We start from the raw sequence: 57,671 nt of genomic DNA, 5'->3' as shown, positions 1-57,671 counted from the left end.
CCAATTATTCTTAATGAAGTCGTTTTTATTAATCTCATTTTTATTAGTTTCCAGTATCCTGTGCTCACAAAATGTGACTACAGATAGTAGAACCTATACCCCTCAACAACTCATTGAAGACATTTTAATTGACAGTAATTGTATTTCAAATGTCATTGTCACTAATTATGTTGGTGGAAATTTTAATGGTGCCGATCAAAGTTATGGTTATTTTGAAGCCAATGGATCAACATTTCCTTTTCAGAATGGTGTGGTTTTAAGTACAGGAAGACTAGTACATGTTCAAGGTCCAAATACTACTTTAAGTGATGATGATGCTCCAGATTGGCGTGGAGATGCCGATTTAGAATATGTTTTAAATGAATCGAATACTACCAATGCCACCATATTAGAATTTAATTTTGAAGCTGTTGCAGACCAAATTAGCTTTAGATATCTTTTTGCTTCCGAAGAATACCAAGAAGGAGACAGTAGTACCTGTCGCTATTCAGATTTATTCGGGTTTCTAATTAGAAAAGATGACGAAACTAGATACGAAAACATTGCAGTAATTCCTGGAACTCGAACTCCTGTTAAGGTAACAACGGTACACTCAGGAATTCCTGGATCTTGCGACCCAATTAATGAAGCTTATTTTGGAAGTTGGAATGGTGCTACGGCTCCAATAAATTTCAACGGGCAAACAGCTGTTTTAACTGCCATTGCAGATGTCATCCCTAATGAAACCTACCATGTCAAATTAGTTATTGCGGACGAGCAAAACTACAGATACGATTCTGCAGTTTTCCTTGAAGCTGGAAGTTTTCAGTTAAGTACTAATTTAGGTCCAGATTTATTATTAGGAAACAATACAGCCTTATGTCCAAACGAAACCATTTGGCTAGATGCCAGTCAACCAGGAACAAACTCTTACAAATGGTTTAAAGATGGGAGTGAGTTATTAGGAGAAGTCAATTCAACTTATTTAGCTGTTGATGCTGGAACTTATGCTGTTGAAGTGATTATTGACGGAACTTGTTTTTCTTATGGACAAGTAGAGATAGAAGTTGGAATAAACCCAACGGTATTTGACACAACGCTTATTAGTTGCGATTATAATTTAGACGGCATTACTATTTATAATTTGTTTGATGCTGAAAGAGATATCACAAATAGTAATAACAACTTGACATTAGAAAATTTCTATTTGTCGCCAGCCCAAGCAACATCTGGAACAAGTCCAATTCCGGATCCTACTAGTTTTGAAAACACGTCTTTAAATCAGATGGTTTACGCAAGAGTTTCTAATGCCAATGGCTGTATTTCTATTGCAGAAGTAACTTTATCTTTTGCTAATAATTCTGTTGTACTCCCTGCCTATCCTACTTGCGATAACGATGGAACAAACGATGGTGTAACCACTATTAATTTAAATGATTTGGAAACTTTCATTCTTAACCAAAATGATGTACCCAACACAGCAACGACTACATTTTATGGTTCCCAAACAGATTTAGAAAACCAAACAAACCCGCTTTCTGGAACCTATGAAAATACTGGAAGTCCCTATTCTGATACGCTTTATGTACAAATTACAGATAATGGCGTTTGCTATGCTTACACAAATATCAATTTAATAATAAATCCTTCTCCAGAGTTAGCTCCAGACGAAGAGACCTATTATTGTTTAAACCTGTTTCCACAAACTATTACTTTAGAATCCGGAATTCTATCTGGAAACCCTTCTAATTTTAACTACCAATGGGAATTAGATGGCACGGATTTAATGCAAAATTCCGCACAAATATTAGTAAATGAAACTGGGGTTTATACAATTACAGTTACTAATAACAATGGTTGTTCTGCCTCAAGAAACATAACAGTTGCTCCTTCAAATATGGCAACTATTGTTGATATTTCAGTTATTGAAGCTTCAAACAATAATTCTATTACAGTTACTGTTTCAGGAGAAGGAGATTATGAATACGCTTTGGATACGGGTTATTTTCAAGATAGCAATATTTTTACCAATGTGTCACCTGGATACCATACCATTTATGTAAAAGACAAAAATGGTTGTGGCATAATGCCTCAAGATGTTTCAGTGTTAGGTTTTCCAAAATTTTTCACTCCAAACGGAGATGGTTATAACGACTATTGGAAACCCATAGGTTTAAATAATTTGGATACTTCAGTAGGCGTTAAAATTTTTGATCGATACGGAAAACTCATAAAAGAATTAAATGCTTTCGGAACTGGTTGGGATGGTACTTTTAATGGAAACCTACTTCCAAGCGCCGATTATTGGTTTGTAACAACCATGAGTAATGGAAATGACTTCCGAGGCCATTTTTCTTTAAAAAGATAATTTTCGTAACAATCGCTTAACATGACTTGTTTTTTTAATTTACTATTTTTGCCTGCCAATTATTTTCAATGAAACAACTGATACTTTTACCAACGTTTTTTTTTGCCATTTTATGTTACAGCAATACTTATACAATAAAGAGTAAAGACCTTATTTCTGATAATGCATTTACCATCCCTTGCCCTGCACCTGTAATCTCCTCTTTTTCACCCGCTCAAGGACCAGAAAATACTTTAGTAACCATAACAGGATCCAATTTCGGTAATGCTCTATCCGTATTTTTTGACGGTATTTCTACTAGTTTCACGATAGTGAACGATAATCAGATAACGGCTTTCGCACAATCTTCCTCAAACATCAATGCTATTATTTCTATTACAAGCTCAGGCGGTTGCACTGGAAATTCGGCAAGTAATTTCACCTTTTTAACACCAAATTGTTCAACGGGAGATATTTTTATATCAGAAGTATACGACTCACAACTAGGCGACTATGGAATTATTGAAATCTACAATCCAACAAATACATCTATCGTTCTAGATGGCATTTATGAAGTTCAAAGATTTGGAGACATTGGAGATTCAACACCTACCATATCAATTCCATTAGTTGGATCTATAGCACCTTTAAACACCTATATTATACAAACGGGAAGTAACGGTTACACATGTAGCGGTCTCTCTCCAGACATTACAATAGGTTCTGGTTTTAATGATAATGATGAATTAAAACTCGTGAAAAATAATGTGGTCATCGATGTGATTCAAGCACCAGGTGATCGAGGTTATACCATAATAAGAGATGCTGATGTTAATGAACCACAAGCAACTTTTGATCCTAATAATTTCTTAATAGACAGCGATGAATACTGTTCAAATTTAGGTTCTCACACGGCAGACCCCATCTCTAGTTCTGTTCCAATTATCACACAACCTAGTTCGCAAACCATTTGCGAGAACGGGAATGCATCATTTACTGTATCCATAGCAACTGGAACCTATACATACCAATGGAAAATACTTAACAGCTCTAATGTTTGGGTGAATGTGGCAAACAACTCAGTTTATTCTGGAGCCACCACGAATACTTTGATTCTCAACAATGTACCAATTGGCTTTGATAATAATCAGTATTATTGCGAAATAACATCAGCCACTTGCAACCTATTAAGCGATGCTACTTTTTTATTTATTAACGTTCCTGAAGTGGATACTTTAGCTGATTATTCAGGATGCTCAAGCTATACTTTACCAGCTTTAATTAACGGGAATTATTTTACAGGAACTAATGGATCTGGAACAGCTTTAGCATCTGGAGCTGTAATTTCAACATCTCAAATTATTTATATATACAACCAAACAGGAACGGCTCCTAATATTTGTTTTAACGAAACAAGTTTTTCTGTAACCATTACAAATGCTCCTCCTGTTGATACTTTAACTGATTATTCAGGATGTTCAAGCTATACTTTACCAGCTTTAATTAACGGGAATTATTTTACAGGAACTAATGGATCTGGAACAGCTTTAGCATCTGGAGCTGTAATTTCAACATCTCAAATTATTTATATATACAACCAAACAGGAACGGCTCCGAATATTTGTTTTAACGAAACAAGTTTTTCTGTAACGATTACAAATGCTCCTCCTGTTGACACTTTAGCTGATTATTCAGGATGTTCAAGCTATACTTTACCGGCTTTACTTAATGGGAATTATTTTACAGGAACTAATGGATCTGGAACAGCTTTAACATCTGGAGCTGTAATTTCAACATCTCAAATTATTTATATATACAACCAAACAGGAACTGCTCCGAATATTTGTTTTAACGAATCGAGCTTTTCTGTAACCATTACAAATGCTCCTCCTGTTGACACTTTAGCTAATTATTCAGGATGCTCAAGCTATACTTTACCAGCTTTACTTAATGGGAATTATTTTACAGGAACTAATGGATCTGGAACCGCTTTAGCATCTGGAGCTGTAATTTCAACATCTCAAACCATTTATATTTACAATGCAACTGGAACAGCTCCTAATATTTGTTTTAACGAATCGAGCTTTTCTGTAACGATTACAAATGCTCCTCCTGTTGACACTTTAGCTGATTATTCAGGATGTTCAAGCTATACTTTACCAGCTTTAATTAACGGGAATTATTTTACAGGAACTAATGGATCGGGAACCGCTTTAGCATCTGGGGCTGTAATTTCAACATCTCAAATTATTTATATTTACAATGCAACAGGAACAGCTCCTAATATTTGTTTCAACGAAACGAGTTTTTCTGTAACCATTACAAATGCTCCTCCTGTTGATACGCTTCCCGATGTAGCTTTATGTCTAGAATTTGAATTACCCAACTTAACAAATGGTAATTATTATACAGGTCCTAATGGAACAGGAACACAATTAAGCGCTGGAGATCTTATTACAATCACGCAAACTATTTATATTTATAATAAAATGGGTACCACACCCAACATCTGCTTTAATGAAAGTAGTTTTTTAGTAACTATTTATCCTGCCACAGACTTCACTCTTGATGCTACAAATATTGTTATTAATGATGATACAATAACTGTTGTAATGACAGATACAACTATAAACTATGAATATGCCATAGACTCTTACAGTTTCCAAACAAGCCCAATTTTCTATAATCTTTTGGGCGGAAGCCACACGCTATATGTTCAAGATGAAAATGGCTGTATTATAAAATCTATGCAATTTGAGATTGAAAGTGTTGATAACATCCATATTCCTCCATTTTTCACACCAAACGGTGATGGATATAACGACATATGGCAAATAACAGATACTCAAAATACAATTGCAGAAATTTTCATTTTTAATAGGTATGGGAAATTATTAAAACAAGTATCTCCTCTAAACAGAAGCTGGAATGGCATCTATAATGGAAACCTTTTGGAAACTAACGACTATTGGTATCTTATTAACTTAAATTCTGGGGAAACACTCAAAGGTCATTTCACATTAAAACGCTAGTTCATATTACGAAAATGCACATTTTTTTTACGTAATTTTGTGCTATGAAGTTCAAGATAAAATCAGAATTCAGCCCTACGGGAGATCAACCTACAGCTATCAAACAATTGGCGGCAGGCCTTGATGCTAATGAAAAATATCAAACTTTACTAGGTGTTACTGGTTCTGGTAAAACCTTTACTGTTGCTAATGTTATTGAAGAAGTACAAAAACCCACCTTGGTTTTAGCGCATAACAAAACCCTAGCAGCGCAATTGTATTCTGAATTTAAACAGTTTTTTCCAGATAATGCTGTCGAATATTTTGTTTCTTACTACGATTATTACCAACCCGAAGCCTATATTCCTGTTTCAGGGGTTTATATTGAAAAAGATCTTTCTATAAACGAAGAAATCGAAAAGATGCGATTAAGCACCACCTCTTCCCTACTTTCAGGTAGAAGAGATGTAATTGTGATTGCTTCGGTATCCTGTTTATATGGTATTGGGAATCCTGTAGAATTCCAGAAAAACGTCATTTCAATTGAAAAAGATCAAGTAATATCACGAACCAAATTACTTCATAGATTGGTTCAAAGTTTATATTCTAGAACGGAAGCCGAATTTAATCATGGGAATTTCAGAATAAAAGGAGACACCGTAGATATTTTTCCAAGTTACGACGATCATGCCTTTAGAATTCACTTTTTTGGTGATGAAATTGAAGACATTGAAGCCTTCAATATTCAAACCAATGAGGTTATAGAAAAATACGACAGAGTCAATATTTACCCAGCAAACATGTTTGTTACCTCTCCTGACGTTTTACAAGGAGCTATAAAAAGCATTCAAGACGATTTGGTAAAACAATACGATTATTTTAAAGAAATAGGAAAACATCTAGAAGCCAAAAGATTAAAAGAGAGAACCGAATTCGATTTAGAAATGATTAGGGAATTGGGTTATTGCTCAGGTATTGAAAACTATTCTCGTTACTTAGATGGCCGACAACCAGGGACTAGGCCTTTCTGCTTGCTTGACTATTTTCCAGACGATTATTTAATGGTTGTAGATGAAAGTCACGTAACCATTTCGCAAGTACATGCCATGTATGGTGGAGACAGAAGCAGGAAAGAAAATCTGGTAGATTATGGTTTTAGATTACCTGCAGCCATGGATAACAGACCCTTAAAATTTGAAGAGTTTGAGGCTTTACAGAATCAAGTAATTTATGTAAGTGCGACTCCAGCAGATTACGAACTTCAAAAATCCGATGGCATTATTGTGGAACAAGTTATTAGACCGACTGGACTTTTAGATCCGATTATTGAGGTGAGACCAAGCTTGAATCAAATAGACGATTTAATTGAAGAAATCCAGTTACGAGTTGAAAAAGACGAACGTGTTTTGGTTACGACTTTAACCAAACGTATGGCTGAAGAATTAACCAAGTATTTAAGCCGCATTCAAATTCGTGTTCGTTACATCCATAGTGATGTGGATACTTTGGAACGCGTTCAAATTATGCAGGATTTACGTGCTGGAATCTTTGATGTATTAGTTGGTGTAAATTTACTTCGTGAAGGTTTGGATTTACCAGAAGTATCTTTAGTTGCCATCTTAGATGCCGATAAAGAAGGGTTTTTACGTTCGGCAAGATCGCTGACACAAACCGTTGGTAGAGCCGCAAGACACTTGAATGGAAGAGCCATTATGTATGCCGATAAAATTACAAAAAGCATGCAAAAAACTATGGATGAGACCAACTACAGACGAGAAAAACAAATGGCCTACAACACAGAAAACAATATGGTTCCAAGGGCATTAAATAAGAGTCTTGATAATGCCTTATCTAAAAATTCTGTAAGCACCTATAGCTATGAATTGGATGCCTTGAAAGCCGCCGAACCAGAAAGCGAATATCTTTCTAAAGGCGAACTGGAAAAGAAAATTCGTGAAAAACGTAAGTTTATGGAAGAAGCCGCCAAAGCTTTAGACTTTCTTCAAGCGGCTAAGTTTAGAGATGATATAAAAGCTTACCAGGAGAAATTGGAAGGATTAAAAAATTAGATATCTCTTATTCGTAAATACTACGGAAAGGCCAGCAGTCGCAACATTCACTACTTACTTAAAAAGATATATTTTCGGGATTTCGGATTTGACTTTTTGGAATTTTAGTTAGTTATACTGCACCTTAAAGATATCAATAAGCACATCTGGCGGTACAATTTTATTAGGAAAACTCTCCATTAAGTACAACACTTTATTTATGGATTCATGACTTAAGCCCATACGGATTCCATAATTAAAAAGTCTTATTCTTTCTTTATTTGTATGTTCGTCACCAATATTCATCAATAAAACCAATCTATGAAACTGAACAATGCGTTCGCTATGAGACCCTAAATGAATATAATTAATAGGGTGTTCAATTAGGTAATTGAAATCTTCTCTCGAGATTTCAAGTTGTTTCGCAATGGCAAGCAAAAAGCTATACTCAATTGGTTTTAAGTCGTTTTCATTTTTCGCAAATGAAATCATCTCAGACAAAAGGCTTAATTTTTCAACTCTGTTAATCATTAGAGGAATGGATTAATAATTTCATTATAAAGATACTTATAAACCATAATTGATAATCCCTGATAATTTGTAACTTGTCGAAAAATAATCTGCATTTTATCGTTAATATCTTACATTTTATACAAATATTTTCGTATATATCTGATTTTTAGAACATTAGCATAGATGTGCATTTCATCGATTATTTTACTTTTGTGAGAAAAAAGCAACAACAAATTTAAGTACATGACTAATAACGACATCTTTAAAAAATTAAGAGTAGCCTTACAGCTTCGAGACGACGAAATAGTAAAAATTTTAGAGCTGGTAGACTTTAAAATTTCCAAAAGTGAATTAGGTGCTTTCTTCAGAAAAGAGGATCATCCAAAATATATGGAATGTGGCGATCAAATTCTTAGAAATTTCCTAAATGGCTTGGTTATTCATCTTCGTGGACCCAAACCTAAAAAAGAAGCGAAACCTTCAACTCCCAAAAAACCCTTAAAAAAAGAATAAAGGCTTTTCTAGTTTCTTGAATAATCTTAAATTGCGCATTTAAGATTAAAATGTCCTAAATAAATATGTTAGACAAACCTATAGTTATTGATGCATCTGTCATTTCAGATGAAAAAATAAAATCTCTAAACAGAAAATACAAATCGCTTTCTGCTACCAATCGTATAAAAGAGCTTTATAAAGATTTTGATGTTAGCGAAGTGATGCTTACAAGTTCTTTTGCTGCAACCTCAGCATTTCTTTTAAAATTATTTTCAGACGTTAATAAAGAACAACCGGTGTTTTTTATAGATACAGGATATCATTTTGAAGAAACTTTAAAATATAAAGAGAAGCTAGAGCAACTTTACGGCTTAAACGTAAAATCTATTGGAGCCATAAAAGAAGAACACGAGTTTACAACAAAAGATGAAACCTGGAAAAAAAATCCAGATTTCTGCTGTTCAATCAATAAGGTCAGTCCTTTAGAAACCATTAAAAAACGTTACAACGTTTGGGTTTCTGGGTTAATGGAATGGCAAAGTGACCACAGAGCAAGTTTGGATATATTTGAAATGAGAGGAGAGATTTTAAAATTCTACCCCTTATTAGATGTTACCAAAGAAGAACGTGACGCTTTTATTGATGAACATAAATTACCTTTCCATCCATTGGTTGCAAAAGGATATCATTCTATTGGTTGCAGTCATTGTACGGTTCCGGGTGAAGACAGAAGTGGAAGATGGAATAACAATCCAAAAACAGAATGTGGTTTGCATTTATAAAAACCCCTGACTTATAAAACCTAAAAAGAGCCACTTTAAATTAAAGTGGCTCTTTTTTATATAATTATAACTCTTCGAGTTACATCTTTTTACTTATTTTCTAATACTTGCTGAACTTTATCTGCAGCTTCTTGGAACTCAGTAGCACTCATAACATCTAATCCAGAACTATCAATTAATTCTTTAGCGATATCTGCATTGGTACCTTGTAAACGTACAATAATAGGCACAGTAATATTACCCATGTTTTTATAAGCATCGATAACACCTTGAGCAACTCTGTCACAACGAACAATACCACCAAAAATATTTATTAAGATTGCTTTTACATTAGGGTCTTTTAAGATAATTTTAAAAGCAGCCTCTACTCTAGCAGCATCAGCAGTACCTCCAACATCTAAAAAGTTAGCTGGCTCACCACCTGCTTGTTTTATTAAATCCATTGTTGCCATTGCAAGTCCTGCGCCATTAACCATACATCCAACGTTTCCGTCTAAATCTACATAGTTAAGTCCTAAAGCTCCTGCTTCCACTTCAATTGGATTCTCTTCACGTAAATCACGTAAATCTTGGTAATCTTTATGTCTGTAAAGTGCATTATCATCAATAGTCACTTTAGCATCTACAGCCATAATTTTATTATCGCTTGTTTTTAAAACCGGATTGATTTCAAATAAAGAAGCATCAGATGCAACGTAAGCCGTATAAAGGCTTGTTACAAATTTTGTCATTTCTTTAAAAGCAAGGCCATCTAAACCTAAGTTAAAAGCAATACGTCTAGCTTGAAAAGGCATTAAACCAACTGAAGGATCTACTTCTTCAGTAAAGATTAAATGTGGTGTTTCTTCAGCAACTGTTTCAATATCCATTCCACCTTCAGTAGAATACATTATCATGTTACGTCCAGAAGCACGGTTTAATAATACAGACACATAAAATTCACTAGTTTCAGTTTCACCAGGATAATAAACATCTTCGGCAATTAATACTTGATGTACTTTTTTACCTTCAGCAGATGTTTGAGGCGTCACTAAGTTCATACCTATAATCTGACCTGCAATAGTTTCTACTTCCTGAAGATTTTTAGCAATCTTAACTCCTCCACCTTTACCACGTCCACCAGCGTGAACCTGAGCTTTAATAACATGCCAGCTTGTTCCTGTTTCAGCAGTTAATTGTTTTGCTGCAGCCACAGCTTCTTGAGCATTTTTCGCAACAACGCCACGTTGAATACGTACGCCAAAGTTTGCTAATATGTCTTTTCCTTGATATTCGTGTAAATTCATCTATATTAAATTATTTGCGTTCCATTAAAAGAAAGGAATCTCTTAATATTTTGTTGCACAAAAGTAATCAACCTAAAGCTTTTTACCAATAATTTTTAAAGGAAGTATTGCGATACTTTCTAAATGACTGAAATATGAAATAATTATCACCATATTTTAAGTGTTAATAAAAAATACTTTTTAGTTTTACACTTCATAAAAATTAACAAAAATGAAAACAAACACTTTATTACAGATTGCTAAGGACTTTGGAAGTCCTGTTTATGTTTACGACACAGAGATGATAACTTCTCAGTATAAACGCTTAACAGCAGCCTTTAGTAAAGTCAAACAGGTTAAAATTAATTATGCCGTTAAAGCGTTGTCTAATATTTCGGTTTTAAAATTAATGAAAACACTTGGTGCAGGTTTAGATACCGTTTCCATTCAGGAAGTTAAATTAGGTTTGACCGCCGGATTTTTGCCAGAACAAATTATTTACACTCCAAACGGTGTTTCTCTTGAAGAAATTGAAGTTGCCGCAAAGCTTGGAGTTCAAATTAACATCGATAACTTATCGATTTTGGAACAGTTTGGTACTAAATATCCAAAAACTCCGGTTTGTATTAGAATAAACCCACATGTGATGGCTGGTGGAAACACCAATATTTCTGTAGGACATATTGATAGTAAGTTTGGAATTTCCATTCATCAAATTCCGCACATTATTCGTATTGTAGAAAATACCAAGATGAATATCAATGGAATTCACATGCATACAGGAAGTGATATTTTGGATATTGATGTGTTTTTATATGCAAGTGAAATACTTTTTGAAACTGCTAAACACTTTAAAGATTTAGAATTTATTGATTTTGGTTCTGGTTTTAAAGTGCCTTATAAAAAGGATGATATTGAAACCAATATTGAAGAATTTGGCGAAAAACTAACGAAGAGATTCAACGAGTTTTGTAAAGAATACGGGAGAGAATTAACCTTAGCTTTTGAACCAGGGAAATTTTTGGTGAGTGAAGCTGGTGTTTTTCTAGCCAAAGTAAATGTTGTAAAACAAACCACTTCTACGGTTTTTGCTCAAATAGATTCTGGTTTTAATCATTTAATTAGACCCATGCTATATGGATCTCAACATGAAATTGAAAACATTTCGAATCCAAAAGGTAGAGAGCGCTTTTATTCTGTTGTAGGATATATTTGTGAAACGGACACATTTGCAAACAATAGACGTATTTCTGAAATTACAGAAGGAGATATTCTGGCATTTAAAAATGCTGGAGCCTATTGTTTTTCTATGGCATCTAATTACAATTCCAGATACCGTCCGGCAGAAGTGCTATGGCATAATAATAAAGCACATTTAATTAGAAAAAGAGAAACTTTTGATGATATAATTAAAAATCAAATAGAAATTGATCTTTCAAAATAAGAGAGTAAAACAAAAAAGCGTTTCAAATATTTGAAACGCTTTTTTTATGAATTAAATTGAATTTATTTTTTTAAGAATTTCTTCGTATAAACCCCTTTATCAGTTGTTATATTAGCAATATACATTCCTGCTTGCAAACGGGAAACTGAAATGGAATTTAAGTTCTCATTCACACTCAAAACTTGTCTTCCCTTGATGTCTGTTAATGTAATAGAACGAATAGATTCATTTTGACTTAAATGAATATTTAACACATCTGCAACAGGATTTGGAATTATAGATAATACTAAAGCAACAATATCATTTTGATTAATATTTAATGTACTTAAAGGTAAGATACTTTCCATTAAAGTCACAGATTCATTTATACTTAAAATTGGAACAACAACATTTAACTCAAGACTTCTAAACACAAGTTCATTGGTTATGTTATCGTAATAATTATAAGCTGTTTGTGTAACAGTTCCAATATTAGAAAAACCCAATGCCGTCATACTCAAATTCTGAACTGTTTTTAAACGGGTTACAGATCCAGAATAAGCGCCCTCTCCAAGATCATTCATATTAAGAGTCCCATAAGCATCAACTTCTGTATTAATGGTTCCAGTAAAAGTTCCATTATATGTTGTGTAAATAAAAGTACCGGCAACAGCATCGCTATTTGTGGCACTATAGCTCATAGGGAAAGTCCCTATTAATGCGTTATTGGTACTATAATTTAAAATAATATCATCTCTTGTAGCTCCTGTTAAGGATGTTGTACCATTAACGTCTGCACTAAAGATTTTGTTTTCTCCAGATGAAGAATTTGTAACAGTCAACACATTAGTAGTCCCAGGAAAAGTAGTTAATTCTGGTCCAGTTGGAGTAGTATACGTATCTAAATCTGTATCCGTTTGTGTGAATGTATTAAAATTCCATGTCAAACCTGCACCAGTAGTTGTTTGGTCTATTGTGGAACTTGATGATACCACAGCATATGTAGAACCATTTAAACTATAATACGTACTAATAGGTGTTTGTCCAAAAGAAACTAATGATAAAAGCAATAATAAAAAAGGTAGTTTTGTTTTCATAAGTAATTGTTTTACACAAAACTACCAAAAAGAATATAGGAATTATAATATATAGAGTTCTTTTTAAAAAACTATGGGTCATGAACCTTTGAAACTCTTAGATACTGAATATCAATACTCATGTAATAAAACTCAGTTTTTTATTATAAAATTCACTCTATAAAACAAAAAACAACTTCAACACCTCATAATATACAGCTTACAAGTTTATAGACTTGTATTTTTTTTACTACCTTTAAAATCTCCTCAGGTCTTTTTTAATAGCGTTTAAAGGACTTATGAAAACTAACAAACACATACCATTTACACTATTTAGTGTAACGCCTTCTTGTTGTACGATAAATTCAACGGACATTCCAGAATGTAAACCTTCCAAGAGCTACTATAAATCTATTTTTTTAGTTTTATTTTTGCTATACATGCCCTTTGTTTCTGGTCAGAATTATCAAATAGATAGCTTGTCTCATTTACTTCAAAATGAAAAAGACAGTCCTATAAAATTAGAATTATTAGAAGAGTTAGTAACTGTGCAATCTCAATCAGATTTTGAAAAAGCTATTGTTTTTGCTAGACAAGGCGTTTTACTTTCAGATAAAACAAATAACACCAAATGGCAACCTAAGTTTTATGAAATGCAAGGTAGAATCCACGCCAATCTTCTAGAATTAGATTCTGCCTCCTTTTATTTTAACAAGGCCTTAGTTGGTTATAAAACGATAGAAGATCAAAGAGGTCAGGCCACTACTTATTTCAAAATTGGTTGGGTACATAAAAGAAGAGGCGAAATTGAACAAGCTCTAAAAACAGATCTTGAAGCTTTAAAACTCATGGAAGCTCTGGACGATAAAGCAGGAATTGCTGGAGCTTACAGCCGTGTTTCTGAAGATTTAAACAAACAAGGAAGACACAACGAAGCTCTAGACTATGCTTTAAAAACAATTGATATTAGTAAAAAACACCAGTTAGATACTGAACTAGCTTATGCCTACACTTCTGCAGGAGATTCCTATATGGCTATGGGCAACTTTCAAGAATCTTATAATTATTTTGAAAAAGCACTCCGTTTAGCAGAAACAATAAATTTTTCAGTTTTCGATATCATAAATTTCTCTAACAATCGGGCCAATGCACTTAAACGAATGGGGAATTATCAAGATGCTAAGAAGGAATATGATAGTACCTTATTAAAGGCACAAGAAGTAAATTATGAAAATGCTATTTATGTCATAACTGCAAATTTAGGTGAAGTGAACCTGCTTTTAGAAAATTATGAGGAGGCTTTAAAATACCAACTAGAAACAGTTGCTCTTCAGGAAGCCAATAAGGATGTTTCCAATCTAACCGAAAATTACGATCATGTTAGCACGATTTACGAGAAGTTAGGCAACTTTCCAAAAGCTCTTGAATATCAGAAAAAAGCAAGAGTTATGAGAGATAGCACAGCCACTATTGAAAGTGACAAAGTCATGTCCAACCTTTTAACTAAATATGAAACAGTAAAAAAAGAGGCCACCATTAAAACCCAAGAAGCCACAATATCCCAACAACAAAAAACACAAACCTTGTACATTGCCATTGCGGCCCTATTAACACTTAGTTTGATTGGGATGCTTTCTAGTATGAGAAATATTAGATCCAAACGTAAGAAATTACAAGTCTTAAATTTGGAATTAGAAACTAAAAACAAGCAAAATGAATTGTTGATGAAGGAAATTCATCATCGTGTTAAAAACAATCTGGAATTAGTAAAAAGTTTAATCTCCTTGCAGTCTGCCCAATTAGAAGATTCAGCAACCAAAGATGCTATGATTGCTAGTCAGAACCGAGTGCAGTCTATGGGAATTATTCATCAAAAACTTTATCAAGGCGAAAACTTGGGAAGCATAGAAATGAAGGATTATTTCGTAAATTTAAGTGAAGGCATTTTAGACACCTTTAATTCTGAAGATCAAGTGAAGATTGAATGCGCTATGGATAATTTAGAATTAGACGTAGACACAGCTGTTCCAATAGGTTTAATTGTAAACGAGTTATTAACTAACGCTTTAAAATATGCCTTTCCCGATAACAAAAAAGGCAATATTCAAATTAGCTTATTAAAAGACAGGCCAAATATTTTAACCTTAAAAGTTGTCGATAATGGTATAGGAAAAACAGATGGCATGGCTCCAAAAGGCACTGGATTTGGCTCGCAACTTATAAGTCTTTTAACGCAACAATTAAATGGAGAAATGCAAGAAGAAAACACAAATGGAACATCCGTTTTATTTCACTTTAAATTAAAACCAGCTGCTTAAAATGACACATCCTATAAAAATATTGATAGTTGAAGATGAGATGATTATCGGAGCTAATATTTCCCTACAACTTACGTCGATTGGATATGATGTTATTGGAATTATTCCACGTGGAGAAGAAGCTTTGATTTACATAAAAAATAATCAACCAGATATCGTTTTATTGGACATTAATTTAAAAGGTGAAATTGATGGTATTGAAACAGCTATTTTAATGCAACAAGATTATAATATTCCTATTATTTATCTAACGGCAAATGCAGACGACACCAATTTTAAGAGAGCCAAAGCTACAAATCCCTATGCTTTTATTTCAAAACCCTTTAAAAAATTAGATTTACAACGTGCCATAGAATTGACTGTAAACCATGTGAAAATTGAAAAAGAAAACACAAAAGACACTATTATTGACCACGAAGAACCTCTAATTTTAAACGACTGTATTTTTGTGCGTCACCATGAAAAAATGGTGAAAATTAAAATTATTGATATTTTATATATTGAAGCCGAACGCAATTATTGTCGGATTTATTCCAAAGGAAAAGAATATTTACTTGTAACCACATTAAAGGATATTGACGAGAAATTGCCTCAAGAACATTTTTTAAGAATTCATAGGTCTTTTATCGTTAATATCTCGCAAATAGATGAAATAGCCACAAGCCACGTGGTGGTTTCTAGGAAAGCTATTCCTATTAGTAAGCAACTAAAATCTGAACTTCTAAAACGCTTACATACAATTTAATATCTTATAATTTAGCAAATATCAACATGCTTCAAGCTCTTCCGATAATAAAAAAAGGAGGCTCGGACAATAATATACATGTTTCGTCCTAACTCGCTTTCAATTGGTTATTAAAATAAGTTACTTGGTTAAGAATTAAGTAACCGCTATTAATCTTAACACTTTTAATTATGAAATCTTTAAAACTCAAATTAGTTTTTATAATAGTCATTTTTTTATTACCAATTAGATTGTTCTCCCAAAATCAAGACAACAACATCATTACAATTGAAGAAATCTATAACCACTTAATTTCAAACAACGTTTCCAATATTAGATATTTAGTTAATCCTACAATTAATTCTGACTTGTTACCTACAAATAAAGAACAATCAGTCTCTGTTCTTAATTCAACCATAATCGAAAACGTTATCTCAGATTTTAAAAACGAATGGGTCTTTATAGTCTTTAACAACATAACTATTAGAGAAATAAATAGCGACCATATTTTTGTTTCTGGTTCCATTTCTGGCAAAAACATTGAAAAAGGCATGATAGATTATATGGAGTTTCAGCATACTTGGATCCTTGAAAATGGAGTCGTTATAAAGTTTATAGAATAAACTTAAAACAGGCAGATTTCTTTTTATTCATAGGGAAATTGGTAAAAAACCGTTTTGTTTGAAACCTGAAGTTTTGGTGATTTTAAACAAGAGTTTCACTCAAAACGATACTCGGTCTGTCTGTTTTTTTAATTAATATAAAACAACACAAAAGAACAAGAAATTATGAAAAAGATTGGCATCATAGGAGGTTCTGGTTTTATTGGAAGCCATATCACAAAGCTTTTTTTAGATAAAGATTACGACGTTAAAGTGTCTACAACAGATATTTCAAAACAAGAAAAGTACGAGCATTTAATGGATTTAAACCATTCAGACCATTTATACCTTAGTGAACTTAATGTAGAAAACAAAGAGCAATTAAGGGAGTTTGTAAAAAACTGTGATATCATCATTCATGGAGGCACTCCTTTTCTGTTAGATTTTAAAGATGCTCAAACCGAACTCTTTGATCCAACAATTAAAGGCACTGAGAATTTTTTGGAAATAATTAAAGAAACACCTTCGGTTAAAAAAGTAGTTCTAATAGCTTCTGTTGCTGCCTGGAACACAGATTTCCCTTTGCCCGCAGAAGGAAAAACTTCAGAAGACACCTTTAGCGAAAAAGACAAACCATTTTTCAGTAACGAAAGTCATCCATACGCGCAAGCTAAGTTTATAGCCAATCAAGCTGTTAATGACTTTATAAAAAAGAATCCTGCTCTCAATTTCGAAATCACAAGTGTTTCCCCAACCATGGTTATGGGAAAATCGTTGTCAGATAGAGAAGATTCGACCTCAACAGGAATACAGTTTCTTTTCAAAAACAAAATAGCTCCAAATCCATTCATCCAAATGTTTTACGATACAGACATCCCTTTAGCTATTGTGGATGTGAAGGATGTTGCGATAGGTATTTACAAAGTAGCTACCATTCCTGGATTACATGGCAAGAACTTTTTACTTTCTAGTGAAACTTATACAGTCTCGGATGTCACCTTAATGTTAAACCATCAGGAACCGAAAAACACACCTAAGATTATTTATCAAAATCAAATGGCAGAACGCGAATTAGGGTTGCCTTTTCGATCAGCAAAATCGACTCTAAATAATTATGACACATGAAAATAATCAAATTTTATGGTTTTACTTTGATTTTCCTTGTTTCTATAATAACTGGTTGTGGACAAGATAATCCTTGTAGTGAAATAATAAATAATAATTCAGGGAATCAAATTGATGCACCAGCAAGTCCAAATAAAGTTATCACAACTCCCAAAAACCATAAAGTTTTATTAGTAAAAGACAATGTAAAAGTTATAGAAGTGATTCATTCAACAGGAAAAGTGAAAATTGTCTTTATAGTAGATGACCAAGTGTGTTATACCTTTTGGAAGCCTAATATTTTTTAGATTTTGAAGATGAATGACACGTTTCCAATACTTTAAGTAAACCAATAACCTTTCTAATTATTAACATAGGGAAAAATTAACCAACTATTAATCATAAAATAAAAATTACTATGAAAAAAGCAGTCTTTTTAAAACTAGGAATTCTTTCCCTTTTAATATCTGTATCTTTAATAAGTTGCAAAGAAGAACCAAAAACAGAAACTCTTCAACCTGAACTGCAACCTATTGAAGTTGTTTTAGATGAAACACCAGAATATTACTTGTTACGTCCAGAAGTTGAAAAAGCCTATGGATATTCTCATGCTGTAAAAATTGGAAATTCTATTAAAGTTTCTGGAGCAGTAAGTATGGATAATGAAGGAAACCCAACAGCTGTAGGAGATTTAGAACAACAAATGAAAAACTGTTATGCCGATTTAGAAAAAATCTTAAAACATTACGGTTGCACATTTGATGATGTTGTTGTAGAAAATGTCTTCACCACAAATATGCCAAAGTTTTTGGAAGCTGCAGGTTACCGAACAGAAATCTATAAAAAACAATTCCCAACAGGCTCTTGGATTGGCGTTAAAGAATTGGCGGTTCCAGAGTTTATGATTGAGATTGAATTGGAAGTACATAAACAAAATAAAGACTAGAGACTAGAAGAAATTAATTCATTGAAATTCAATACTATGAAAATATCATTTAAAATCCTTATCACAGCAATCCTTTTTACAGGTTATGCAGCCACCAGCCAAACAACATCTCAAGCACTTTCAAAAATTAATACGGAAGGTTTTCAAAAATCGCAAGTAATGGATCTTATTTCTGATTTGTCTGATGTTTATGGCCCAAGATTAACAGGAACAAATCAATATTATACAGCTGCAGAATGGGCAAAAAAAACCATGGAAAGCTGGGAAGTTGATAAAGTGTATTTCGAAAACTATTGTGATGATTGTATGGGTTGGGAAGTCAAGTCATTTAATATAGAAATGATAGAGCCAGCATACATGAAAATTCAAGCTTATCCGTATGCATGGACAGAAAGTTCCAAAGGTGTTCAAACTGGCGATTTAATATGGATTGAAAATTATGCCGATTTAGAACAAGTAAAAAAACAATGGGCTGGAAAATTACAAGGAAAAAACATCTTGATAGGATCAGCTCCAGAACAAAACATGTTATTCGATCCACTTTCTTCACGATTTACTGAAGATCAAATTGAGGAAGCTGAGAAATCTATTCTACCTGTACCAAATAATCCTTTAGGACCATCAATTGGAGACATAGACATCATAGGGAATTTGGATGCTATATTCAATACTTTTATGAGAAAAGACGATGCCTTTTTCGCCTTTTTAAAAGCCGAAGGCGCTTTAAGCATGTTAGGTACGACACCTTTTTTTCCCGGTGTTATTCATCCAAGTGGGACTTATAATTTTAGAGAAAGCGATGAAAAAACAGTGCCTTATTTTGCGATTTCGCCAGAAAATTTCGGAAAATTATCACGATTAATAGATAAAAAACTGACTCCGGAAATTAAATTTCATTTAGATTCTGAACTCTATTTAACCCCAAAAAATAATGTAAATATTATAGCAGAAATTACGGGTTCGGACCCAAAATTAAAAAACGAAGTCGTAATGATTGGTGCCCATTTCGATTCATGGCATCCTGCTTCCGGGGCAACAGATAATGGCGCAGGTTCTGCAGTGATGATGGAAGTGATGCGCATTATAAAAGAATCTGGATTAATACCAAAACGCACCATTAGAATAGCACTTTGGGGAGGCGAAGAACAAGGGTATTTGGGTTCTATGGCTTACGCAGAAAGCCACTTTGGAAAAGTAAAAGAAACGACTAGAAAAAAAGAAGTTGAAAACATTTCAGCCTATATCAATATGGATAATGGCGCTGGCCAGATGAGAGGCCTTTATTTGCAAGGAAACGAAGCAGTGAAACCCATTTTTGAAAACATGTTAGAACCTTATGCTTATTTAGATGTCAATAATCTAACCATTCAAAACACCAATTTTACAGATCATGATGTTTTCGATTATTACAAGATTCCAGGATTTCAAATCATTCAAGATCCGTTAAACTATGGTACAGTAACACATCATACTAATTTAGACGATTTAGAATATGTTCCAGAACGTGATATGATGATTAATGCCACAGTCATTGCGGCGCTGGTTTATCAAATTGCACAGAGAGATTCTATGTTACCTAGAGAAGATTAAAATACAAATGTCTATTAAACCAATTAAATTATTTCTTGCACTTCTAGTTATGATTTCCATAAACCTAAATTGTTTAAGTCAAGAAAAAAATAATGAACAAAAAATAAATTATAAAACAGGAAATCCAGCAGACTGGCCAAAAAAACTTGATGCAGTAGTATCTGTACCAAAAAATCATAAAATCTTATTAGAAAATGAGCGTGTAAGAGTCTTTGAAGTTACTCTAGCTCCTGGGGAAGTAGAAAATCTTCATTTTCACCAATGGCCAAGTGTCCTCTATATTCAGGAAGCTGGAAATTTTATTGATTCCGATGGAGATGGAAATGTTATTTTCGACTCTCGAAACTTACCAGAACCTCTAACACTTCCAATGACTATGTATAAAAATCCAGAAGCGCCACATAGTGTAGTCAATTTAAGTGATACAGAAACCATACGACTTATTCGAGTTGAAATGAAATAGTAATATGAAGTGTTATTCAATAAAATAATTACTTGTAAGAAATTATACGCTTAAATTTTGTACTTTTACTTGATTACTAGCACATTAAATGTGTCTAGAACTCAAGTAATTTTGTTTTAACAACTATTAGCCTTTTTACTGCCATTAGACTTAAGGTATCATTTTTGTATCAAATGGTGTTTCACATTTTTGAATTCTATTTAAAATGCATCAAGTGGATATCTCTTAATAAAAGTATTTAATTATTAACTTAAAACCATATCTCATGAAAAAATTAGTTTTAATAGGATGTTTGTTAGTTATTATCTCTTCATGTAATAATAAAAAACCTAAATACACTCAAAGTTCCGAAGAAATTGAAATTGTAAAAGCGAATATTAACGATTACGATTACCAAGAATGGGAGAAATTAATGTCTCATTATGCAGATACCGCTCACATTTATTACAACACGAGATCCAATGGTTTATCTCCTAATGATATTCAAAGGTATCACTCAGAATTTGACAGCAATCTATCTACTCGTGCTTTCGAAGATGAGAATCGAGAATACGAAATGGTTGAAGATAACAACGGTAAAACTTGGGTTAATTTTTGGGGCTTATGGAAAGGGAATTTGGTTGCAAACAACAAGCAAATTGTCATTCCTGTTCATATTACTTATCAATTTATCGACAATAAAATAGTTACGGAATACGGCTATTGGGACACCTCTGAAATACTTTTTGAATTAGAAAAAATTGCAGCTAAAAAAGCTACAGAAATAGCTCCTGAAAAAACTGACAAAATTATTGAAATTGATGACATTGATGACATTGAAGTTATAGAAAATGTGGAAGATTTCGAACAGTAAAAAATATTCATTGGTAAAAATTAAGCCAATATAAACAACTTTTAAGCTACTATTACAAACCTACTTGGTTTAAGCAATTCTTTTACGATAAATAAATTAACACGTTCGGACAATGATATGACTCATTCGTCCTATATCGTTATTTTTTTAATTTAAATATTGCTTACTTAGAATTCAATTGTTTGTTGAACTCAATCTAATTATTCAATAATTTATCTTAATCATGAAATCAAACGCTATTATCTATTTGCTTTTTTTAAGTCTATTTTGGGCTTGTAAAGAAAACCAAAATATCACACCAACAACCGATTGTATTTCAACTTATATGAATTACTCCAAAAGTAAAGATCAATTTACTGGAGGTATCAACATGATTCCAATTACAACTCCAAAAGGAACCTTTAATGTTTGGACAAAACGTGTTGGAAATAATCCAAAAATAAAAGTCTTATTACTTCATGGAGGTCCTGGAGGCACTCACGAATTTTTTGACTGTTTTGATGGTTATTTCCCAAAAGAAGAGATTGAATATATTTATTACGATCAGCTAGATTCTTATTATAGCGACAAACCAAACGATTCTACCCTTTGGACTACAGAACATTTTGTTGAAGAAGTAGAACAAGTTAGAAAAGCCTTAAATATGGATAGCAGTAATTTCTATTTATATGGTCAATCTTGGGGAGGGATTTTAGCCATGGAATATGCTTTAAAATATCAAAAAAACCTAAAAGGCCTAATCATTTCAAATATGATGTCTAGTGCGCCAGAATATGGCAAGTATGCTGAAGAAGTACTCGGACCTCAAATGCCACCTGAAATTTTAAAAGAAATAAAAGAGCTGGAAGCTAATGAAGATTATGGCAATCCGAGATACACAGAACTTTTAATGACGCATTATTACACGAAACATGCCCTGCGTATGCCTTTAGAGGAATGGCCAAAGTCTATTCAACTAGCGTTTGAACATCTCAATCCAAATATCTATCTCTTTATGCAAGGGCCAAGCGAATTTGGCATGGCAGGAAATGCCACGTTAAAAACATGGGATGTGTCTGATAGATTAAAAACAATTAACACACCCACTCTAGTTATTGGCGCAACCTACGACACCATGGATCCAAAACACATGGAATGGATGGCTAACGAATTTCCAAAGGGTCGGTTTCTACTCTGTCCAAATGGGAGTCATTTGTCACAATACGACGACCAAAAAATCTATTTTGAAGGCTTGATTTCTTTTATAAAAGATGTGAATAACGGCACATTGAATTGAAAACAACAAAATCAAGAAAGTGTATTTCATAAATTAAAAATATAAGAAGAAAAAACGTTCCCCTAAGTCTTTACTAACTAATAGCAAACTAACAAAAAAGACCATGGACACAAAGGCCAAGTTACATCCTATAAAAAAAGAAGACCGAATTGATTTTTTGGATGTTTTAAGAGGAATAGCCATTCTATTTATTTATGCGGCTAATATTGTATATTTTTCTGGATACTTCTTTTTTCCTCCAGAAGCACATTTTCCTGCCACAAATCTAGTAACAGATCCATATGTGGATTTTATATCTTTTACATTAATAGACGGGAAATTCTACTCCATCTTTTCCTTGTTATTTGGAATAGGTTGTGCCATTCAATTTCAAAATTTAAAAGCTCATGGAAAAGAATTCGCTCCTTTTTTTAGACGACGTATGTTTTGGCTTTTAGTATTTGGACTTATTCACCTCGTTTTTATTTGGTTAGGAGATATCTTAACACTGTATGCCTTGCTGGGCTTTGTATTAGTTTGGTTTATCAATTTATCTAACAAAAAACTTATAACATGGGGTGTCTTATTAATTTTATTTCCACTTGTCAATTGGTTTATCATACATATTGCGAATATTAATTATCCTGATATTCTCTTTAAATTAAACACACAATATTCAGAAGCCTTAGGCTTCCATATGGAAGAATGGCAAGCCTTGAAAATATTCGATTTTCAAGCTTATTTAAAAAACAAAAGCATTATCGAATTCTTTAAAATGAATATTGGAAACACCTTAATTAGATATGGTGAAATTTTAAACGAAGGAAGAATCTTTAAAGTATTAGGCATCTTTTTAATTGGCCTTTGGACTGGAAGAAAGATTCTAATCGAAGATTTATTAAACAACACGTCATTTTTAAAGAAAGTCGCCATTTGGGGAATTTGCATTGGACTTCCAGTAAGCATCTTTAGAACGTATATTGTATTCTTTTCAAATCAAGAATCTTTATGGGATTTCTTAAATACGCTAGCCTATGCTTTTGGAACAGTACCACTAGCTATGGGCTATGCGGCTTCCCTAGCCTTACTTTATAAACAAGACCTAAAGTTTTTACAGCGGTTTGCTCCCATTGGAAAAACAGCCTTATCTAATTATATCTTTCAAACCTTAATCTCCATTACCATCTTTTATGGTATTGGTTTTAACCTAGTTGGCAAATTTGGAATGACCATAATTATGATCATTACTATAGTCATTTTCATCCTTCAAATGATCATGAGCACCAGGTGGCTAAAGCACTATAGATTCGGACCACTTGAGTGGATTTGGAGACAATTAACATATCAAAAAAGAATAAAACTTAAAAAATAATATAATGAATTCAACGGGAACCACTTGGACAAAACAAGAATTACAAACCTATATTTTACTGCTTTGCGCAAATGCAGATTCAGAAGAAACCGAAGAAGAACTTCGTTTAATAAAAGATAAAACAGAGCCTTCCATTTTCGAAAAAATATATGCTGAATTTAACAAAGACAATGAAGAGCAACGGTTTGAAAAAATTGACGATACAATCCAACTTCATGACTATTCCAATATGGAACTATCAAAATTTAGAAAAGAAATGCACGAAATTTTCTTTACAGATAAAAAGTTCGGGATGATGGAACAGAACCTTGATAAAATCATGGATAATATTCTTTATTAATTCAACTAAACTTTATTTGACAAAACACTTTTTAGATGATAAAACTCTTCCGTAAAATCAGAAAAAACTTTCTAAATGAAGGAAAAACCACTAGGTATTTCAAATACGCCATTGGCGAAATCATCCTTGTGGTTATTGGAATTTTGATTGCGCTTCAAATAAATAATTGGAACGAAAACCGGAAATCTAATATTGAAGAAACTGCTATTCTAGAAAGTCTATATGAAAATTTAGTTCTGGCCAAACAACAATCGGACTCATTAATCACTGAAGAAATGGCACTAAAACAATTACTCATTTTTGTTCTTGAAGTTGAACCTGATCCAATAAAAATTGAAAAACCAACTATTACAGATACGATGTTTAAAAATGCTGTTTGGGATGTACAAAACGACCTACCCATTATTAACACCTATATCAATTTAAAAAACACTAATAAATTAAGCCTCATTAAAAACAAAAAAATCAATGAGAAATTTAGCGATTTAGACTTTCAGTTTAATAGAGTTCAAGATATCCTTGCAGATAGGTTATCCGTTCATCAAGTTAGAATTGATGATATTCTAGAAAATGACATCAATTTTATCCCTTTGGTAAAATCCAATGTTCCAGAAATAAATATTGCAAATGAAATACCTACCAATTACCAGGATATTTTAAATGAAAAACGCATTAGGAATCTCATTGGAATGAAGCTCACCTTTACACAAGATGTTATTGATAGACGTAAAGATCTTGATAGAGAAATGAGAATTTTAATAAGCTTGATTGAAACGGAATTACATAAATAAGTTAAAAAAAACACCATTATGAAGATAAAATTATCGGTACTTGGCTTGATAACATTGTTCATTAGTGCTTCTGCGAACAGTCAAACTGTTGATGAAAAATATGTGAAAGATGTAAAATCTATAGATGCAATCATTACTGCTTATTATAATGTTATTTCAGGCGCAAGAACAGATCCTTGGCAGTATGAAAGAGACACCTATTTACATTCAAAAACTGCTATTATAGTTAGATTAGACAACAACGGAAATGCAAACGTCCATACTTTAGAAGCCGAATACATTCCATTGTTATTAATACCTAAAGAAGATTTTTACGAAATAGAAATCAAACGAAAAGTAAGTGAATTTGGCAATATGGCTCAAGTTTGGAGTGCTTACGAAGTAAGAATGAATCCAGAAACAGCTTCAAATACAAGAGGCTTAAATAGCATTCAACTTCATTTTGAAAACGACAGATGGTTTATAGATGGTTGGACCACGCAAATGGAAACAAATGCCAATACTATAGTTTCAGATTTCTTGAAAACGGATTAAAGCTTGTATTCAATAATAAAAATAACATCCTCAAAAAAAGAGCTCAGTTATGATTAAATTCTTTAAAAAAATACGTCAAAACTTGATTAAAGAAAACAGAACAAGTAAATATTTGTTTTATGCCATTGGCGAAATAATACTCGTGGTTATTGGAATTTTGATTGCCTTACAGATTAATAATTGGAACATTAATACGCAAAACAAGAAACAAGAACAGCAAATATTGGAGCAATTGTTAGTAGAATATACCAGCAATCTCGAACAGATAAATCAAAAAATTGATATTAGAAACGACATGCTGAATTCTTGCTATAGTCTGTTACGTTATCGAACAGAAACTAATAATCAAATGGTGGCAGATAGTATAGATGCACATCTTTTTAGAATATCAATTAGACCAACTTTTGATCCCGAATTAAGCGTTACCAATGAGTTAATTAACTCTGGAAAACTCTATCTGTTAGAAGACATCAAATTGAGAAATAAAATTTCTTCATATTCTAGTTCTTTAAGTGAACTCAAGGAAGAAGAGCAAATCATTGTAAATTTTACCGAAAATTGGTTAATACCTTTTTTAATTAAGAACTATCAGATAGGTAGAATGCAGATGATTATTTTAGAAGATAATAAGCTCAGATCCAAAATCACTATGGGCAATCTAGGCAAATACAATACTTTGAAGGATATAGTACTACAATCAGATTTTAAACCCTTACTAAACAATCCAGATTTTGAAGATTACCTCATGCAACTCATTAGTTACACGGCTTACACAAATGACCAATCAGACGGTGTAAAATTAAAAACAGAAAGCATCATAGATACTATTAATTTAGAATTGCATGAAGATAAAAATGATTAAAAAATGATAAAACTCTTCAGAAACATCCGAAAAAACCTTTTAGCCGAGGGTAAAACTACAAAATACTTCAAATACGCCATCGGCGAAATCATCCTTGTGGTTATCGGGATTTTGATTGCACTTTCCATAAACAACTGGAATGAAAATTCAAAAGATCGACGAACTGAACAAGGATATCTTAACGTTCTGAAGGAAGAATTTAATTACAATCTTATTGAATTGAATTCAATGATTGAGAGAAATGATTTTAATAACTATAACGCCTTAAAACTTTCTAATCAGATGGGACCCGAAAACCCTAATATTACAGAAGAAGAATATGCTGACTTGGTAATGAATATGACAAATTTTGAGGTGCAATACCGTCCTAATAAAGCAGTATTAGATGAAATAATAAGTTCTGGAAAACTTCCTATTTTCAGTAATGACAACTTAAAATTTGCTTTATCTTCTTACAATGGAAAATTGACTAAAGTTAAATTTCAAGAAGACGAACATGCACTTATTAGAATGCAGGTAATTGCCATTATGAACGCCAAAGGCAATGGAAAAAAATTATTATCAGATAACAAATGGAGAAAATTTGGATTGAGTGAAAGTAAATTTGAACTTGGAAATCTTCAATTATTACAATCTCAAGAGTTAGAAAATGAACTTGTAGATTTTATATTGACGTCTCGTTATCTTAATTCAGATTATTATTCAGAATTGAAAACGGAAATAGATACCATATTAGAATTAATAGAAAAAGAATTAATTCATGATTAAACTCTTTAGAAATATCCGAAAAAACCTTCTAAAAGAAGGAAAAACTACAAAATACTTCAAATATGCCATTGGAGAAATCATCCTCGTGGTTATTGGAATTTTGATTGCGTTGCAAATCAACAATTGGAACGAACAACGAAAACAAAACCGCAATCTTCGTGATGTTTATAGCAATCTATTGCTGGACATTAAATCAGATTCCGTTTCCTATAGTAAAAACCTTAAAGAACTTAAAGACATCGATTTTTTACAGGAACAATTATACAAAACAGGCGTAAAAAATGATACCACAATTGTCATAGAGAACACTAGCATCATTAGATTTTTACCTAATTACAATCCAATAACAAAAGACAATGATCCCTTTTTAGCGACAAAAATCACAAATGATAGCATTAGAAAAGAGATATTAATCTATTTCAGAAACATGAAAGATATGGACGATATCTATTCTGAACTAGACGAGATTATAAAAACAAAAATGCGCATTTTTTTAGGAAATAAAAAAATGTACAAGCTTACCAATTGGTTCGAAAACAAGTATAAAAACACAGCCGTCGAGGACTTATCTTACGATTTTATTGATAGCGCAGAGCTCACACTACTTTCAAAAGACGCCGAATTCCAGCAAATACTTTTTGAAGCCTCTCTAAAAATTGTAAACAACATTGATAATCTAGAAATATTGGTAAAGCAAAATGCGAAATTAATACGTGTGATTGAAAAACAATTGAATAGACCATAAACAATGATAAAAATCTTTCGAAAAATTCGTCAAAATATGATTAAGGAAAACAGAACTTCCAAGTATTTACTCTATGCTATTGGAGAAATTATCCTAGTGGTGATTGGGATTTTAATTGCGCTTCAAATCAATAACTGGAATCAAGAAGGCATTTTGAAAATTGAAGAAAAAAATATTGTAAAAAACTTACATAACGAATATTTACAGAATAAGAACATCATCCAAAAAAGTATTGAAGAATCTGATAGTAGCATGCATACGCTTAAAAGTATCATGAATCTTATGGGTAAGGACGAGGAATTCATCAATAAACATAATAGTGATAGTTTAATGTATTATGCACTTGACTTTCCAATTTTCAGACCATCCGAAAATACTATTTCTGGCCTTATCCAATCGGGACGCTTGGAATTACTTCAAAATCAAGATTTAGTCGATTTAATATATGAATGGGGACGCACCATGAAAGCCTTAAACGACCATTCAGAAAGACTGTTGATTAAAAACGATAACGAGGTACTTCCCTATTTATCAAAAAATTATTCCCTTAAAGACATGGATGTTTATGGCGATTTAAATTGGAAAAACCAGACCATCTTGGAGATTGATAAGCTCAAAATTTTTGAAGCCATTGAATTTGAAAACATCATGGACGATTTTTTATATAGAGTGAATGAATGCAAAAAAAAGCTCATAGAATTAGAAATTATTATCAACAAAATTTTAATGGAAACTGAACAATGATAAAATTTTTTAGACATATCAGAAAAAACCTTCTTAATGAAGGCCTGCCTGCCGGACAGGCAGGGAAAACCACAAGGTACTTTAAATACGCCATCGGCGAAATCATCCTCGTGGTGATTGGTATTTTGATTGCATTAAGTATTAATAATTGGAACGGAGAACAAGCCGACCATAAGAGAGAAATCAAGTATCTAAAATCCTTAAAAAATGAAATGGAGAGCAACCTAAAATCCGTTAACACAGAAGAACAGCGCATATTAGATTATATGAAAAGGGAAGCAGTATTGGCTAAAATAATGAGTTCCCCAAAAGCCGTAGATAGTACAAGTGATAAAACAATTTTTAATTTCTATTATGATATTTATAATAACGACGTAGTTACCAATATTGAAACGGGTGCCATAAATGAAATTATTTCTTCAGGGGGTCTGCAGTATATTAAAAATGATAGCATCAGGAAATTAATAGCCTCTTGGGAAACCAAAACTGCCATTTTAAAATTGCAAGAAGAGTTCTTAAAAGACACCTCAAAAAAAATTGAAAATTTATTTTTTGATGAAGAACTTATCAGCACCAGATACTTTTACTCGCTCTATGCATCATTTGATACTCAAAAGTTAGGAGAACCTTTGGGAGAGAATTCGCTCAAACCCTTATTACAATCAAAAAAATTCGAAAGTCTGTGTCTGTTACATTATGGTAGATGCGGTGTTATGATTAATAGGATTTATCCTAAATATAAAGCCAGCCTAAATGAGATGATTGATTTAATAGACCGCGAACTCGATAAATAAAATCTATAATTTGTTATGATTAAATTCTTCAGAAAAATAAGATACAACCTCATGGACACAGGAAAAACCAGTAAATATTTCAAATACGCCATTGGCGAAATCATCCTCGTGGTTATTGGGATTTTAATTGCATTACAAATTAACAATTGGAACGAAGCTAGAAAAGCAAATATATTCGAGAAGGACATTTTAGAGTTAATAGACCAAAATCTCAAAATAGATTCTATCGCTTTATCGGTTGAATTAACAAAGGCCAAACAAGCCATTTTACTCACGAATCGGTTGCTGGAAAAAGTATCACAAAAAGATTATAGTGATAGTTTAAACTTCTGGATGGGTAAAATTATTTCCTTCGAACGTTTTAAATCGCAATCAAGTGCTTTTGAAGTATTAAAGGCAAAAGGCATAGAAAATATTTCAGATAAAGACCTGCAATTGGGATTGATATCCTATTACGACGAACATCTATTCAATGTATATGAAAGCCTCAATGATGTTCTGGGTTCTTTTAATAACGATTGGATTCCTGTTGTTAAAACAGATTTTGTCGATTTTAAATTTAGAGAATATTGCACACCTATCGATTCACAAGTTTTTTTTGAAAAACCATCTACCATCATTCTTTTTAAACTCTATAAAGACAATAGATCTGGAGAAGTGCAAAAAATGGAAAGTGCCTTAGCCAAAACATCTGAAATTAGAACCATTATAAAAAAGAATTTAAAATGATAAAACTCTTCCGTAACATCAGAAAAAACCTTCTAAATGAAGGAAAAACCACTAGGTATTTCAAATACGCCATTGGCGAAATTATCCTTGTGGTTATTGGAATTTTGATTGCACTTCAAATAAATAATTGGAATAATGAAGCAGCTAATAAAAGAGATGAGCAAAATATTGTTAAGAATTTAAATTTGGAGTTTAAAAAGAATCGAAAAAATCTTCAAGAATCTATTAAACATCATAAACAAATCCTTTCATGTGCCACAGATGTTATGAATTTAATTGGCGAACCAAAAGAAGTTCTAAATAAACATAATTTAGATAGCCTGTTAGAACGAACTTTAGATTACAGAAGCTATAAACCAAGTCAAGCTGTGGTTTTAGATGTCATATCCTCTGGTAAACTAAATTTAATTTCTTCAGATTCTTTACGCTTATTGATATTTGATTGGTCAAGTAATTTAGAAAAAAATGAAGAAAACTATCTCACACTAGATGAATCAAACCAGGATCTAGTTTTGACCTATTTAATCAAGAACGCTTCAATGAAAAATATAGATAATTATGGCATTTTACAGTGGAATAAAAAAACAAAACTTTACCATGACAACTATAACATGTCTCAGGATATAGAATTTGAAAATGTTATGGATAACCACTCTTGGAGCATATTAAATTATATCATGGCTCTTGAAAATCTTGAAAATACCATGACCAGAATTATTGAAGAAACCAATAAAAACTTTTAAATAGTAATGATTAAATTCTTCCGAAAAATACGATACAATCTCATGGAACAAAACCCGTCAGAACAGTCTAGTCGGGCTGGCAAAACCACCAAACCTGCCTAGCCGGCAGGCAGGTACTTCAAATGCGCCATTGGAGAAATCATTCTTGTGGTTATTGCCATCATCTTATTTGCAAGATTAGGAGTTCGCTTAGTTACTGGTTATTTTAAAATGAAAAAGGAAAATGATTCATCTGAAGAAGGAATTGAATAGCCTTGTTAAGGTTTCACTTTTCCATTAAAATGATCTACTTTAGGGTTTAGCGGGTTTCCAGAACTTCGTCTAAATGAAGAAATTTGTCCACAATGCCAAATTGAATCTGTAATTGGGCCATTTATTTCATTCCAAAAAGGTATTTCTTTATCTCCAAAGATGATTTTATATTGAGAAATATCATCACTTTCTTTTAAAATATTAGCAGCCGTTTGCAAATTTAATAAGGTAAGAATTCGTTTTTCCTCAAAAGTTACTTCTTCAGGTTCAATCTTACTATTCGGCTGATTTAAAGTGGCATTAACAATCATAAAAGATAAACTATAAATATGGTCTATAGTCTCAGAAGTGGATCTAACATCTTCATTTAGTTTATAGGCTAAATCTATTTCGGTTAATCCTTCTGTGGCCCAATAATATCTAAACCCCAAACTTTCTACCAATCTTCCAGCAACAGTCCCAGCCGTATAAGTTTCAGGGTACTCGGGTAAATCGTAAAAAGGTAATGGCTCTTGATTGATATCTTGGGAATATGAATTACACATGGATATTAATGTCAGAAAAATTAAAAAGGATTTCATACTAACTCAAATTATTTTACCAAACCATATTTGTCAAACAAATAAACTAAACTAGCCATTGATGCGGCTCCAAGTTCTAGTTCTCTTTTATTAACAGCATCGAACGTATCGGTTGCCGCGTGGTGGTAATCAAAATAACGTTGGGAATCTGGGCGTAATCCTGCCAACACATTAGTATCTGTTTTTAATGGTCCTACATCTGCTCCACTACCACCTTTTTCGAAATAATGAATTAAATAAGGCTGAAAAAGTTCTTGCCATGTTAAAACTTGATTGAAATTAGCATCACTACAATCAAAACTAAATCCTCTTGGGGTAAATCCTCCAGAATCACTTTCTAAAGAAAAAATATGATTTTCACCTTTTTGCTTAGCAACATCAGCATATTTTGTAGCTCCACGAAGGCCATTTTCTTCATTCATAAACAAAACAACACGAATACTTCTTTTTGGTTTAACACCACTTTCTTTGAGTAAACGTAGTACTTCCATAGATTGCACAACTCCTGCTCCATCGTCGTGAGCGCCGTCTCCTAAATCCCATGAATCTAAATGTCCTCCCACAAGAATATATTCGTTTGGAAACTCACTTCCAGTAATTTGTCCAATAACATTATAAGATTGCACATCATTTAACTGTTTGCTGGTCTGACTGAAATAGAATTTTACATTTTTATCTAGAGCCAACATACCACTTAAGGTATTGGCATCATTCGTACTTATGGCTGCAGAAGGAATTCTTTTCGACAAAGGCAAGTCTCCATAAGTCATGCTTCCCGTATGCGGAAAATCGTCCTGACGTAAATTCATAGAACGAACAATTACTCCAACCGCTCCATATGTTGATGCCTCTAAAGCACCAGAGTATCTTTGATTAACACAGCCTCCATATGCGTCGAAGGTTTGAATTAAATCGGCTTGCATGGGTCTATTAAAGAAAACGATTTTTCCTTCTATATTTTCTTTCCCTAAGGCTTCTAACTCTTCCATGCTTTTAACCTCAACAACATTGGCTTTTATACCACCAAAAGGTGTTGCAATAGAACCGCCAAGGGCACAAATATTAACATTTGTAGTAGATCCAAAACCAGATTCGATAAAGGCAAATTCAGGAGCGCCACGAACCCATTTTGGAACCATTACTGGTTGCAACCAAACTTTGTCTATGCCTAATTTTTCTAACTCTTCTTTTGTGTATTCTACAGCTTTTTCTGCATTTAAGGAGCCCGATAATCGACCACCAATTTGATTAGACAAATGGTCTAACCACTGATAACTATTCCCATTTGTAAGAGATGTTGTGTATATGGTTTTTAAAACGTCTGCATCTGTTTGCGCTGAAGTATTTAAAATAAAAAAAACGCTAAGCAGAAGTATTATAAATTTCATAGAAAATATTTTAAAAAAATAAAGATACTATTATTACAAAGGGAGACTGTGAAAGAAAATATAAAAGAATTAAAATGATTACTCCCTTTCAAGCTGTTTTTTATAAAGCTCTAAATTAGCTTTAATATCGTCGTCTAATTCAGGCTCCTTAATATCATCATATTGTTTTAAAGTATTGTAAATAATATTTCCAACTAGCAGCCTGGCAGTTGGTTTGTGGTCTGCCGGAATGGTATACCAAGGCGCATGAGGTTTCGACGTTCTATTTATAGCGTCTTGATAGCAATATTGATAGTCGTCCCAAAGAAGGCGTTCTTTTAAATCGTCTGGAGAGAATTTCCAGTTTTTGTTTTTCTTATCCAAACGACGAATTAATCTGTTTTTTTGTTCTTCTTTAGATAGATGCAAATAGAATTTAAAAATGATGGTGCCGTTTTCAGCTATATGTTTTTCAAAGTTGTTAATTTGTTCGAAACGTTTGTCCCAAAAAGTCTCATCGACATCTTCCAAAGAGGTAACATCTGGTAAATTTTCACCCAAAATATACTCAGGATGTACGCGTGTTACTAAGACATTTTCATAATGGGTTCTATTGAAAACACCTACTTTTCCACGAGCAGGAAGCGCAATATAATGTCTCCATAAATAATCGTGTTTTAACTCTAAAGACGTAGGCACTTTAAAACTATGTACAACAACGCCTCTCGCATTCAAATCTTTAAAAACTTCTCTAATTAAACTATCTTTTCCAGCGGTATCCATGCCTTGCAAACAAACTAAAACAGCATATTTTCCATGAGCATACATGGTATCTTGTAATTTTGCTAATTTTATTCTAACTTCTTCAAGTTCAAGTTCTATTTCTCTTCTTTTGGCTTCTAAATTATAAGTGGTACTTATATCTTTTAAAATAACTTTTTCCGTGACCTTAAAGGTATTTGGCTGTATAGTCTTCATTTTTAACTAAATTTTTTAATTTGGTTTTTAAAGATATCAATATTTTCTGTATTACTATTAAATGTTTCTATAAGTAAACCCAATTTTATCCTATAAAAACACATTTCTTCGTATTGTAAAAATACGATATGAAAAAAGCAGTTATTATTCAAGGAAGTTCCAGAACTATAGGTGACACGAGTTTAATTGTGAATTATCTAGCGAATAAATGTGAAATAGATGTTATTGATTTGAATACGAAAACTATTGGTCAATATGATTATGAGTATAGAAATGCTGATGATGACTTTATTCCAACAATGACTGAAATAATTGCAAACTATGACACAATAATTTTTGCAACGCCTGTCTATTGGTATGCTATGAGTGGGATTATGAAAGATTTTTTTGACAGAATTTCAGATCTTCTAAGAACTAAAAAAGATTTAGGAAGACAATTACGAGGCAAAAACATGGCTATGATAAGCATTAGTAATGCTGATGATTTAGTAACTGGTTTTAATATGCCATTTGTAGAAACTGCAAAGTATTTAGGCATGACCTATTTAGGCGATATACATTCCTGGGTTGAAAATGATACAATTCCTGAAAATGTTAAAACGAAGATTGATAATTTCGCTAATCTTCTATTTCTGCAGAAATAAGCTCTTTTAGCTCCATGTTATCGTTTAGTAAATCATGAAGGCTCTCAAGTGTATTATCTTCTGAAGCTTTTTTCCATGCATGCACAGCTTCCATTATTAGGAAAAGCTTTGGATAATTAAATTCTGGTTCAAGATATTCAGCAAGAAATTCTTGATTACTTAGTCGTTCAGTAAGCGTTATGCTACCTATTAATAAAGAGGCTTCTTGCAAAATATTACTTTTATTGTCATCATTTGAAGTTGATACTTTTACCGTTAATTCTTGTGAACGTTTATAATCTGCTAACTTATTCCTGACATTTGGGTTTACTAATTTTATATCACCAGTGTTTTCTAGAGTTGCAATTGTGCTGGTATTAAATGCTATTACGGAAGATAAAAAATCAACACTAAATAAATTTTCTAATGCCTTATTTGGATTTAAATTAGGCTCTTTAAAGGTTTCGAGATAGGTATTATAATCTTGTCGAAAGGAGTCTAGATTTGCAATTGTTTCTTCAACATATACTTTATCCTTATTTAAATCGTCTAAAAGCTGATGGTAATAGGCTTGTCTACATCATCTAGTTTTCTATTCTCACTCCATAAATTAAGTTGTAATGCAATAAAAATCCCAATAACAACAAGTATAATTTCACCAATAGCATACAGTAAATACTTACTGAATTTGTTTTCAGAAATTAATCCTTGTCTTATTTTTCGGAAGAATTTCATCATTTACTAGCAAATAGCTTGACATCTTTTTCGCTTACTTCTTTTTCACCTAGAATAATAAGTCTTTCAACCACATTTCTAAGTTCACGTATATTCCCAGTCCAATCGTATTCTTGAAGCATTTTAATCGCTTGATCAGAAAACGATTTTTTAATTGTTCCTTGTTCACCAGAAATTTTATCAGAGAAATATTCAATTAATAATGGAATGTCCCCTCTTCTATCGTTTAAGGATGGTACTTTTATTAAAATAACCGCTAATCTATGGTATAAATCTTCACGAAATCTATTTTCTTCTATTTCATGTTTTAGGTCTTTATTGGTTGCTGCTATCACTCTTACATCTACTTTAATATCTTTGTCGCTACCAACACGTTGAATCCTACTTTCTTGCAAGGCTCTTAAAACTTTAGCTTGTGCAGATAGGCTCATATCACCAATTTCATCCAAAAAAATAGTACCACCATTAGCGGCTTCAAACTTTCCTGCTCTATCTTTTACAGCACTTGTAAAAGCACCTTTTACATGACCAAACAATTCACTTTCTATAAGTTCTGAAGGGATTGCGGCGCAGTTAACTTCAATTAAAGGACCGTTAGAACGCTCACTTTTTTGATGCAACCAATGTGCTACCAATTCTTTTCCAGTGCCATTAGGACCCGTTATAAGAACTCGAGCATCTGTTGGCGCGACTTTATCTATCATGTCTTTTATAATAGAGATCTCGTCACTTTCGCCAATCATTTCAAAATTCTTGCTTACTTTCTTTTTAAGCCTTTTGTTTTCAACAACCAGTTCTTTACTATTTAAAGCAATACGAACCGTATTTAATAATCGGTTTAAATCTGGTGGTTTAGAAATATAATCGAAGGCACCCAACCTCATGGTATTTACTGCTGTGTCTAAATCGCCATGACCAGAAATCATAACCATAGGTATTTCTGGTTTAATTTTCTTAACAGCTTCTAGCACTTCAACACCATCCATTTTTGGCATCTTGATATCGCATAAAACCAAATCAAAATCTTCGTTTTTAATTTTTTCAAGTCCTATTAACCCATCTTCAGCTTCCTCTACTTGATAGCTACTATTTTCTTCTGAAAGAATTTTAACTAATACTCTTCTAATAGCCGCTTCGTCCTCTATAATTAATATTCTTGGCATGTCTTAATTCTTTTTTTCTATAATATGAATGTCTCTTTGCGCAAAAGGAATGCTGATGATATTTTCCCGAAATAATTTATCTATTTTAAAACGGACATCACTTTTTGGATATCGCGCCGTAAAACTATCATTAAGTGTAAATATAACTTTAAAGTACAGGGAACTATCCCCGAAATTTGTAAATAACACCTTAGTTATTCCTCGCCCTATAACTTCTGGAATTTTTTATATCGTTTTCTTAATATTTAATCCACTTCAACAGCTCTTTATAGCTTGGTTTTTTACCATACATTAATATACCAACACGATAAATTTTTGCTGCAAACCAAACTGTAAAAATAAATGTCCCTACTAATAAGGCGAAAGACACTATTTGTTGCCAAATTGGAACCCCAAAAGGAATTCGCATTAGCATAACAACAGGAGATGTTAAAGGGATAAAAGAGAACACCGTTGAAACTGTTCCATGAGGATCTTCTATAACTGTGAAGATTCCAATATAAACAGCCAATATTAAAGGCATTAAAATAGGTAATAAAAATTGTTGTGTATCCGTTTCGTTATCAACGGCTGCTCCAATTGCTGCATAAAATGAACTGTACAATAAATAACCTCCAATAAAAAACAGGATAAAGGCAATAATTAAATTGGTTATTGGCAAATTATAAAAGGCATTAATAGCATTTTGAATTTCCATATTGACATCTGGATTCTGCATGGCTTGATTTAAAATCTCTTGTTGCCCTGATGTTGATTGTGCAAAATCTACCCCAAAAATCAGAGAAAGGAGGGTCATTAAAACACTTCCTAAAATAATCCAAATAATAAATTGGGTAATCCCAGCCAATGAGGTACCAATAATTTTACCCAACATAAGATGTATGGGTTTCACAGACGAAATAATAATTTCGATAATCCTACTGGTTTTTTCTTCTATAACACTTCGCATAATCATGTTACCATAAATAATGATAAACATAAACAACAAGTACCCAGCTAAACCTCCAAAAACAAGTTTTACAACGCTATCTATTTTTGAAGTTTTTTCTCCAATAAAACTTTCTTGCCCAATATTGACAGAAACTCTAGCGGCCTTGATTTTTTCAATATCTACCCCTTCAAATTCTAGTTTTAAATCTGTAAGTTGCTTTTCTAATTTACTTTCTAAAGCGGACATAAGAGTTAAGGAAGGAGACTCTTCCGAATAAAACTTTATGTGCTCTCCAACTTTATTGATATCTTGAAAATTCCCAATGTATAAAAGACCATACTCTTCATTTTTATTTACTTGAATTTTGGCATCTTCAAGCGACATGTTATCTAGAATATGATATTTAACCGTTTCTGTATCTATAAACGAACTTTTTAAAATTCCAGATTCATCCAGAATTGAAATGGTACGTTCTTTATTGTTATTTATTTGAGAAAGATAGCCTACAACAGCAATAAGTGCAATCATGATGATTGGACTTAAAATAGTCATCACTATAAAGGACTTATTTTTAACCTTGGTTAAATACTCTCTCTCTATGATTAATGCTAAATGATTCATGTTAGTTATTCTTTATGGCTTGAATAAAAATATCGTTGGCACTGGGAATTAATTCTACAAAATGCGACACCTCACCTTTTGAAGTTAGAAAACTTAATAAATCGTTTGGAATGTCTTTTTCTGAGAGTTTCACATTAAGCTTTAGTTCGTTTCCTAATGTTTTGAAATTTGCCGGTGACACTAGAAATTTTTCTGAAAGTTCTTTCTCAAGAAGCAGATTATCTGTGGCTCTAATACCAACTTCGAAGGTATTTGTTTTAAACTGTCTCTTAATATCTGTGAGTTTTCCGTCAAGAATTTTATTGGACTGATGAATTAAAGTAATCTGGTCGCATAATTCTTCAACCGACTCCATACGATGAGTAGAAAAAATAACGGTTGCACCATTTTCTCTCAATCTTAAAATTTCATCTTTAATAAGAATGGCATTAATTGGATCGAAACCAGAAAAAGGTTCGTCGAAAATTAAAAGTTTTGGCTCGTGTAAAACGGTAACTATAAATTGTATTTTTTGAGCCATTCCTTTTGAAAGCTCTTGGATTTTTTTATTCCACCAATCACCAATTTCTAATCTTTCAAACCAATATTTCAATCTGGTTCTAGCTTCATCTTTACTTAAACCTTTTAGCCTTGCCAAGTACATGGCTTGCTCTCCAACTTTCATAGATTTGTACAAACCACGTTCTTCGGGCAAATAACCAATATCTCGCACATGATGGGCTTGCAAGGGCTCTCCATCTAAAATCACCTTCCCTTCGTCTGGCATGGTAATTTGATTAATAATTCTAATTAAGGTGGTTTTACCTGCTCCATTTGGACCTAACAATCCAAAAATACTTCCTTTAGGCACAGAGATAGACACTTGATTAAGTGCCGTAAAATCTCCAAATTTTTTAGAAACCGAATGTGCTTCTAATAAGTTATTCATATACGTTGGTTATTATTCAATAGAAATGTAAATATATTAAATGTTGTGAAGTTATTCTTTATATAAGATCATTTATTAAAACCATTATAAAAACAAAACCCACCCTGAAATATAAAATATCTTAGGATGGGAAAAAATTGCTATGAAAAAGAAAAAAACCACTATTTAAAAATAGTGATATCTCAAAGATAGTGTTTTTTAATAAACAAACGAAAATATGTTATACTAAGTTCTTATTAAAACAAAAAAATCCGCCTTAACAGGCGGATCCATTGATGTTTTTGTTTATTATGAAAACATATCCTTTACTTTTTCAAAGAAAGATTTGTCTGAACTTTCTGGCTTTGGCTCAAAATGTTCATCTTCTACCATGGATTCAAAAAAGTCTTTTTGTTGTTTGTTTAAAGTTTTTGGTGTCCAGACATTTACATGAACTAATAGATCTCCTTTTCCGTATCCATTAATGCTTGGGATTCCTTTACCTCTTAAACGTAGTATTTTTCCAGATTGAACACCTGCATCTACCTTAATACGCACTTTTCCGGTAACCGTATCAATTTCTTTTGAAGTTCCTAAAACAGCATCTGGTAAACTAATGTATAAATCGTAATGCAAGTTATCGCCTTCACGCTGTAACTTGTCATGTTTTTCTTCTTCTATGGCAACTAATAAATCTCCAGAAATTCCATTTCCAGGAGCTTCGTTACCTTTTCCAGAAACTTTTAACTGCATGCCATCTACAACTCCTGCCGGAATTTTAATAGCAACCGTTTCTTCTTTAATTATTAAACCATGACCATCTGCATCATCTGGTTTTTTATCAATCATCTGTCCTGCACCACCACAAGTAGTACAAGTGGATGCTGTTTGCATACGACCTAAAATGGTGTTTGTAATACGTGTTACTTGTCCTGAACCATGACACATACTACAGGTTTTGTAAGTAGTACCTTTGGCTTGAACTTTTCGTCTTACTTTCACTTTCTTTTCTACGCCATTAGCAATTTCTTCAAGTGTTAACTTAACACGAATACGCAAATTACTACCCTTTACACGACGTTGTTGACCACCAAAGCCACCTCCAAAACCAGAGAATCCGCCTCCACCGCCAAAACCGCCACCGAAAATATCACCGAACTGACTGAATATGTCATCCATATTCATATTACCGCCACTAAAGCCACCATTACCATCGAATGCTTGATGTCCAAACTGGTCGTAACGTGCTTTTTTGTCGGCATTACTTAAAACCTCATAGGCTTCTGCCGCTTCTTTAAATTTGGTTTCAGCTTCTTTATCGTCGGGATTTTTATCTGGATGATGTTTTAATGCCATTTTTCTGTAAGCCTTTTTTACTTCGGCTGCAGTTGCATTTTTATCTATTCCTAATATATCGTAATAATCTCGTTTTGCCATATTTCTATTGTCCTATAACTACTTTTGGGAATCTAATTATCTTATCTCCTAGTTTATATCCTTTTTCTACTACATCAATAAGTTTTCCTTTCAAATCATCTGTAGGCGCTGGAATTTGAGTAATCGCTTCGTGAACATCTGCATTAAAGACATCCCCTTGATTTGACTCAACTACTTCTAGACCTTTTCCGTTTAAAGTGTTTCTCAATTTGTTACTAATAAGCTCAACACCTTTTAACAACTCCTTCTCTTTAGTTTTAGAAATCTCCAAATAAGCTCTATCAAAATCATCCAAAACTGGTAGTAAAGCAACCATAAGATCTTGGTTAGCAGTTTTAAATAATTCAATACGTTCTTTAGACGTACGTCTTTTATAATTTTCAAATTCAGCAAACAAACGTAAAAACTTATCTTTCTCTTGTTTTAATTCTTCCTGAAGTTGTTCTTCTATTGTTAGCTCCTCTAGGTTAAGCAATTGTTCCTCAACCTGTTCTGATTCAATATCTGTGTTTTTGTCTTTCTTACTCATAGTCGTGCTAATAATTTTTTAAAATACTAAAAATAGGATGGCAAAAGTACTGCCATTATTATTAAAATGTCAAAATGTCACTAATAAATTTTAATCTTTTTTAAGTTTCTTTTCATTTTCAAATGTCTATTTTTGTTGCTTAACACTAAAACTAATTTTATATTATGAAAAAAGGATTTTTTACAATATTAGCATTAGCAACAATGACCTTAGCGTTTACAAGCTGTAAGGACAAGGCTAAAGAAGCTGTTACAACAGAAGCTGTGGTAGCGGTTGAAAAAACAGACGTATCTACAAAATACTTGGTAAACACAAGCGGTTCTACAATTATGTGGACAGGACACAAACCGACAGGATCTCATAATGGTACTATAGGTCTTGATAGTGGAGTTCTTACAATGAACAACGGGACTTTAGAAAGTGGTACGTTTTTAATTGACATGACATCTATTAATGTTTCTGATATTCCGGTAGATGATAAAAATCATGCAAAATTACTAGGACACTTAAAAAGTCCTGACTTTTTTGACGTAGAACAATATCCAACTTCTGGTTTTGAAGTAACTAAAGTTGAAACTGTAGATGGAAAAACTATGTTATCTGGAAATCTTAAATTGAAAAATGTTGAAAATAACATTACCATTCCTGTAACAATCAGTCAAGATGGAGAATCGGCAACGATTACTAGCGAGACATTTACTATTAACCGTTCTAAATGGAATGTGCAATATGGTTCTAAATCGTTTTTCGATAACTTAGGAGATAAGTTTATTAATGATGATATTGAATTAAAAATTAATGTTGTTGCTAATAAGAAAGCATAAAATACTATTTAAACATTACAATAATTAGAGCCAGCTAAAATTAGTTGGCTTTTTTTATGTAAAAAAAGATATTACGCTACTTTTACAAAGATTTATAATTAACCATGAATTATAAATTACTCATAGCCGGAGTTGTCTTTTAGACCGTTATAATTTGCTATGCTGGTTAAATAACATGATTAAATATAAATTTAAAAAAGCGATTTGAACACATATTCAAATCGCTTTTTTTATTTTAAGCTTCAAGTAAATTTTCTAAAGCTGGCATAAGATTCGGATACATAAAATCGAATCCTTCTTCTTCGATTTTTTTGGAACAGACACGTTGACTTTCAAAAAGCAAAACGTGCATGTCTCCCAATGCCAGTTTCATAGCTATTTTCGGGATATTTGGTAGCCATAAAGGTTTTTCAAGTGTGCTTGCAATGGCTTTTGTCAACTCCTGATTTGTTATCGGATTTGGAGCTACACCATTAAAAACACCTCCCAAATTTTCCTCTAAAGTATAAACAAATATTCTGGCCAAGTCTTCTATATGAATCCATGATTGCCATTGAAGTCCGGTTCCGAAAGCAGCACCAAACCCATATTTAACAGGGGAGACCATTTTTGGCAAAGCACCTTCCTCTGCATCTAAAACCAAACCAATTCTAATTTTGGTTACCAAAATGCCTAATTCCAAAAACTCGTCTGCAGCTTTTTCCCATTTTACAGCAACTTCTCCTAAAAACCCCGAAGACATTGTAGATGCATTCTCTTCATGATAATTTGTAATGGAATTTGGATAAATACCAATGGCACTAGCCGAAATTAATTGCTTGATATTAATATTCTCTTTTTGAATAGTCTGCTTTAATAAATGCAAACTCTGTAATCTACTATCTAATATTTTCTGCTTGTAGCTTTTTGTCCATCTGTTAGAAATAGGGGCTCCAGCTAAATTTATAATAGCATCTACCCCATAGAAACATGTCGAATCAATTTCTTGTTTAGCAGGATTCCAATAAAACCCTTTATAATGCTCTTTATCTTCAATTTTTTCTTTTGAAGTCGTTAAATAATGTACAGAAATGGCATTTCTTTTACACTGAGCAACAATAGCACTACCAACTAAACCCGTAGCTCCAGCAATTAAAACTTTCATTGTCAATTTTTACTTAAAGATACTGAATTGCATGACTTTTAAACGACACTTTAGTTTAGGTTTAACAGAATTAACGAAAGTTTATGGTTATGAATGAATGAATTTTAGCTCTTAGAAACTTACCGAATGTTAAATGCCTTTTCTTTGAAGCATTTGGCTCGTAAAACCCGCCGAATGTTAAATGCTTTTTCCGGTTTCTTAACTTTCAACTCAAAACATGGTTTTATTTTGGAGTTGTTGGGTACTTCGTCGCACGAAGCATCTCACGTTTGCCAGGAGGACCAGGCAGTCTTTCTACTATAAAACCAACTGCTTGCATGGCGCGACGTACGCTTCCTTTTGCCGAATAGGTTACCAAAACACCTTGATCTTTTAAGGCATCGAACATTATTTTAAAAATTTCTTCAGTCCATAATTCTGGTTGAATTCGAGCACCAAAAGCATCGAAGTATATAAGATTGTATAAATTTAAATCTACAATCTCATGAAAGAATTTTTGTTGTTTTTGTAGAGTAAAAAGAGAAGTTATTTCATGGATATCTTCCCATTTAATGGCGTGGATTGTCTCGTATAAATTTCCGGAATCTAAATCCGGAAATAGACCTTGGTAATCTAAGGCTAAAACTTCTTCCTTTGATACAGGATAAGCTTCAACACCAACATAATTTATTTTAATGGATTGGTTCTTGACCTCAAATAAGGTGACCATCGCATTTAAGCCAGTTCCAAAACCAATCTCTAAAATGGAAATTGGTGCGTTTTGCTTCAATTGAGATTGTAAAACATGTTGAAGACCATGCTTGATAAAAACATGCCGTGCTTCCTGCAATGCACCATGAAGAGAATGATATTGCTCGTCTAAACCAACAAGTTGGATTGTTTTAGAACCATCTGCAGTTGTGATGATTTTACGTTCCAAGTCTTATTTAATTAGGAGTTTCTGAATTCTAGTAATAGGTCCTGTACATTCTGTTTGGTGACAAGAAATACACAGATTTACCATAGTATTAAAACGTTCTTTAACAGGGATTTGAGAATTTGAATTAAAAATCTCCTTTTCACTTTCTATAAATAGTTTGGAAAAACTTTGAAAGGTTTCATTTCTACTTTTAAAATCAGAAAGTTCTGCGGTATGGATTTTTAAAAAATCCAATGGAAATACTGTAGGTATCTTGCCTTCTAGAATATCTTCTTTTATTTGAAGATTTTGGGCGTACATCTCATTCATTAGATTTGCCATTTCAGAAGGCTGATACATATCGTAAATCACTTCCTTTTTTTCTACAACAATTTCTTCCTTAGAATTATTGCAACTAAAAAAAAGTGTAAAAGTAAAAATAAACAATACTAATTTTATCATTTATTCTTCAATTAGAAGGACACCATTAGCTTCAAAAGTATAGGTGCGTTTAGGTTCTGTTATGGCTGCAATTTCATTTTCAGATTTCCCAGCATCTTCAGCATAATGACGTTGTTCTTCAACAGTCATTTCACTAACGAAAGCTTTCCCATCTAAAATCACATCTTTTCCTGCTATATTTTTTGGCATAAAAAATCCGTAATCTTTAAACTTCACCATCACTTGTTCGTCGTTTCCTAAATCAAGTTTCATCCAGCAACCTTTTGCCTGACAAACTTCATCAACTTTAGCAATCATTTTAGTTTGAAGGCTATCTCCAACTATCATTTTCTTATAAGTCTCAGCCATTAATATAGCATCAATAGCGTTATCAGCTTCTATTTTATCACCAAAAGAGGCGTAAGCTATTTCTTTAACTTCTTCAGTTTGAACAGTGTTTACCTGAGTATCGCTTGTGTTATTTTTACAGGAAACGAATACAAAAGATAGAGCTAAAAGGGTTAAAATGTGCTTCATAATAATTTTATAAATTTGAATTTGAATAGCACCAAATATACGTATTTTTTAAAAAAAGTTTTGGTTTTTTATCCTAGTTTAATTTTATAAATTTGCACCAGAAAATTTATGTAATGACACATCCTTCAAACTCTAATATAGACATTGTAAAATCCAACACTTCAAAAATTGAAAATGTTGATTTTGATAACTTAACTTTTGGTAGAACTTTTACAGACCACATGTTTGTTTGCGATTTTATTGATGGAAAATGGCAACAACCAAAAATTATGCCTTACCAGGCAATGACTTTTGAGCCATCTGCTAGAGTCTTTCATTACGGACAAGCTGTATTTGAAGGCATGAAAGCTTTTAAGGATGATGCTGGAAAAGTTTGGTTATTTAGACCAGAGGAAAACCATAAACGTATTAATATATCTTCGGCTAGATTAGCCATGCCAGAATTTCCAAAAGACTACTTTTTAGACGGATTAGAAGCCTTATTAAAATTAGATAAAGATTGGATCAAACCTGGAGTTGGAAATTCGTTATATCTAAGACCTTTTGTTATTGCAACAGAACCAGCTATTTCTGCATCGCCTGCAAACATGTATCGATTTATGATTATTTGTTCTCCGGCAAAAGCATATTATTCTGGAAAAGTACGTGTTTTGTTTGCTGAAAAATATAGTCGTTCTGCTGATGGAGGTGTTGGTTTTGCCAAAGCTGCTGGAAATTATGCCGCTCAATTTTATCCAACTTCACTAGCTCAAGAAAAAGGGTATCAGCAAATTATTTGGACAGATGCCAGTACTCATGAGTTTTTGGAAGAAGCTGGAACCATGAATATCTTTTTTAGAATTAATGACACCTTAGTTACGGCTCCAATTAGCGACCGAATTTTAGATGGTATTACCAGAAAAAGTATCATTCAGTTGGCTGAAGATAATAATGTTCCAGTTGAAGTTAGACGTGTTCCTGTAAGTGAAATAAAAGAAGCCGCCAGAAATGGTAGCTTAAAGGAAATTTTTGGTGCTGGAACTGCAGCAGTAATTAGCCCTATTTCAGCTTTCGAACATGGAAATGAAGTATTTGAACTTCCTGAAATGGAAAATGCCTATGCGACAATGTTTAAAAAGGAGTTACTAAATATTCAACATAATTTATCTGATGACAAACATGGGTGGAGACGTGAGGTGAAATAGGTGATGAAATCGAAAATGAAGTTGAAGTTGAATTCTCAAATAACTTATTAACTCAATAACTCTCTTTTTTCATTTATCTATTCCCTATTTTCTATTTTTCAAGAATGTCAGAAATATTTGGTTTAAAATAATTTGGACCTTTTAATACTTTACCATCTTCACGGTAAATAGGCTCTCCATTTTCTCCCAATTTACTCATATTACTACGTTGGATTTCATTAAAAACCTCTTCAATTTTATGTTGCATACCATGCTCAATAATGGTACCACATAGAATGTATAGCATATCTCCCAGAGCATCGGCTACTTCTATTAGATCATCATTGTTGGCTGCTTCCAAATATTCTTCGTTTTCTTCGCGCATTAACTTATAGCGCAACATGTTTTTTTCTATACCTAAATGGGCTTTTGGCGTCTCTCTATGTCCTATTTTAAATGCTGTATGAAAGGCTTTAACTGCTTCTATTTTATTTTTCATATAAATTATTTTTTCATTTCTTTAAAAACAGAAAACTAATCTTATTTGTTTTCTTATTTTTGCCTAAAATTAAGGATATGTTTACAAATGGTCAATGGGTTTTTGGAATTTTATTTGCGATTGTATTTATCATAGCCATTTTCTTTACTTATAGACGCGATTTAAAACTTCACAGAAAATACTACAAAGGAAGCGTTTGGATTTTAGTTGCGTTTATTTCCTTTATCCTGTTTATTGCTTCTATAAAATGGTTTTTTAAGTAAGAAATCAAGCTTCAAATATTTTTTTTTAAATTTTGCTACCTTCTTCATCTAAGCTTTAAGTAAGTCTGTGAAGATATTTTTTGGTTTTATTATGTAGATAACAAAAACAATTATAAAACGCTTTATTAAAAATTAATAAAAATATTTTTCATATTAATAAATCCCCAAATTTTGGGGATTTATTCGTTTTAGAACTTATGGCTGAAAGGGTTCTAAAGACGACACCTTGCTTAAATTATAAAAAAGACATTAGTTTTTAAGAAATTACTCAATTTGAGTATTTTCTAGTTTTAATTTTACCTGTAGATTTATAGTGCTATTAATCAATACTTTAATATTATGAAAAATCTTCTACTTCTTTTTATTTTTACCTTTTTTACAACTCTATTATCCTTTGGTCAGGTCCCACCAAATGATTTAATCCAAAATGCCACTTTAGTTACTGAATCTCCTTTTGTAGAAACTGATGTGAGACTCGACCTGTCAAGTCCAAGTACTGGAGGACAAACTGGATGTGACTTATTAGACACCCCAGTAGTCTATTACAAATTTACAGCCATAGCTAATTATAACATATCTATAGCCGTAGAAGACGGATGGGGTTATGACAACGGAGAAACTTTATCAATTCTTTATTCTGCTCCTAATTTAAACGTGACTGACGAAAGTCAATTAACAGCGGTATCTCCATGTACTTATGGTAATATTATAGATTTGCCAGTGACCGCAGGTACTAATTATTATACTTTAGTTTCCAGAATTGGTGGAGGCACCTTTTGGTCCGATGTGATTATAGATATTCCACAAGAAGTATCTGCAAATGAAAGAAGCGCTTTAATTGATTTATATAATAATGCGGATGGTGCTAATTGGGCAAACAATAACAACTGGAATACCTCAGAGCCAATCTCTTCATGGCATGGTGTTACTGTAAAAGATGGTCACGTATCCAAAATTAATTTACGTTGGAATAATTTAACAGGTACCATCCCTGAATCTATATCAACCGCTTTAGCATTTCTTGAAAACGCTGATTTCGGATTTAATTATTTAAGCGGAATAATTCCTGATTTTTCTATAATTCCAACAATTATCCAATTAGATGTAAGCAGCAATATCTATTCTTTTCAAGATTTAGAAACTCATTATACAAATAATACATCCATCTCTACTTTTAATTATCAATTTCCAAAACCAATTGATACTGAAGATAGTTTTGATGGAGTTATAGGTGATAATTACACGTTAACAATGACTCCCGTTAACGGAACAAACGTACAATACCAATGGTATAAGAAGCGAACTAATTATTATGACCCTAGTGATGAACCTATTGCAGGAGCAAACTCTTCAACTTTAAATATAGTTAACTTACAAGAAGAAGATATGGACATTTATTTTTGTAAAGCCACTAGTCCAATTATTACAGACTTGGAAATCGATAGAAACCCAATCAATATTAATGGTCCTATTTCCGAAGCAGAGTTAAATGCTCTGGCGGCTATATATTATTCAACCAATGGAGATAATTGGAATAATAACACCAATTGGTTAACAGCAGAACCAATTTCTACTTGGCATGGAATAACAATTTCAGGTAACAAGGTATCTGGAATTGATCTTAACGGTAATAATTTAACCGGTACCTTACCTCCTGAAATCGGAGATTTTTATGGACTTGAAGTATTAGCTCTTTTTTATGGAAATAATATCAGTGGGAACTTACCTCCTGAAATTGGTAATTTAACTGAATTGCGTATTTTAGATGTTGGTGATAATAATTTTACTGGCGAAATTCCAGCATCATATGCCAACCTTACAAATTTAAGAGGGTTTTGGTTTAATGACAATCAACTTTCGGGTGAAGTCCCAGATTTTGTAGCCACCAATTACCCTAATATGACATTTTTTTATATTAGTAATAATAATTTTCATGGAGTCTTACCGGATTTCACTTCCTTACAAAACCTTTTAAGTGTAAACATAAGTAACAATCATTTCTATGTGTCTGATTTTGCAAATGAATTTAACGATTATTTAAACTTGCAATATGGTTGGAGTAACTCTAATTATTATTCCCCACAAACGACCTTAGATTTGCCAGAAAATCAATCTTTATTAGAAGGTGAAGACATTTATCTTACTGTTAGTGAAAGTATAGAAAGATATGGAAACACTAGACGTGCACAGGTATTACAATGGTATAAAGACAATGTCTTAATTCCAGGAGCAAATACGAATCCTTATATTATTACAAATGCTACAATGGCAGACAGTGGAAGTTATCATTGTGTAATAACAGATACAGATATTCCTGATTTCGAAATTTTTAGAGCTCCGATTGTAGTCGATGTTACTTTAGGAATACATGAAAATGAATTGCAAGACTTTCAAATATATCCTAACCCAACAAACAGTTTCTTATATATTAAAAGGCCTACCAACATCGAGGCTACTATAAATGTATATGATATAAATGGTCGTTTAATTTTAAATCAAACCATTATCAATACTCTTAACGAAATCAATCTTAGTAAATTCCAAAGTGGAATGTATATTTTAGAATATAAAACCAATGAGGTAAAAATCGTGAAACAAATTATCAAACAGTAATTAAAGTCAAATAACAATACAAAACGCCTTAATGAATTAATCATTAAGGCGTTTTTATTTATGTTGAATTTCTAGTTAATTCTCTTCCGGCAGAAAATTATAATTTGCACTATAATCAAGCATCTGTCCAGAAAAAGTTGCTGGTTGTGTTACTTTTATAGCAGTAATTTCACCATTTTCATCCATCTCAGGAACTAAAATAGGATTTACAAACCCACTATAAGGTGCAGAAGTAAATTGTTTATTGCGCTCTAAAACTTCGGCATGAATACTTTGGTCCACTTTAACACCATAGGTTTCGACTAAAGTTTCTACAGCTGTATAATCTCCTTCAGATTTAATACGTTGTGTCTCCATTAATAATTGACCAAAAAGATCATGTAATTTATCATAGTCATTGATATTATAATACGTTTTACCATCTCTGGTTATTTTTTCAATAACGTTATCTGCTTGTCCTTTTTCAAAAACCCAAGCACTCACCCATTGTCTATTACGCATGTGAGCTTCTTCAACATCATCACCTAAATTTAAACGGATTAATTGAGACATCAAACCGTTTCTAATGTAACCATCATAGGCTGCCATTCCAACAGATTTCCAATCTTCAACCAAACCTAATTCCTGTAATTTTGGATTGTATAAATAGTAAAGTCCAACTAAATCTGCACGTCCTTCTTCTAAAGTTGATGCGTAATTTTTCAAAGTTTCTTTAGTTTCACCAACTCCTGGATTTAACTGTCCGGACGCGTGACCTATAACTTCGTGTAAAGCCGTATGTAATTTATCTGCTACTTGACCATATTTTTCTTCTAGTTGCAATTCTTCTTCATCGTTAACAAATTCTTCTAAACGCCCTGAACTTCCAGCGTTATTATAAGCTTCAATAACATTACCTAATGAAACTGATTTACTACCAACAGCGGCACGAATCCAGTTAGCATTTGGTAAATTAACACCAATTGGCGTGCTTGGGGAAGCATCTCCAGATTCTCCTGCAATATTAACTACTTTATAAGTGACACCAACAACATTTTTCTTTTTATGTTCTTCCATCAAAGGAGAATTATCTTCAAACCATTGTGCATTATCAGATAAAACCTTCATTTTTTGAGACATATCAAAATCGTTAATTTGTATGATACTTTCATAAGACCCTCTATAACCTAGTGGATCGTTATACACTTCAATAAAACTGTTTATATAATCTACATTTCCTTTCGTTGCAGCAGTCCAAGCCACATTATAGTCATCCCAAGTTTGTAAATCTCCTGTTTTATAATATGCAATTAACAATCCTAAAGCATCTCCTTGTTCTTGGTTTTCGGCAACACCTTTTGCCAATTCTAACCATTTAATAATTTCATCAATTGAAGCGCCATATAAACCTCCAGATTTAAAAACCAATTCTTTTAATTGGCCATTCTCTTTTACCAATTTAGAGTTTAAACCAAAAGATAAAGGTTTCTTAGGATCTGGTGATTTTTTGTTCTTATAGAATGTCTCAACATCAGCATTTGTTACATTAGGACCGTAAAAATTAACTGCAGAAAGCAATACATTATCCACTCCTTTAGCTTGATTTACTTTCTTTGAATCTTTATCGTTAAAAATTACATCAAAAGCTTCACCTTCTAAAACTGTATTTGTTTCAGATAATAAGGTTTTTAAATAGTCTTGAGAAAATTCTGGTTTTATTTTATCATTAGAATAATGATGGTGAATTCCATTACTAAACCAAACACGCTTTAAATAAGATTCGAATGCGCTCCAGTTTTCATTAGACTTATCGCCAGAATAATTAGAATAAACTGCTTCTAAAGCAGTTCTGATTTTTAAATTATAACGGTAATTTTGATCCCACATAATATCTCTCCCAGCCAAACCTGCCTGAGTCAAATAATAGACCAATTTTTGTTCTTTTAAGGTTAAGTTTTCCCAACCTGGAATCTGATAACGTAATATCTTAATGTCAGAAAACTGTTCAACATTATAATCGAATACATTTTCTTCTTGTACTTCTAAAACTTCAACAACAGGTTCCTTATTATCTTCTTTACAAGACACAAAAGCTGTGAATGCTAAAGCAAAACCTAATACATACTTTACTTTCATCTTTAAATTTTTAATTAGTGAATTGCAAATGTAACATATATTAAGATAGTATAAAATTGATTATCTTTGAAAAACCTTTATAAAATCTACTATGAAAGCACTTAAATACATTCTATTTTTAATACTTATTTTAATTATTGGATTCACTATTTATGTTGCTGTACAGCCTAATTCATTTGAAGTAAAAAGAGTTCAAACAATAAATGCTCCAGCGGAAGTTGTTTATAACAATGTAATAGATTTTGAAAATTGGAATTCTTGGTCTTCTTGGATTGAAAATGATCCAGAAACAGTGATTACTTTAGGTGATAAAACAAAAGGAGTTGATGGTTCTTATTCTTGGATTGATTCAAAAGGAAAAGGCAAGATAAAAACGCTTACTACTTCAGAGAACGTGTCCATAGATCAAGAAATGCAACTTGATGACTTTGCGCCTTCCAAACTACATTGGGAATTTAACTCTATCTCCAAATCACAGACAGAGGTTGTTTGGAAAATAAATTCAGGTAACATTCCATTTATGTTTAAAGCTTATGCTCTTTTCTCTGGGGGATTTGATAGTATGTTAGGTCCAGATTTTGAAAGAAGCTTAGAAAAATTAGATAGTATTGTAATGGCATCTATGAAAGTGTATTCTATTAAAGTTGATGGTATAACACAACATGGAGGTGGTTTTTATCTTTATAATACCACTTCTACTAAAATGGATGACTTTGAAAATGTCATGCAAAATATGCTGTCTAAAGTTAGTCATTATGCTCAAGAAAACAATATAACAACAGCGGGACCGCCTTTTATATTATATCACAAATGGGATGAGACAAATAACTCGGTCATGTTTTCTTCTTGTATACCAACCACTTCGCAAATAATTACTACAGAAAACAATATTTTAACTGGACAGCTTGAATCTTTTAAAGCAGTAAAAACAATTCTAAAAGGAGACTACAGCAATTTAAAGGAAGCATGGCAAACCACTATGGATTATTTTCCAAAAAATGGTTTAGAGATGGCAGAATTAGGACCTATGCTAGAAGTATATGTTACAGATGCTTCAAAAACTCCAAATCCAGCTAATTGGATTACTGAAATTTATATAGCAGTTGAAGAAAAACAAGCTTTAAAATAAATTTATTTAATGAAACAACTTTTACTTGTATTTGTTGGTGGTGGCGTTGGTAGTGTACTAAGATATATTCTTGGAAAATATTTAAACAGTTACGAAACTGGAGTTCCGTATGGGACTTTTCTTGCTAACATCTTGGGTAGTTTACTTATTGGAATTATTCTAGGTCTTGCCGCAAAAAACAATACCCTTTCCGAAAATCACACCTTATTATTAGCTACCGGTTTTTGCGGTGGTTTTACTACTTTTTCGGCTTTTGCTTATGAGAATCATGTGTTTTTAAAATCCGGAGATTTTATGAGTTTTGCCGTTTACACAATTGCTAGTTTTGTATTGGGATTCCTAGCTGTTTTCTTAGGAATGTTTCTAGTGAAATAAATAACTTTAATGTTTATCAAAAGCCTTTACACCAGCTTCTACTTTAACTTCTAAATAGTTTTCTCGAGGTACAATTGGACAAGAATACTTTTCGTTATAAGCACAATAAGGATTGTAAGCCGAATTAAAATCTATAAGCACCATATCATCATTGGGGATTCGGCATTCTACATAGCGTCCACCTCCATAAGTAGTATCGCCATTGGTTAAATCTAAGAATGGCAAAAACAAATAATCATTATATCCTTTTTCACCCATTAGATCCATGCTCTGATAAATATTAAGCTCATGTGTTTTTCCTTTTAGTTCAAACGAAACAACACCATATTTAACATACATAGGCATGCTTTCTGTATTTGTTTGCATTTTAAAAGGTGTTTCATCCGGTGTTCTAGTAAGGTTTGCACTCACAACATAAGTTGAATCGAATTTAAAAAAGTCAAGCCCTTTAAAACCTTTCAAGTCCTTAACTTTTAATGGTGATTTAGAAGCATCCTTAAAATCGGCATTCATCTTTTTTTGAAAATCTGTTTCTCCTAAAATAGGTTGCTTGCCTTCTGCACAGCTCAATACAGAAACCAATATTAATAAATGTAGTAAGTATTTCATTTTAAAATTTTTACTCTTCAAAAGTACAACATTAAAATATTTTGTTTAGATTTGATTCGTTAAAAGTAAAACCAATGAACCATTACGTCACTATTTGTAGAAAACAAACCACTTCCTATTGGAAGAGTTGGGCTTGCTATATAATCTAGTGATTTAATTATCAAATAAAATTATATATAAAAGTCTGACGATAACGTCGGACTTTTTACTTTTAATATATCAATCAAAAAATGAAAACACTCTTTAATAATTATATAAACACCTTCAAAGGATTATCTTCTGAAGTGTGGTGGCTTGCATTAATTACACTAATTAATCGAGCAGGAACTATGGTAATCCCTTTTCTTTCCTTGTACTTAACAGAGGATTTAAATTTCTCATTTGCACAAGTTGGTTGGGTTATGTCTGCATTTGGTTTAGGATCTCTAGTTGGTTCATGGTTAGGAGGAAAACTAACGGATAAAATAGGCTATTATAAAGTCATGGTAAGAAGTCTATTGCTTACGGGAATTCTTTTTATCGGATTACAATACTTAGATACTTTCGAAACTTTTTGTATTGGTATTTTTGTAATCATGTCGGTTGCAGATATGTTTCGTCCAGCTATGTTTGTTGCCTTGAGTGCTTATAGCAAACCTGAAAACAAAACACGTTCGGTAACTTTAATACGTTTGGCAATTAATTTAGGATTTTCAGCTGGACCTGCTGTTGGAGGAGTCATAATTACTACTATGAGTTATGGTGGTTTATTTTGGGTGGATGGTATTACTTGTTTGTTGGCTACAATTCTATTAATAAAAGTATTGAATCCAAAAAAAGTAAAAACATTAGATTCTGTCATTAACCAAAATCCACAATCAGCTTATAAAGACAAAGCCTTTTGGATATTTTTAGCATCTATGACTTTGTTCGGAATCATCTTTTTACAATATTTCTCAACAATGCCATTGTATTATAAAGATGTATATAAGCTAACTGAATTAGAAATAGGTTTGCTTTTGGGACTAAACGGCTTTTTCATTTTTACATTTGAAATGCCCTTAATTAAATGGTTAGAACATACAAAATACACAAAACCTGGACTCATGATCTTTGGAACTTTATTAACGCTTGTAAGTTTCCTTGTACTAGATCTCACTTCATGGGTAGGGATTTTAATTATTGGTATGCTCTTGATGACTATAGGAGAAATGATAGCCTTCCCTTTTTCTAATGCGTTTGCTATGCAGCGAGCTAAAAAAGGAAATCAAGGTGAGTATATGGCCTTATATACCATCTCTTTTTCAATAGCACATATTTTCGGTCATAATGTAGGATTACACCTAGTTGAACGTTTTGGTTTTACATCAACTTGGTTTGTCATGGGGATTTTAGGACTTATTGCTGTAGGCCTACTTTACTACTTAAAACAATACTTGAAATCCAAAAACGAGCTGTATCTAAAATAATTAAGAGTCATATTTCATTTACTGTTTAAAGGATAAAAATATACATAAGATGAGAGAAGAATGGAAAAAACTACCTGTGTTTAAAAAAGCTACGGAAATTCAAGAATTGGTTCAGCACATTGTAAAAGTTGTTGAAAGTAGTAATACCGAATTTGAAGATAAAATTGAAAAAGATATCATAAAAAGCCATCTCTTTTATCTTTTACGAAACTCATTAATCATTCCTGCAAAAATTGCTGGTGTTTCAAACAGTGACATGCCATATGATATTAAAATGGAAAATGCCACCTTAATCCGAAAAGCAGCAAAAGAATTTATTATGGATGCGCGTGGTCTTCAAATACACGGTTGTAATGATATTGAATATTTAAATTTAATAAGAAATGAGGTAGATGAGTTTAGAGTTCTATTTGCAGAATGGGTTAAAACATTTGATTGTTGGAATTATACTATTGATCGGTGGGGACTTTTTAATCCACCAGGAATAAATTATGAAGATAAAGATCCTGATCAGGATATTCCTTTTGATACTGAATAAGTTAGTTTTATTTTAAAGGTTTCACAGGACTGTGTTTTATAACGTGAGACAAGACTATTTGCGTTTTAGTCTCGCCATATACAATTAATTGGTCGATAAAAATTTCCAAGTGTTTCTGGTTTTTTAAAACGACTTCCATAACTATATTTTCATTGCCTGTAATTCGATAGCAATTAATAACTTCATCAAATGTCTTAACCTTTTCTAAAAATGGTTTAAGCATTCCCATAAAAGCTCTTATAGTAATAAGGGCTTTTAATTGATAGCCAACCTCGAAAGGAGAAACTGTTGTATGGTAATTTTGAATTATCCCTAGATCCTCCATTTTTTTAATTCTTTCAGAAACTGCAGGAGAACTGATACCAACTTGCCTACCTATTTCGGCATTAGATAGTCTGGCATTACTCTGTAAACATTTAAGAATTTTCCAGTTTAACGAATCTACACTCATTTTAAAGAATTATTAAAATATACATTAAATATTAAATCAAATATACGAATTTACTTTAATACCGAAAGTTAAAAATGAAAACTTGTCACTATTTTTGATATAATTGTTATTAAAAAATGATTACAAATATGTCCTCACATTTATCTCACTCGCCTATATATCAAAAGGCTATAGAAATTATCATCTTATCTAGAAGTATTTCTTCATATTTGAATCAAGATTTAGCATACTTACGTCTTGATGGTACAGAAGATTCTAATATTTATTTTTCAGGGGATATTGTTCAGCAATCAAGTTCATTAGCTCCAGAAATTGAGAAGGCAGAATTAGAAAGATATAGTGATAAGAAATACAAACATATTGCTTCTGTTAAACGATTAACAAATCTATTATACAAGAATTGCAGTAGGTTAGAAAAATCTAATAGCAATGGGAAAGATTATCTTCCTATACTGAGAAATGAACTTAAAAAATTCAGAAAACTACAACACACTTGGTCTTTAACTCTGTAACATAATAATACCTTTCTTAAATTATAGTTTTTTGGAATATGTTTGTTAAGGCATTTCTACATTGTTAAACTAAGACCATATTTCATTAAGCAATTAACTCATTAAGCAGGGTTATCTTCTTCCTACTTTTTAATGCTCAAGAGCTATTAGGACCAATTAACAAAAATTTCAATTCACCTACTTATCTACTCATATCATCAACTGAATTAGAACGCAGGAAACCTACTAATTGAAATATTGGTTCCTATTACGCTTTAACCAAAAATCGATTCCTATTGAGAGTCCTTTGCAATTATTTCAATACAGATAATGGCACTTTTTGATCTACACTAGTTATTGAGAATCTCTAGCTACTAATTAATAAACATCCTAATCTAAAATTTAGCTACAGATTGTAATCGAACCTAATGTTGTAATTTATCAACTATTTCTCTTCCTGGTCATCACTTAATTTTAGGGATGATAAAATCTAAATTTGTTGCACAAAAAAATCCCGATTCAAAAAAATGAATCGGGATTCTAAAAAAGGCGATGACCTACTCTTCCACAAATGCAGTACCATCGGCGCTAATGGGCTTAACTTCTCTGTTCGGAATGGTAAGAGGTGAGCCCCATTGCAATAACCACCTTAAGTTATTGCTGCAGTAATAAGTTTTACCTTATTACTTTCAGCGTTCCAACATAAAATTGGAACAAATATCTTAACATATTGAAAAAAATAACATGAATTTTGTAATTTAATTGTACTTTATAAAAAGAACAGCTGTACAAT

Annotated in this window: 57 protein-coding genes and 1 rRNA gene; 36 read left to right on the top strand and 22 right to left on the bottom strand. The window is 32.4% G+C overall.

What is annotated here, in order from left to right; all coding sequences use genetic code 11:
* Positions 1-73: 73 nt before the first annotated feature.
* The 3 genes from IEV77_RS15230 to uvrB all read left to right on the top strand — a co-directional run bounded on the left by IEV77_RS15230 (position 74) and on the right by uvrB (position 7,406).
* Complete coding sequence (locus IEV77_RS15230; RefSeq protein WP_229736690.1) at positions 74-2,347, top strand: T9SS type B sorting domain-containing protein; 2,274 nt, start codon at positions 74-76, stop codon at positions 2,345-2,347.
* 68 nt (positions 2,348-2,415) lie between these two features.
* Positions 2,416-5,358 (top strand): T9SS type B sorting domain-containing protein, encoded by a 2,943-nt coding sequence (locus IEV77_RS15225; RefSeq protein ID WP_188466376.1) that lies wholly within the window; start codon positions 2,416-2,418, stop codon positions 5,356-5,358.
* 44 nt (positions 5,359-5,402) lie between these two features.
* Positions 5,403-7,406: an excinuclease ABC subunit UvrB gene (gene uvrB / locus IEV77_RS15220; RefSeq protein WP_188466374.1), complete on the top strand. Its 2,004-nt coding sequence runs from the start codon at positions 5,403-5,405 to the stop codon at positions 7,404-7,406.
* Between the two features lie 108 nt (positions 7,407-7,514).
* On the opposite strand, the gene IEV77_RS15215 is transcribed toward uvrB, so the two are convergent.
* The gene (locus IEV77_RS15215; protein WP_188466372.1) at positions 7,515-7,916 is read right to left on the bottom strand and encodes a TerB family tellurite resistance protein; all 402 of its coding nucleotides are present in this window, start codon (positions 7,914-7,916) and stop codon (positions 7,515-7,517) included.
* 225 nt (positions 7,917-8,141) lie between these two features.
* On the opposite strand from IEV77_RS15215, the gene IEV77_RS15210 reads away from it, so the two are divergent.
* Both IEV77_RS15210 and IEV77_RS15205 read left to right on the top strand, forming a co-directional pair.
* The gene (locus IEV77_RS15210) at positions 8,142-8,411 is read left to right on the top strand and encodes a DUF1456 family protein (RefSeq protein ID WP_188466370.1); all 270 of its coding nucleotides are present in this window, start codon (positions 8,142-8,144) and stop codon (positions 8,409-8,411) included.
* Positions 8,412-8,476: 65 nt separating this feature from the next.
* Complete coding sequence (locus IEV77_RS15205) at positions 8,477-9,175, top strand: phosphoadenylyl-sulfate reductase (protein ID WP_188466369.1); 699 nt, start codon at positions 8,477-8,479, stop codon at positions 9,173-9,175.
* 89 nt (positions 9,176-9,264) lie between these two features.
* On the opposite strand, the gene sucC is transcribed toward IEV77_RS15205, so the two are convergent.
* Positions 9,265-10,461, bottom strand: coding sequence for an ADP-forming succinate--CoA ligase subunit beta (gene sucC, locus IEV77_RS15200; protein WP_188466367.1), 1,197 nt, complete (start codon positions 10,459-10,461; stop codon positions 9,265-9,267).
* A 211-nt stretch (positions 10,462-10,672) separates the two neighbouring features.
* Here sucC and lysA point away from each other — a divergent pair, with 211 nt between their 5' ends.
* On the top strand, positions 10,673-11,884 hold the full coding sequence (gene lysA, locus IEV77_RS15195) for a diaminopimelate decarboxylase (RefSeq protein ID WP_188466365.1): 1,212 nt from the start codon (positions 10,673-10,675) through the stop codon (positions 11,882-11,884).
* Between the two features lie 62 nt (positions 11,885-11,946).
* Here the strand turns inward: lysA and IEV77_RS15190 are convergent, their stop codons facing one another.
* Positions 11,947-12,960 (bottom strand): T9SS type A sorting domain-containing protein, encoded by a 1,014-nt coding sequence (locus IEV77_RS15190; protein WP_188466364.1) that lies wholly within the window; start codon positions 12,958-12,960, stop codon positions 11,947-11,949.
* 278 nt (positions 12,961-13,238) lie between these two features.
* On the opposite strand from IEV77_RS15190, the gene IEV77_RS15185 reads away from it, so the two are divergent.
* The 21 genes from IEV77_RS15185 to IEV77_RS15085 all read left to right on the top strand — a co-directional run bounded on the left by IEV77_RS15185 (position 13,239) and on the right by IEV77_RS15085 (position 31,216).
* On the top strand, positions 13,239-15,257 hold the full coding sequence (locus IEV77_RS15185) for a tetratricopeptide repeat-containing sensor histidine kinase (protein WP_188466362.1): 2,019 nt from the start codon (positions 13,239-13,241) through the stop codon (positions 15,255-15,257).
* A 1-nt stretch (position 15,258) separates the two neighbouring features.
* The gene (locus IEV77_RS15180) at positions 15,259-16,002 is read left to right on the top strand and encodes a LytR/AlgR family response regulator transcription factor (protein WP_188466360.1); all 744 of its coding nucleotides are present in this window, start codon (positions 15,259-15,261) and stop codon (positions 16,000-16,002) included.
* Between the two features lie 170 nt (positions 16,003-16,172).
* Positions 16,173-16,604, top strand: coding sequence for a hypothetical protein (locus tag IEV77_RS15175; RefSeq protein ID WP_188466359.1), 432 nt, complete (start codon positions 16,173-16,175; stop codon positions 16,602-16,604).
* Positions 16,605-16,769: 165 nt separating this feature from the next.
* Entirely contained in the window at positions 16,770-17,708 is a 939-nt protein-coding gene (locus IEV77_RS15170; RefSeq protein ID WP_188466357.1) for an NAD-dependent epimerase/dehydratase family protein, read from the top strand.
* Complete coding sequence (locus tag IEV77_RS15165) at positions 17,705-17,995, top strand: hypothetical protein (RefSeq protein WP_188466355.1); 291 nt, start codon at positions 17,705-17,707, stop codon at positions 17,993-17,995. Before IEV77_RS15170 ends, IEV77_RS15165 begins: the two co-directional genes overlap by 4 nt.
* A 110-nt stretch (positions 17,996-18,105) precedes the next feature.
* Positions 18,106-18,633, top strand: coding sequence for a RidA family protein (locus IEV77_RS15160; protein ID WP_188466353.1), 528 nt, complete (start codon positions 18,106-18,108; stop codon positions 18,631-18,633).
* A gap of 36 nt (positions 18,634-18,669) precedes the next feature.
* Complete coding sequence (locus tag IEV77_RS15155; RefSeq protein WP_188466351.1) at positions 18,670-20,223, top strand: M20/M25/M40 family metallo-hydrolase; 1,554 nt, start codon at positions 18,670-18,672, stop codon at positions 20,221-20,223.
* 7 nt (positions 20,224-20,230) lie between these two features.
* Positions 20,231-20,686, top strand: a complete 456-nt coding sequence (locus IEV77_RS15150; protein ID WP_188466349.1) for a cupin domain-containing protein — start codon at positions 20,231-20,233, stop codon at positions 20,684-20,686.
* Positions 20,687-20,951: 265 nt separating this feature from the next.
* The gene (locus IEV77_RS15145) at positions 20,952-21,539 is read left to right on the top strand and encodes a nuclear transport factor 2 family protein (protein WP_188466347.1); all 588 of its coding nucleotides are present in this window, start codon (positions 20,952-20,954) and stop codon (positions 21,537-21,539) included.
* Positions 21,540-21,762: 223 nt separating this feature from the next.
* Positions 21,763-22,815 carry a proline iminopeptidase-family hydrolase gene (locus IEV77_RS15140; RefSeq protein ID WP_188466346.1) on the top strand — a complete coding sequence of 351 codons (1,053 nt, stop codon included), beginning with the start codon at positions 21,763-21,765 and terminating at the stop codon, positions 22,813-22,815.
* A gap of 103 nt (positions 22,816-22,918) precedes the next feature.
* A complete protein-coding gene (locus tag IEV77_RS15135; protein WP_188466344.1) occupies positions 22,919-24,166 on the top strand; it encodes a DUF418 domain-containing protein in 1,248 nt (415 codons plus the stop codon).
* Between the two features lie 4 nt (positions 24,167-24,170).
* Positions 24,171-24,506: a hypothetical protein gene (locus IEV77_RS15130; protein ID WP_188466342.1), complete on the top strand. Its 336-nt coding sequence runs from the start codon at positions 24,171-24,173 to the stop codon at positions 24,504-24,506.
* Positions 24,507-24,541: 35 nt separating this feature from the next.
* Entirely contained in the window at positions 24,542-25,297 is a 756-nt protein-coding gene (locus IEV77_RS15125) for a DUF6090 family protein (protein WP_188466340.1), read from the top strand.
* Between the two features lie 18 nt (positions 25,298-25,315).
* Complete coding sequence (locus tag IEV77_RS15120; RefSeq protein WP_188466338.1) at positions 25,316-25,831, top strand: hypothetical protein; 516 nt, start codon at positions 25,316-25,318, stop codon at positions 25,829-25,831.
* Positions 25,832-25,880: 49 nt separating this feature from the next.
* Positions 25,881-26,693 carry a DUF6090 family protein gene (locus IEV77_RS15115; RefSeq protein WP_188466336.1) on the top strand — a complete coding sequence of 271 codons (813 nt, stop codon included), beginning with the start codon at positions 25,881-25,883 and terminating at the stop codon, positions 26,691-26,693.
* A gap of 3 nt (positions 26,694-26,696) precedes the next feature.
* Positions 26,697-27,461: a DUF6090 family protein gene (locus IEV77_RS15110; protein WP_188466334.1), complete on the top strand. Its 765-nt coding sequence runs from the start codon at positions 26,697-26,699 to the stop codon at positions 27,459-27,461.
* Positions 27,454-28,206 carry a DUF6090 family protein gene (locus IEV77_RS15105; protein WP_188466332.1) on the top strand — a complete coding sequence of 251 codons (753 nt, stop codon included), beginning with the start codon at positions 27,454-27,456 and terminating at the stop codon, positions 28,204-28,206. The genes IEV77_RS15110 and IEV77_RS15105 overlap by 8 nt, the downstream gene beginning before the upstream one ends.
* A 3-nt stretch (positions 28,207-28,209) precedes the next feature.
* Positions 28,210-28,950 carry a hypothetical protein gene (locus IEV77_RS15100; RefSeq protein WP_188466331.1) on the top strand — a complete coding sequence of 247 codons (741 nt, stop codon included), beginning with the start codon at positions 28,210-28,212 and terminating at the stop codon, positions 28,948-28,950.
* A complete protein-coding gene (locus IEV77_RS15095) occupies positions 28,947-29,744 on the top strand; it encodes a DUF6090 family protein (protein ID WP_188467117.1) in 798 nt (265 codons plus the stop codon). Before IEV77_RS15100 ends, IEV77_RS15095 begins: the two co-directional genes overlap by 4 nt.
* A 51-nt stretch (positions 29,745-29,795) precedes the next feature.
* Positions 29,796-30,473: a DUF6090 family protein gene (locus IEV77_RS15090; RefSeq protein WP_229736689.1), complete on the top strand. Its 678-nt coding sequence runs from the start codon at positions 29,796-29,798 to the stop codon at positions 30,471-30,473.
* Entirely contained in the window at positions 30,470-31,216 is a 747-nt protein-coding gene (locus IEV77_RS15085) for a DUF6090 family protein (protein ID WP_188466327.1), read from the top strand. Before IEV77_RS15090 ends, IEV77_RS15085 begins: the two co-directional genes overlap by 4 nt.
* Before the next feature lie 257 nt (positions 31,217-31,473).
* On the opposite strand, the gene IEV77_RS15080 is transcribed toward IEV77_RS15085, so the two are convergent.
* The 3 genes from IEV77_RS15080 to IEV77_RS15070 all read right to left on the bottom strand — a co-directional run bounded on the left by IEV77_RS15080 (position 31,474) and on the right by IEV77_RS15070 (position 34,394).
* Positions 31,474-32,049, bottom strand: coding sequence for a DinB family protein (locus tag IEV77_RS15080; RefSeq protein ID WP_188466325.1), 576 nt, complete (start codon positions 32,047-32,049; stop codon positions 31,474-31,476).
* An 11-nt stretch (positions 32,050-32,060) separates the two neighbouring features.
* On the bottom strand, positions 32,061-33,437 hold the full coding sequence (locus IEV77_RS15075) for a M20/M25/M40 family metallo-hydrolase (protein ID WP_188466324.1): 1,377 nt from the start codon (positions 33,435-33,437) through the stop codon (positions 32,061-32,063).
* 78 nt (positions 33,438-33,515) lie between these two features.
* Complete coding sequence (locus tag IEV77_RS15070) at positions 33,516-34,394, bottom strand: PPK2 family polyphosphate kinase (protein ID WP_188466322.1); 879 nt, start codon at positions 34,392-34,394, stop codon at positions 33,516-33,518.
* Between the two features lie 128 nt (positions 34,395-34,522).
* On the opposite strand from IEV77_RS15070, the gene IEV77_RS15065 reads away from it, so the two are divergent.
* Positions 34,523-35,038 (top strand): flavodoxin family protein, encoded by a 516-nt coding sequence (locus IEV77_RS15065; protein WP_188466320.1) that lies wholly within the window; start codon positions 34,523-34,525, stop codon positions 35,036-35,038.
* On the opposite strand, the gene IEV77_RS15060 is transcribed toward IEV77_RS15065, so the two are convergent.
* The 7 genes from IEV77_RS15060 to IEV77_RS15030 all read right to left on the bottom strand — a co-directional run bounded on the left by IEV77_RS15060 (position 35,013) and on the right by IEV77_RS15030 (position 41,340).
* Complete coding sequence (locus IEV77_RS15060; RefSeq protein ID WP_188466318.1) at positions 35,013-35,249, bottom strand: hypothetical protein; 237 nt, start codon at positions 35,247-35,249, stop codon at positions 35,013-35,015. The two genes, IEV77_RS15065 and IEV77_RS15060, sit on opposite strands and share 26 nt — an antisense overlap.
* Positions 35,250-35,566: 317 nt before the next feature.
* Complete coding sequence (locus IEV77_RS15055; protein WP_188466316.1) at positions 35,567-35,755, bottom strand: hypothetical protein; 189 nt, start codon at positions 35,753-35,755, stop codon at positions 35,567-35,569.
* Positions 35,752-36,915, bottom strand: a complete 1,164-nt coding sequence (locus IEV77_RS15050) for a sigma-54-dependent transcriptional regulator (protein WP_188466314.1) — start codon at positions 36,913-36,915, stop codon at positions 35,752-35,754. The genes IEV77_RS15055 and IEV77_RS15050 overlap by 4 nt, the downstream gene beginning before the upstream one ends.
* A gap of 238 nt (positions 36,916-37,153) precedes the next feature.
* Positions 37,154-38,467 carry an ABC transporter permease gene (locus IEV77_RS15045; protein WP_188466312.1) on the bottom strand — a complete coding sequence of 438 codons (1,314 nt, stop codon included), beginning with the start codon at positions 38,465-38,467 and terminating at the stop codon, positions 37,154-37,156.
* A 1-nt stretch (position 38,468) separates the two neighbouring features.
* Positions 38,469-39,395: an ABC transporter ATP-binding protein gene (locus tag IEV77_RS15040; protein WP_188466310.1), complete on the bottom strand. Its 927-nt coding sequence runs from the start codon at positions 39,393-39,395 to the stop codon at positions 38,469-38,471.
* Positions 39,396-39,683: 288 nt separating this feature from the next.
* A complete protein-coding gene (dnaJ, locus tag IEV77_RS15035) occupies positions 39,684-40,811 on the bottom strand; it encodes a molecular chaperone DnaJ (protein WP_188466308.1) in 1,128 nt (375 codons plus the stop codon).
* 4 nt (positions 40,812-40,815) lie between these two features.
* On the bottom strand, positions 40,816-41,340 hold the full coding sequence (locus IEV77_RS15030; protein WP_188466306.1) for a nucleotide exchange factor GrpE: 525 nt from the start codon (positions 41,338-41,340) through the stop codon (positions 40,816-40,818).
* A 164-nt stretch (positions 41,341-41,504) separates the two neighbouring features.
* On the opposite strand from IEV77_RS15030, the gene IEV77_RS15025 reads away from it, so the two are divergent.
* Positions 41,505-42,164, top strand: coding sequence for a YceI family protein (locus IEV77_RS15025; RefSeq protein ID WP_188466304.1), 660 nt, complete (start codon positions 41,505-41,507; stop codon positions 42,162-42,164).
* A 235-nt stretch (positions 42,165-42,399) separates the two neighbouring features.
* Here the strand turns inward: IEV77_RS15025 and IEV77_RS15020 are convergent, their stop codons facing one another.
* From IEV77_RS15020 to IEV77_RS15005, 4 genes are all read right to left on the bottom strand, one after another.
* The gene (locus IEV77_RS15020) at positions 42,400-43,308 is read right to left on the bottom strand and encodes a TIGR01777 family oxidoreductase (RefSeq protein ID WP_188466302.1); all 909 of its coding nucleotides are present in this window, start codon (positions 43,306-43,308) and stop codon (positions 42,400-42,402) included.
* Positions 43,309-43,531: 223 nt separating this feature from the next.
* Entirely contained in the window at positions 43,532-44,227 is a 696-nt protein-coding gene (gene mnmC2, locus IEV77_RS15015) for a tRNA (5-methylaminomethyl-2-thiouridine)(34)-methyltransferase MnmC2 (RefSeq protein WP_188466300.1), read from the bottom strand.
* A gap of 3 nt (positions 44,228-44,230) precedes the next feature.
* On the bottom strand, positions 44,231-44,668 hold the full coding sequence (locus IEV77_RS15010) for a hypothetical protein (RefSeq protein WP_188466299.1): 438 nt from the start codon (positions 44,666-44,668) through the stop codon (positions 44,231-44,233).
* Positions 44,669-45,184 carry a DUF4920 domain-containing protein gene (locus IEV77_RS15005; protein ID WP_188466297.1) on the bottom strand — a complete coding sequence of 172 codons (516 nt, stop codon included), beginning with the start codon at positions 45,182-45,184 and terminating at the stop codon, positions 44,669-44,671. It lies immediately after the preceding gene.
* A 113-nt stretch (positions 45,185-45,297) separates the two neighbouring features.
* On the opposite strand from IEV77_RS15005, the gene IEV77_RS15000 reads away from it, so the two are divergent.
* Positions 45,298-46,368 (top strand): branched-chain amino acid aminotransferase, encoded by a 1,071-nt coding sequence (locus tag IEV77_RS15000; protein WP_188466295.1) that lies wholly within the window; start codon positions 45,298-45,300, stop codon positions 46,366-46,368.
* Positions 46,369-46,459: 91 nt separating this feature from the next.
* On the opposite strand, the gene IEV77_RS14995 is transcribed toward IEV77_RS15000, so the two are convergent.
* A complete protein-coding gene (locus tag IEV77_RS14995) occupies positions 46,460-46,846 on the bottom strand; it encodes a pyrophosphohydrolase domain-containing protein (protein WP_188466293.1) in 387 nt (128 codons plus the stop codon).
* 602 nt (positions 46,847-47,448) lie between these two features.
* Here IEV77_RS14995 and IEV77_RS14990 point away from each other — a divergent pair.
* Complete coding sequence (locus tag IEV77_RS14990; RefSeq protein ID WP_188466291.1) at positions 47,449-49,722, top strand: T9SS type A sorting domain-containing protein; 2,274 nt, start codon at positions 47,449-47,451, stop codon at positions 49,720-49,722.
* A gap of 75 nt (positions 49,723-49,797) precedes the next feature.
* Here IEV77_RS14990 and IEV77_RS14985 read toward each other — a convergent pair whose 3' ends face one another.
* Positions 49,798-51,837 (bottom strand): dipeptidyl-peptidase 3 family protein, encoded by a 2,040-nt coding sequence (locus IEV77_RS14985; RefSeq protein WP_188466289.1) that lies wholly within the window; start codon positions 51,835-51,837, stop codon positions 49,798-49,800.
* Between the two features lie 91 nt (positions 51,838-51,928).
* Between IEV77_RS14985 and IEV77_RS14980 the strand changes: the two genes are divergently transcribed.
* Together IEV77_RS14980 and crcB are read left to right on the top strand one after the other, a co-directional pair.
* On the top strand, positions 51,929-52,966 hold the full coding sequence (locus tag IEV77_RS14980) for an SRPBCC family protein (protein ID WP_188466287.1): 1,038 nt from the start codon (positions 51,929-51,931) through the stop codon (positions 52,964-52,966).
* A 9-nt stretch (positions 52,967-52,975) separates the two neighbouring features.
* A complete protein-coding gene (gene crcB / locus IEV77_RS14975; protein WP_188466285.1) occupies positions 52,976-53,341 on the top strand; it encodes a fluoride efflux transporter CrcB in 366 nt (121 codons plus the stop codon).
* Positions 53,342-53,347: 6 nt separating this feature from the next.
* On the opposite strand, the gene IEV77_RS14970 is transcribed toward crcB, so the two are convergent.
* Positions 53,348-53,950, bottom strand: coding sequence for a DUF1684 domain-containing protein (locus IEV77_RS14970; protein WP_188466283.1), 603 nt, complete (start codon positions 53,948-53,950; stop codon positions 53,348-53,350).
* 230 nt (positions 53,951-54,180) lie between these two features.
* Here IEV77_RS14970 and IEV77_RS14965 point away from each other — a divergent pair, with 230 nt between their 5' ends.
* Both IEV77_RS14965 and IEV77_RS14960 read left to right on the top strand, forming a co-directional pair.
* Positions 54,181-55,398 carry an MDR family MFS transporter gene (locus tag IEV77_RS14965; protein ID WP_188466281.1) on the top strand — a complete coding sequence of 406 codons (1,218 nt, stop codon included), beginning with the start codon at positions 54,181-54,183 and terminating at the stop codon, positions 55,396-55,398.
* A gap of 49 nt (positions 55,399-55,447) precedes the next feature.
* Positions 55,448-55,936: a hypothetical protein gene (locus IEV77_RS14960; RefSeq protein ID WP_188466279.1), complete on the top strand. Its 489-nt coding sequence runs from the start codon at positions 55,448-55,450 to the stop codon at positions 55,934-55,936.
* A 7-nt stretch (positions 55,937-55,943) separates the two neighbouring features.
* Here the strand turns inward: IEV77_RS14960 and IEV77_RS14955 are convergent, their stop codons facing one another.
* The gene (locus tag IEV77_RS14955) at positions 55,944-56,387 is read right to left on the bottom strand and encodes an Lrp/AsnC family transcriptional regulator (RefSeq protein ID WP_188466277.1); all 444 of its coding nucleotides are present in this window, start codon (positions 56,385-56,387) and stop codon (positions 55,944-55,946) included.
* A gap of 128 nt (positions 56,388-56,515) precedes the next feature.
* Here IEV77_RS14955 and IEV77_RS14950 point away from each other — a divergent pair, with 128 nt between their 5' ends.
* Entirely contained in the window at positions 56,516-56,899 is a 384-nt protein-coding gene (locus tag IEV77_RS14950; protein WP_188466275.1) for a hypothetical protein, read from the top strand.
* A 523-nt stretch (positions 56,900-57,422) separates the two neighbouring features.
* On the opposite strand, the gene rrf is transcribed toward IEV77_RS14950, so the two are convergent.
* A 5S ribosomal RNA gene (gene rrf, locus IEV77_RS14945) occupies positions 57,423-57,530 on the bottom strand.
* Positions 57,531-57,671 lie beyond the last annotated feature (141 nt).

This window comes from Xanthomarina arctica (assembly GCF_014638915.1).
Taxonomy (GTDB): Bacteria; Bacteroidota; Bacteroidia; order Flavobacteriales; family Flavobacteriaceae; genus Xanthomarina; species Xanthomarina arctica.
This window is presented reverse-complemented; position numbering and strand designations above follow the sequence as displayed.

What these genes read in the sequence shown, in the direction of transcription:
- IEV77_RS15110 (WP_188466334.1), top strand. Translation starts at nt 26,697, where the DNA reads ATGATAAAACTCTTCAGAAACATCCGAAAAAACCTTTTAGCCGAGGGT.
- IEV77_RS15100 (WP_188466331.1), top strand. Translation starts at nt 28,210, where the DNA reads ATGATAAAAATCTTTCGAAAAATTCGTCAAAATATGATTAAGGAAAAC.
- crcB (WP_188466285.1), top strand. Translation starts at nt 52,976, where the DNA reads ATGAAACAACTTTTACTTGTATTTGTTGGTGGTGGCGTTGGTAGTGTA.
- IEV77_RS14965 (WP_188466281.1), top strand. Translation starts at nt 54,181, where the DNA reads ATGAAAACACTCTTTAATAATTATATAAACACCTTCAAAGGATTATCT.
- IEV77_RS14990 (WP_188466291.1), top strand. Translation starts at nt 47,449, where the DNA reads ATGAAAAATCTTCTACTTCTTTTTATTTTTACCTTTTTTACAACTCTA.
- IEV77_RS15005 (WP_188466297.1), bottom strand. Translation starts at nt 45,184, where the DNA reads ATGAAGCACATTTTAACCCTTTTAGCTCTATCTTTTGTATTCGTTTCC.
- IEV77_RS15165 (WP_188466355.1), top strand. Translation starts at nt 17,705, where the DNA reads ATGAAAATAATCAAATTTTATGGTTTTACTTTGATTTTCCTTGTTTCT.
- IEV77_RS14970 (WP_188466283.1), bottom strand. Translation starts at nt 53,950, where the DNA reads ATGAAATACTTACTACATTTATTAATATTGGTTTCTGTATTGAGCTGT.
- IEV77_RS15070 (WP_188466322.1), bottom strand. Translation starts at nt 34,394, where the DNA reads ATGAAGACTATACAGCCAAATACCTTTAAGGTCACGGAAAAAGTTATT.
- IEV77_RS15055 (WP_188466316.1), bottom strand. Translation starts at nt 35,755, where the DNA reads ATGATGAAATTCTTCCGAAAAATAAGACAAGGATTAATTTCTGAAAAC.
- IEV77_RS14985 (WP_188466289.1), bottom strand. Translation starts at nt 51,837, where the DNA reads ATGAAAGTAAAGTATGTATTAGGTTTTGCTTTAGCATTCACAGCTTTT.
- IEV77_RS15135 (WP_188466344.1), top strand. Translation starts at nt 22,919, where the DNA reads ATGGACACAAAGGCCAAGTTACATCCTATAAAAAAAGAAGACCGAATT.
- IEV77_RS14960 (WP_188466279.1), top strand. Translation starts at nt 55,448, where the DNA reads ATGAGAGAAGAATGGAAAAAACTACCTGTGTTTAAAAAAGCTACGGAA.
- IEV77_RS15095 (WP_188467117.1), top strand. Translation starts at nt 28,947, where the DNA reads ATGATAAAATTTTTTAGACATATCAGAAAAAACCTTCTTAATGAAGGC.
- IEV77_RS15130 (WP_188466342.1), top strand. Translation starts at nt 24,171, where the DNA reads ATGAATTCAACGGGAACCACTTGGACAAAACAAGAATTACAAACCTAT.
- uvrB (WP_188466374.1), top strand. Translation starts at nt 5,403, where the DNA reads ATGAAGTTCAAGATAAAATCAGAATTCAGCCCTACGGGAGATCAACCT.
- IEV77_RS15090 (WP_229736689.1), top strand. Translation starts at nt 29,796, where the DNA reads ATGGACACAGGAAAAACCAGTAAATATTTCAAATACGCCATTGGCGAA.
- IEV77_RS15210 (WP_188466370.1), top strand. Translation starts at nt 8,142, where the DNA reads ATGACTAATAACGACATCTTTAAAAAATTAAGAGTAGCCTTACAGCTT.
- IEV77_RS14995 (WP_188466293.1), bottom strand. Translation starts at nt 46,846, where the DNA reads ATGAAAAATAAAATAGAAGCAGTTAAAGCCTTTCATACAGCATTTAAA.
- IEV77_RS15030 (WP_188466306.1), bottom strand. Translation starts at nt 41,340, where the DNA reads ATGAGTAAGAAAGACAAAAACACAGATATTGAATCAGAACAGGTTGAG.
- IEV77_RS15185 (WP_188466362.1), top strand. Translation starts at nt 13,239, where the DNA reads ATGAAAACTAACAAACACATACCATTTACACTATTTAGTGTAACGCCT.
- IEV77_RS15155 (WP_188466351.1), top strand. Translation starts at nt 18,670, where the DNA reads ATGAAAATATCATTTAAAATCCTTATCACAGCAATCCTTTTTACAGGT.
- IEV77_RS14955 (WP_188466277.1), bottom strand. Translation starts at nt 56,387, where the DNA reads ATGAGTGTAGATTCGTTAAACTGGAAAATTCTTAAATGTTTACAGAGT.
- IEV77_RS14980 (WP_188466287.1), top strand. Translation starts at nt 51,929, where the DNA reads ATGAAAGCACTTAAATACATTCTATTTTTAATACTTATTTTAATTATT.
- IEV77_RS15040 (WP_188466310.1), bottom strand. Translation starts at nt 39,395, where the DNA reads ATGAATAACTTATTAGAAGCACATTCGGTTTCTAAAAAATTTGGAGAT.
- IEV77_RS15000 (WP_188466295.1), top strand. Translation starts at nt 45,298, where the DNA reads ATGACACATCCTTCAAACTCTAATATAGACATTGTAAAATCCAACACT.
- IEV77_RS15205 (WP_188466369.1), top strand. Translation starts at nt 8,477, where the DNA reads ATGTTAGACAAACCTATAGTTATTGATGCATCTGTCATTTCAGATGAA.
- dnaJ (WP_188466308.1), bottom strand. Translation starts at nt 40,811, where the DNA reads ATGGCAAAACGAGATTATTACGATATATTAGGAATAGATAAAAATGCA.
- IEV77_RS15075 (WP_188466324.1), bottom strand. Translation starts at nt 33,437, where the DNA reads ATGAAATTTATAATACTTCTGCTTAGCGTTTTTTTTATTTTAAATACT.
- IEV77_RS15020 (WP_188466302.1), bottom strand. Translation starts at nt 43,308, where the DNA reads ATGAAAGTTTTAATTGCTGGAGCTACGGGTTTAGTTGGTAGTGCTATT.
- IEV77_RS15050 (WP_188466314.1), bottom strand. Translation starts at nt 36,915, where the DNA reads ATGCCAAGAATATTAATTATAGAGGACGAAGCGGCTATTAGAAGAGTA.
- IEV77_RS15025 (WP_188466304.1), top strand. Translation starts at nt 41,505, where the DNA reads ATGAAAAAAGGATTTTTTACAATATTAGCATTAGCAACAATGACCTTA.
- IEV77_RS15085 (WP_188466327.1), top strand. Translation starts at nt 30,470, where the DNA reads ATGATAAAACTCTTCCGTAACATCAGAAAAAACCTTCTAAATGAAGGA.
- IEV77_RS14950 (WP_188466275.1), top strand. Translation starts at nt 56,516, where the DNA reads ATGTCCTCACATTTATCTCACTCGCCTATATATCAAAAGGCTATAGAA.
- IEV77_RS15045 (WP_188466312.1), bottom strand. Translation starts at nt 38,467, where the DNA reads ATGAATCATTTAGCATTAATCATAGAGAGAGAGTATTTAACCAAGGTT.
- IEV77_RS15010 (WP_188466299.1), bottom strand. Translation starts at nt 44,668, where the DNA reads ATGATAAAATTAGTATTGTTTATTTTTACTTTTACACTTTTTTTTAGT.
- lysA (WP_188466365.1), top strand. Translation starts at nt 10,673, where the DNA reads ATGAAAACAAACACTTTATTACAGATTGCTAAGGACTTTGGAAGTCCT.
- IEV77_RS15145 (WP_188466347.1), top strand. Translation starts at nt 20,952, where the DNA reads ATGAAAAAATTAGTTTTAATAGGATGTTTGTTAGTTATTATCTCTTCA.
- IEV77_RS15120 (WP_188466338.1), top strand. Translation starts at nt 25,316, where the DNA reads ATGAAGATAAAATTATCGGTACTTGGCTTGATAACATTGTTCATTAGT.
- IEV77_RS15080 (WP_188466325.1), bottom strand. Translation starts at nt 32,049, where the DNA reads ATGAAATCCTTTTTAATTTTTCTGACATTAATATCCATGTGTAATTCA.
- IEV77_RS15125 (WP_188466340.1), top strand. Translation starts at nt 24,542, where the DNA reads ATGATAAAACTCTTCCGTAAAATCAGAAAAAACTTTCTAAATGAAGGA.
- IEV77_RS15190 (WP_188466364.1), bottom strand. Translation starts at nt 12,960, where the DNA reads ATGAAAACAAAACTACCTTTTTTATTATTGCTTTTATCATTAGTTTCT.
- IEV77_RS15160 (WP_188466353.1), top strand. Translation starts at nt 18,106, where the DNA reads ATGAAAAAAGCAGTCTTTTTAAAACTAGGAATTCTTTCCCTTTTAATA.
- IEV77_RS15225 (WP_188466376.1), top strand. Translation starts at nt 2,416, where the DNA reads ATGAAACAACTGATACTTTTACCAACGTTTTTTTTTGCCATTTTATGT.
- IEV77_RS15140 (WP_188466346.1), top strand. Translation starts at nt 21,763, where the DNA reads ATGAAATCAAACGCTATTATCTATTTGCTTTTTTTAAGTCTATTTTGG.
- IEV77_RS15215 (WP_188466372.1), bottom strand. Translation starts at nt 7,916, where the DNA reads ATGATTAACAGAGTTGAAAAATTAAGCCTTTTGTCTGAGATGATTTCA.
- IEV77_RS15180 (WP_188466360.1), top strand. Translation starts at nt 15,259, where the DNA reads ATGACACATCCTATAAAAATATTGATAGTTGAAGATGAGATGATTATC.
- IEV77_RS15105 (WP_188466332.1), top strand. Translation starts at nt 27,454, where the DNA reads ATGATTAAACTCTTTAGAAATATCCGAAAAAACCTTCTAAAAGAAGGA.
- IEV77_RS15115 (WP_188466336.1), top strand. Translation starts at nt 25,881, where the DNA reads ATGATTAAATTCTTTAAAAAAATACGTCAAAACTTGATTAAAGAAAAC.
- IEV77_RS15150 (WP_188466349.1), top strand. Translation starts at nt 20,231, where the DNA reads ATGTCTATTAAACCAATTAAATTATTTCTTGCACTTCTAGTTATGATT.
- IEV77_RS15170 (WP_188466357.1), top strand. Translation starts at nt 16,770, where the DNA reads ATGAAAAAGATTGGCATCATAGGAGGTTCTGGTTTTATTGGAAGCCAT.
- IEV77_RS15065 (WP_188466320.1), top strand. Translation starts at nt 34,523, where the DNA reads ATGAAAAAAGCAGTTATTATTCAAGGAAGTTCCAGAACTATAGGTGAC.
- IEV77_RS15175 (WP_188466359.1), top strand. Translation starts at nt 16,173, where the DNA reads ATGAAATCTTTAAAACTCAAATTAGTTTTTATAATAGTCATTTTTTTA.
- sucC (WP_188466367.1), bottom strand. Translation starts at nt 10,461, where the DNA reads ATGAATTTACACGAATATCAAGGAAAAGACATATTAGCAAACTTTGGC.